This is a genomic window from Acidaminobacter hydrogenoformans DSM 2784 (assembly GCF_900103005.1).
In the GTDB taxonomy this organism is placed as follows: Bacteria; Bacillota; Clostridia; order Peptostreptococcales; family Acidaminobacteraceae; genus Acidaminobacter; species Acidaminobacter hydrogenoformans.
In genome coordinates this window covers 57,672-98,845 of sequence record NZ_FMWL01000010.1, presented here as the reverse complement: position 1 = coordinate 98,845, position 41,174 = coordinate 57,672, and the positions used below count along the sequence as shown (strand labels likewise).

The window sequence follows — 41,174 nt, the reverse complement described above, 5'->3', positions numbered from 1 at the left end:
TCCATCCAAGCGGAAGGCGCTTTTTCAAAGGTTAAAGATGGTCTCGCTTATGATCGGTTTCGTCGTAGGGGTATGAAAAAAATAGTGGGATATGATGATGGTTGCTATGGCAATAAATCTGAATAAGCTTCATAGCAAAATCCAAAACAACCAAACCGGCATTATCGAGTACAAAAAAGCAGCTTAGACCAGATATTTAAAAATACGGTGAATAGGCTTTTTTGTCGACCCTATAATTCAAGATCTCATGGATGGTTTGTCAATAAGCAAAATTATTGAAAGTCAGTAATTCCAATTGGCGTAAAAAAAGAGTTGCTGTGAAACTAAATGTTATAGTTTCGCAACAACTCCTTTCATATGCATCTTATCAATTTGAAGCCTTGAGAAGGGCATCCTCTATGGCCTTCAATATCACCTTGCTGCTGTAGGTTGCGCCTGCCACCTGGTCTACATCCAGAGACTGAGCCTGGACGACAACCTCCGTCAGAATTTCCGCATTGGCGCCCTGACCATGCCGGTGTTCCAGAAGCGTCACGGAAACGATTTTGTGATTTTCAATCTCGACCTCAACCTCAGCTTCCACAGGAAATGCGGCGTAGCTGCCAATGTAAACACCGTCTTGCGCTTGCTCCAGATCGATGTCCGCCAGCGGCAAAGCCTCAAGGCCACTCAGGTTTTGTTCAATCCGACCAATGACGATCTGAAAGCTTATAAAAGCCACAACCAGCAACCCTAATATCCAAAGTAAAATTTTTTTCTTCTTGCTCATTCATTGACACCCCTTAAATGCTCTCTTGTGCTCATAAAGCACAAATCCATTGTACCCAAGTTTACAATTTTGTAAACTGGGCGAACTTTGAAATATAAAACTATGCTGTGGCGTACACGAAAAAAGATGATCATACAATATTTTTCCCACTAGCGCAGCCCAAAATTGTAGGCCTCCCTTAACCACTCCAGGAGCACTTCGTCAATCTCCTCAGGCGCTGTGAGGATGAGGTGGTGCATCCATCGGCCAGGGTATGGCTCTAAGGATTCGGTTATTCTGGGGCTTGATAATTGCCGGTTCAAGCAAAAGCTCAGGATAAAATAGCGCTCAGGGCGGCCCTTGACTTTGTGGATGGGAAGCCAGACCCAGGCGAAAGCCCTGTGGGCGGAAAAAGAGATTTGCGTTTTTTGGAGCTTGCGGGTCACGTCGCCGAGGGCGAACAGCTGCGGCTCCAGGGTACAATAGAGGGACAAAAGGTCGGGGGCTGAGGCGAAGAAGTCCGCGATCTGGGCTGTGACGTCTGATTGCACTTTGTCTTGCATTTGTGACGGCCTCCTTTGTGTGGAGAACGAAGTGTAGTCGGAGCTGCTTAGCTTCTTTATACCCACAAGTGTTCAAATCACGGATTGAAATTTGCGTATTGTCTGAGGCTGTTGATGGCGCCTGCGTCTATTTAAAGAAGTGGTGAGCAGGACTGGGAAAAAAAGAAGCAGCCCCTTTACTTGATGGGCTGCAGAATAAGATGTAATCATATAAAGTTCAGCAGAATGGTTTTTTGGAGGGAGGTTTGGTCCGGCCCAGTCCCGCACCACGCGGCCCAGTCCCGCACCATAAGTCCCTGTCCCCCACCAATCACACTCTTTTGTGGTAGTGGGTATGCAGGAGCTCGTGGGACTTGTGGCCCAGGGGTTCTCCGAGCCAGGTTTCGTAAAGCTTCAGGATGTCCGGATTCTTGTGTGACTTGCGGATTGGGAGATCCTGATCAATCTTATAAAGGGCGTCCATGCGCTTTTCCTTGATGTCATTGGTGGAGCGGATAGGCTGACCGCCGCCGCCCAGGCAGCCGCCCGGGCAAGCCATAATCTCAATGAAGTGATAAGGTGATTCACCCCGGCGAACCTCAGCCATTAAGGCCTTCGCGTTGGAAAGACCATTGGCGACGGCCACTCTCAGGACGAGGTCATCCCCCAGCACCACTGAAGCCTCTTTGATGCCATCGAGGCCCCTGACTTCTTTGAAGTCCGGGTTTGGAAGGCCCTTGCCTGTCACTGCTTCATAGGCCGTGCGCAGCGCGGCTTCCATGACCCCCCCGGTGGCGCCAAAGATCGCGCCAGCGCCAGTGCCGAGGCCAAACGGATTATCGAACTGCTCTTCATCAATGTCAGCGAATTCAATGCCGGCAGACCCAATCATGCGGGCCAGCTCACGGGTGGTGAGGACCGCGTCGACCTCCCTGACGCCGCCGGAGGTCATTTCCGGCCTTGCGGCCTCATACTTCTTAGCCGTACAAGGCATGATGGACACCGTGAAGATGTCCTCAGGCGCCAGGCCTTTCAGCTCGGCATAATAGGTTTTGGAGAGCGCCCCAAACATTTGCTGAGGCGATTTGCAGGTGGACAGATGGTCTAAAAGGTCGTCGAAGACGCCTTCGATGTAGTTGATCCATCCAGGGGAGCATGAGGTGACCATCGGCAGTGTACCGCCATGGGTCAGGCGGTGGATCAGCTCGTGGGATTCCTCCATAATGGTGAGGTCAGCCGTAAAGTTGGTGTCAAAGACCTGATCAAAGCCAAGGCGTCTCAGGGCAGCCACGGTCTTGCCGGTAACGATCTCACCCTTTGGCAGGCCAAAAGAATCACCCAGAGCAACGCGCACCGCCGGAGCAACCTGAACGATCACGTGCTTGGACGGGTCTTCAATGGCGGTCCAAACCAGCTCCGTATCATCTTTTTCCACAATGGCCCCGGTTGGACATACCGCCGCGCACTGCCCGCAGAAGACGCAGAGGGTTTCCTCCAGCGGCATCTCGTAGGCCGGGGCAATATTGAACCTTATTGAGCGGTGGGAATGGGTCAGGACGTGGACTTCCTGAACACTCTGGCAGGCCTCCACGCAGCGGCCGCACTTGATGCACTTGCTGGAGTCCCGGACCAGCGCCGGGTTGCTGTCATCCAGCGGCAGCGCGTCCACTGCGTCCTCCAGATGGGTTCTTGAAATGTTAAAGCGTTCGCACAGGTCCTGCAGCTCGCAGTTTCCGTTCCTGTGGCACTTCAGGCAGTCCTGGTTGTGGTTGGCCAGCATCAGCTCGAGGATGCCCCGCTGCATGTCCCTGACCTTCCTGGTGTTGGTGAGCACTTCCATGCCCTCGCTGACACGGGTCGAGCAGGCGGCGGACAGCTTGCGGCTGCCCTTGACTTCTACAACGCAGATCCTGCAATTGGCCTTGATCTCCTGATCCGGGTGATAGCAAAGGTGCGGGATGTTGACCGCGACCTTTTTCGCGGCCTCCAAAATAGTCGTGCCCTCAGGGACGCTGATGCGCTTGTGGTCTATGGTCAAGGTCACTTGGTTGGCAGTCATACCCGCAGCCCCCTTTCGCCGATTGTCTCTTTAGTGCCTGTGACACCCGCTTCAAACGCGTCAGCCTCAAAGGCCTCCGGAAAATGCCGCATAGCGGACAGAAGCGCGCTTTGGGCCGTCTCACCAAGGCCACAGAACGAACAGTTGCACATGATGGTCGCGAAGCGCCTGGCGGTTTCAAGGTCGTCCGGCCTCGGCGCGCCCTCCGCATAACGGGCAATGATCCGACCGATCTGCCGGTTGCCTTCCCTGCACGGCGTGCATTTGCCGCAGCTTTCGTGGATGAAGAAGTCCTGGATCGCTTTGAGGAATTCTATGACGGAGGTTCGGTCATCCACCACCAGGATCCCGCCGGAGCCCACATCCAGCCCTGCCTTATTGAGATCCTCATAGGTGTAAGGTGTACCCAGCAGCGCTGCCGGCGCAATGCTTCCGGACGCCCCGCCCAGCTGGAGAAGCTTGAGCGTCCGGCCCTCTTCAAGACCGCCGCCTATAGTCTCTATGATCTCCCTCAGGGTCATCCCAAAAGGGATCTCGTAAGCGCCTGGATTTTTGACGTTGCCAGCCAAGGAAATGAGCTTTGTCCCTGGCGACTTTTCCGTACCATAGGCTGTAAACGCCTCAGCGCCTTTTTCCAGGATGGCCGCGGCGGCTGCCAGGGTCTCGACGTTGTTGACCAGGGTCGGTTTTTGGAAGAGGCCGCATTCTTTGATGTAGGGAGGCTTGATCCGTGGCCGGCCGCTTTTGCCCTCCATGGATTCAATGAGGGTGGAGCCTTCGCCGCAGACGTAGGCCCCTGCGCCTGAATAGAGGGTGATGTCGAAGTTGAAGTTGGAGTCTTGGATGTGGTTTCCTAACCATCGGCAGGTTCTTGCCTGTTCTATGGCCTTTTCAAGCCTTGGCTTCAGATGGCGGTATTCCTCCCTGAGGTAAATGTAGCCGTGGCCGGCGCCTACCGCGTAGCCGGCAATGGCCATGCCCTCGATGAGCCGGAAGGGGTCATTTTCCAGGAGTGCACGGTCTTTAAACGTGCAGGGCTCACCCTCATCTGCATTGCAGATGACGACTTTGTCTTCACCGGGTACAGCCGCAGCCTGCTGCCATTTTTTGCCGGTGCTGTAGGCGGCGCCGCCGCGCCCTTGGATCCCAGAGTCCGCAATGGTTCGAATCACATCTGCCGGGGTCAGTCCCAGAGCGCGCTTCAAACCTGTAAAGCCGCCAACAGCGAGGCAGCTGTCAATATCTGATGTATTATACTTTCCAAAATGGTCCGTGATGAAACTGACGGTTTTATTCACGCTGACCCTCTCCTTTCTCAGGGCGGGACAGGGCCGCCCTGACATCCGCCTCAGTTTTGAGCGGCCCGTAAACGACGCCGTTGACGCGTATGGCAGGGGAAATGTCGCAGGCCCCAAAGCAAGGCGCTGACTCCAGGTGGTATTTGCCGTCCGGAGTGGTCTCACCCATTTTTATGCCAAGGATGCTTTCCAGGGCTTCTTTCAGCTTGTTGTTTCCGTTGACCTTGCAGACCACACTGTCGCAAAACTGGACGACAATATCCCCTCGAGGCACGTCTGAAAGGGCTTCGTAGAAAGAGATCACATCATAGACTCTGCTCAGCGGCAGGTCGAGCTTCTCGCCAACGTAAACGGCAACTTCTTTGGGGATATACTGTTTTGGCGTATGATCCTGAATTTCGAGGAGCATGCCGACGAGTCGAGTGGGATCCATGGCGTAGGATGCCAGGACGCCGTTAATATGGGCGGTCAGAGTTTCAGTGAGGATTGAGTTTGATGCGGTCTGCGCGCTCATGGGATGACCTCGCTTTCTAATGTAAGGATATGTATAAAATCTCGTATGTAGACTTGAATGAGAACTTGGAATGATAAAATCGAAAGGATGTTTACGTCACGAAACAGTCTGGAATGATCAGGATGCGTTAACAATATTTACATTATGAACAATATGAACTTTATAATGTTAATTATACAACGAAGATGACTTTGTCGCAAGGCGGTGGGAGGATGCACAATTACGGCAATCAATTGCAGTCATAGGTCTTTACAGTCTGTCACAGGCCTTCACAGGCCGACGTGGGCGGTGCTTGCCCCTATAGAACTCAACGATTCCCGATGGCTCAAAAACATGAAAGCAGAAGACCAATAATGAGCTTCTGCTTTTTAATGCGGTTCGATTGTTGTATTTGTTTTTCACAAATTTTTGAGGTTGTGACCAATTTCAGGCCGACCCAATCCCGCACCACGTGTCCCTGTCCCGCACCACGTGTCCCAGTCCCGCACCACGTGTACCTGTCCCGCACCACACTTCTCACTTCATCCTGAAAGTCTCATAACCCTTGTAATCCACAACGTCAACAGCCGGATTCCGCCTCAGCCCCTCCATAATGTGGGCCACTTCAGCTGCCTCAGCGCCGCGCTTCACCAAGAAAGCCTCGATCTCAAACTGGTTCATGGGATGTCGCTTGATGATGCTCAGGACGGCCGCGCCGTGATCCTCGATGCCGCTGTAAAAGCCCTCTGACTCCAGCAGGTCAATGGGAAGCCCGCTCAGAAGCTCCACCGCCCGGCGCATCACAGCCCCATCCACAGCTTCAACCCCGGACTCCGCCGGCGGGCGCACCACAGTGTTCAAATAGAGCCTGTCATAACGCATCGTATCCAGCAGCGCCTTCAGGGCAAGCAATTCAGCTTCGTTGTCATTCATCCCTTTAACGAGCATGATCTCGATCCAAAGCTGGCCTTCATAGCGCCTCGAAAACTCGCGCAGCCCCTCAAGGACCCGGCTAAAGTCCAGCGCGCCATGAGGCCGGTTGATCCGTTTAAACATCCCTTCATCAGACGCGTCCAGCGTTGGCAGCACAAAATCCGCTTCCATCAGCGCCGCCTGAACGTCCTTCTCATACAGCAGCGCCCCGTTTGTAATCACCGCCACCGGCTTGTCCGTCAACCGCTTCAGGCCCTTGATCAGCACCCCAAGCTCCAGATAGAGCGTCGGCTCCCCTTCGCCCACAATGGTGATGACGTCAAAGACTGTCCCGCTTTCAATCACCGCTTGAGCCTCTGCCAACAAATCCGCCACAGGAAAAAACCGCTGACGCGTATTCGTCATATGGTCCGTCCGGCCAAGCTGGCAATACACACAAGAATAATTGCAGGTCTTCTTTGGAATTGGGCTGACCCCCAGGGACAGACCGAGGCGCCTGGAAGGCACAGGACCATAGACATAGTTTGGTGTATTCATGACGCACCTCACTTTCGGCAAATTGTGAAAATGGATGCTGACAGCCCCAATATTCCAAGACGCCAGCACCCATTAGCCTTAATTCATGTCATTCTTCTATCTCTTAGTGATTACAGCCATCCTCATGGGCATGCTGATGCTCGTGGCAAATCGAACCCGTGGACTCGAGCTGTCCCTTCAGATAGAGCTCCGCCGCTTCCTTCGCGGAGTTTCTGACCCCCACGACGACCTCAATGCCCTTCTCGTTGAAAATTTGCACCGCGCCGCCGCCCATACCGCCGGCTATGATGACCTCAACGCCAAGGTCGTGCAGGAAGTTGGGCAGGAATCCCGGCTTGTGCCCTGGATTTGGAACCACCTCGTGCTTGACGACCTGCTCACTCTCCACGTGAAAAACATTGAAATTCTCGCAATGGCCAAAATGGCCCGCCACCATGCCGTTATCACTTGCGACTGCTATTTTCATGTTGTATCTCCTCCATCTTCCGCTTTTTTTATGCCGATGGTCACCTGGGCCCACCATGTGGTTTTAAGCGACCATCGGCAGCTCAATTTTCATGTTTTTTTCTTGACAAAGCCCTGCCCTACAGCCCGTCCAGGGCGCCCCGCAGCAGCGCCGCGTAATCCTCGAGGCCCGTGACTTCCTTTGCCAGGGCCGTCAGAGGCACCAGATCCCGGCGGTCCACCTGTGACAGGTCGAACTTGCGGTTCAGGGCCATCAGCTGCCTGAGGCCGGCCGAAATGCGCTCCAGGTAAGAGTAAAGGCCAATCGCGCCTGTACTCATAACGGCCACCTCATCCCCATAAAGGGCCCGCAGCGGCTTCACCTGGCTGAAAATTTCCTCCACTGAGCCGCCAAGCCGCTTCAGGGGCTGCGGGAGCTCATCCGCCTCGAGAAGGGTGCCTATGTGCTTACCCGTCATGGCTGCCGCCATGGCCGCCCGGCCTATGCCGACCAGGCTTATGTAAGGCGCGCCAAGAGCAAGACCTTTGAACACGTGGTCCTCCATGGAAAACCCGCCGGTGATCGCCACCTGCGGCAGGGCATAGCCCCTCGCCTCCATGGTTTTGAGGATCTCGTAAACCAGGCTCTCGAGCACGACCGTAGGGATGCCCCACTCGTTCATCATCTTCACGGGGCTGTTGCCCGTGCCGCCGCCCGCGCCATCCAGGGTCACCAGGTCCACCTCTTCCTCAGAGGCAATTTTCAGGATCCGCACCAAGTCCTCGGGGTCGAAAGGCCCCGTCTTGAAGCAGATCCGCTCAGCGCCCAGACGCCGCAGCTCCGCTATGCGTTTTTTGAGAGAGCCCTCGTCCCACATAGGCAGTCTGCCCACTTTTTCAAAGACCGGACCTTTGCCCTCATTGAAGCGGGCCGCCACCTCGGGATCGGTTGGGTCCGGGAACACGAGGTAGCCCATGTTTTTCAGCCGGAGCGCGTCCTCCAGCGTTTTCTGGAGCCCCATGCCCTGGATGCCCTTGGCCGCCTGGCCAAACTTGAGCTCCACCGACTTGACCCCCAGGTGCTGCAGGGCGTAGTCCAGGACGCCGAGGCGCTCGTCGTCCTCGTTGGCCTGGAGGACAATGTCCCCGTAGCCCCGCTCGTATTTCCTGAAGGCGCCCACCATATCTGCCAGCAGCGGCGCCGCCGTCACCCGGCCATTTTCGAGGACCAGGCCCTTGTCCTTGGCCACCACGTCCTCGCCAATGACCACCAGCACGCCAGCCATTGCGGCGCCGGCGAAGTAGTCCTGCCAGTTCAGCTTGGCCATGGCGGGCAAGATAATAGGCAGCCTCAGCTTTAAAGGATTTTTTTTGCCGATGGTCGTCTCCACCCCCACCTTCGCATAAGTCGCCTCGTCAGAGTCCTCAGTTGTACCTTTGGCGCCGAACACGCGGCCGTTGATGCTGAGGTGGGAAAAATCCAGTGGGTAATCCTTCTCCGAGGCAAACTGACTGGCGTCCGCCGCGAAGGGATAGGTGGCTTCCGGCCCCCTCAGGGCCGACAGGCCAATTTCGCAAGTGCCTGTGCACTCCATGGTGCAGACGGCGCACATGCCGGAAAAAGGCGAGGTGTGCGCAGGCGTGCGCATGTGGGTATTGGTGACCGTAGTGCCTAAAGCGGGACTGTAGGACATTTTCAGGCCTCCTTAGTGGGGTAGTGTTGCGCTTTAGTGAATGACTGTTGGTTTATACCTCCAGCAGCGGGGCGATTTCCTCAAGATAATTCTCGTGGATCAGCTCGATCATGCCAGCGTCGCAGGATGCAGAGATTCTGGAGTCCATAGGCAGCTTGGCGAGGACCTTGATGCCGTGTGCCTCAGCAACCTTCTCAATGTTGCTTTCCCCAAAGATCTTGTGTTCCTTGTCGCAGTCCGTGCATTTGAAGTAGGACATGTTTTCAACAATGCCATAGATTGGAACGTTCATCATCTGGGCCATTTTGACTGCTTTTGAGACAATCATGGACACCAGCTCCTGAGGTGAGGTGACTATGATGATGCCATCCACCTTGATGGACTGAAAAACTGTCAGCGGCACGTCTCCGGTGCCCGGCGGCATGTCAATGAACAAATAGTCCACATCTTCCCAGATAACCTCTGACCAGAACTGCTTGACGGTATTGGCTATGATTGGGCCCCGCCAGACCACAGGATCCGTGTCGTTTTCCAGCAGCAGGTTGATGGACATGATGTCAATGCCCGTGACGCTCTTGACCGGGATGATCCCCGTATCCGTCCCCATAGCCTTTTTCTTGATGCCAAAGGCCTTTGGAATGGATGGACCCGTGATGTCCGCGTCGAGGATGGCCGTATGATGCCCCCTGCGGTTCATGGTCACTGCCAGCAGCGACGTGACGAGGGACTTGCCTACGCCGCCCTTGCCGCTGACGACCCCAATGACCTTCTTAATGTTGCTCAGGTGGTGGGGCTGCTCCGTAAAATCCGTTTGTTGTTTAGTTCTGTCCGCGCAATCGGAGCCGCACGAACCGCAATCCAGCTGACATACTTCGCTCATTAAATGACCTCCTAAAATTCTTGGTTGGGGACAGGGACAGACCAGATTTCCGGTTGGGGACTGGGCCGCCCTGATGTTTGGTGTGGGACAGGGACTTATGGTGGGGGACTGGGCCACATGGTGGGGGACTGGGCCCAAATGAATTTTGCAGCACTAATCCGCGACTGGGATGTTGTGAAACCCTGGGGCCTGCGTTTTAGCGTCTTCGAATAAATGCTTCATGACTTTGCCATAAACCTCTCTGATGGCTTTTGCCGATGGTGACTCGAATTCCACCACACTCCGCCCCTGGTTCGTCGCTTCGACCACCATGTTGTCAAAGGGGATGTGACCGACCATCGGCAGAGAAAGGGCCTGGCAGAGTCTTTCAATTTCATTGGTTTGTTCCTGGTTGGTGTCGTGCTTGTTGACGCAAACCACCACGTCTGTCTGCAACTGACGGGCGGTCTCGACAATCCGCTTCATATCGCTGACACCAGATACGGAAGGCTCTGCCACAATCAGCACCAGATCCACGCCGCTGATGGAGGCAATGACCGGACACCCAATGCCCGGGGAGCCGTCAATGATGGCAAGGGGAACTTTTACTGCCGCCCCCTCAGCTGACACCTCATTCGAAGTCTCAATCATTTCCTTAACCGCGGATTTAAGTTGTTTCTTGACCTCCGTCACGAGCTTGCCAGAGGTGCCGCTGCCCATTTTGAGCTGGGCCGTGGAGAACACAGCGCCCTCAAGGTAGAGCTTCAGCTCCCCTGCTACAGCTGGCACCATTTTGATGGCACCCACCGGACACACGGCCTCGCAGACGCTGCAGCCTTCGCAAGCAAATGGATCAGAGGTGTACCCCCCTTTTTCCGGAACAATGTCTATGGCTTCAAAGCGGCAGCTTTCCCTGCAAAGGTCGCATTCTATGCAGGCCTCTGTGTCTATGACCGCCTTGGGAAGTCCGTAGTACGGGGTTATTGTGGGGCGCTCGTCGGAGTGCTGCAGGATGAGGTGGAGGTTGGGTGCGTCGACGTCACAATCGGCAAACGCTTTGGCTTTTGAGAGCTGCACGAAGGCGCTCGCCACGGTGGTCTTGCCGGTGCCGCCCTTACCGCTGAGAATCAGAAGCTGTTTCACGGCTCGCCGCCTCCTTCACTTTCAGCAGCAGCTCGGAAAAGAGCGCCGCGTAATGGGCCTGGGAACGCACCAGGATCTCCCCGCTTGAATTGATGGCGCCCAGCTCCAAGTCAAAGGGAATCCTGCCAAGAACCGGGATGCCATTTGCCGCGCAAAACGCCTCAGACGGGTTCGGTGAACCCTCCAGACACTTGTTGAGCACCACGCCATAGGGCTTCTCAAACAGGCGCACCAGTTCATGCACCATCTCCAGGTTATGGGCGCCAAATTTGGTTGGCTCGGCCACCAGCACGCAATAATCCGCGTCCTTGATGCTTTCCATGACCACACAGGCGCTCCCCGGCGGGCAGTCGATCAGCGTCAGCGCGCCGTCACTTGGCGCTTTCGAGAGGACCGCCTTAATAATAGGTACCCCGGAGGCCTGCCCCGGCTTCAAAAACCCGGAGTGAATCTCGACAGCTTCTGAAACACCGCTCATGGTTGTGCCGATGGTCTTATCCACCTCAGCAATCGCCTTCTCCGGACACACGATCGCGCACCCGCCACAAGAATGGCAGACGTCTTCAAACACCATAACTTTTTTGTTGATGTACGCCAAAGCGTTAAATTTACAGAAATCCACACAGTTCCGGCAACCCGTGCAGGCATCGTGGTCAACTTTTGGGATCTTGACGCTGACGGGCGCTTCAGCTGGATTCTCCGGCTTAAAGTAGAGGTGCCCATTTGGTTCCTCCACGTCGCAGTCCAGATAAACAGCGCGCTGGGCAGCAGCTGCCAAATTAACGGAGACCATAGTCTTCCCTGTGCCGCCTTTGCCGCTGAGCACAGCAATTTTCATACTATTGGCCCCCGTTCCCGTGTCCTTCTCCGTGACCGTGGAAACCGGCGTGAAATTCCGTAAGCGCTGCCAACAATGAAGATTTGAACGCTTGGAGATTTTCTTTAGCGGAAGGGTATTCCGTTTTGTAGATTTCCATTTTCGCCGCCGTAAGAACCTCTGCAGCGTTCTGACCGCATCTTGGGGTCAGAAGCGCGTCGACCTTTTGATCCACGAGAAGCTGGGCTGCTTTGACCCCGGCGCCGCCTTGACTGTTCGCAGCTGTGTTTTCCACAAAGGTCGTCTCTTCCGTTTCCGTGTCCTTGATTAAGTAATAGGGTGCCCTTGCCAGGGATGCGCACACAGCGGTGCCTGGATGGTTCTCATCTACCGGTATTGCTACTCTCATAGTAACGCCTCCTGTTTTATCATTGTTTTTTTATCGCTGTTTTCTTCTGTAGTTCATGATGGCTTCCCTTAAAGCGCTGACGCCAAGGTTGGAGCAGTGCATTTTGTTGTCAGGAAGCCCACCCAGAGCATTTGCAATATCCTCTTCGGTAATCGCAAATGCCTCTTCAAGAGTTTTCCCCTTTGCCAGCTCTGTTGTCATACTTGAAGTCGCAATGGCAGCGCAGCAGCCATAGACAAGGTAGCTGATTTCTTCAATACGGTTCTCCTTGACTTTAATGAACATCTCAAGCGCATCACCGCAATCCGGATCGCCCTTGGTGCCCACTGCGTCAGCATCCTCCATCTTGTAAACATTACTTGGACTTGTAAAATGGTGGAGCACTTCCCGCGAATAGATCACTCTTCTCCCTCGCTTTTCATTGTGCTCTCCAGCTGAGCCGCGTACTGCCGGCGGCACCAGCCGCAGCCGTACATGGGCTCCTCTTCGTCGCACAGCTTATAATCCCCGCCCTCGATTTTCAGGATTTTGCCATTGACCAGCGACTCCGCGATTTTCTTTCGAGCTTCGTTGTAAATCCTTTGAACGGTCGTTCTGGCTACATCCATTCTCTCAGCGCAGGCTTCCTGCATCAGACCTTCCAGATCGATCAGCCGTATGGTCTCATATTCTTCCACCGTCATAGTGATGGTTTCGTGGTCCTCAGCCTCCGGATTAAGGGGCCCAAAGAGGTTGCTCTCAGGCAGGCAGCAGACGCGTCGCCATTTTCTTGGTCTGGACATTCAAGTCGCTCCCTTCTGTCGAGTTATGGGCATATGTCCTTTTCGACTCTAATTTTACTCCGTTTTGGGCTTATGTCAATAACCAAGTTGCGGATATCTTCCATTTTGCGCAAATAAAAAACTACCCCCGCAATTCGAGAGTAGTCTTTATCTTATTTCAGGGCGGCCCAGTCCCGCACCACGCGGCCCAGTCCCCAACCAAACAAAGCCATACATCAGCCGCATTCTCTATTTGCCTTGCTTACAGCATGTTCTGATATTGTCATACACTAAACGGAGCTTCAGAATTATTGCCTTACGCCTGGCAGTTTAACCGCCAGGCTTCCAACAACCGCAAGCGTCAGCACCAAATAGAAGATCATAGTATAACCACCAAACCAATCGATAAGCACTCCGGAACTGATGACACCTGCCACCGCCCCTATGCCATAAGCTGTAAATACAACGCCATAATTCTGGCTGTAATTTAGCATTCCAAACATGGACAAGGTTGACGCAGGCGCAATAGCCAGCCAACCGCCCAAATTAAACCAAAAGATTGAAAATGCCAATCCAAAGGCAATTGGACTTGAGCCTTTTGTGTAAATCATGATTAAGGACCCCACCACAATGGACACAAAGGAGATTAACGCAGCGCTCTTAAAAGACAGACGGTCGGTCAACCATCCAAAGACAGGTCTGCCAAGGCCATTAAACACCGCAAAGACCGACATCAAAAGTGCTGCACTGCCTTGAGACAGGCCTACCCACTCAACAGCCACTTTGCCGGTCATCCCAATGAGCATTAATCCAATCATAGCGCCTATAAAAAAAGTAATGTAGAGAATTTTGAAAGACTTCGTCTTCATCATAACCACAGAGGGATATTCCATCTGTCCCTTATGACTTTCTCCATTAACGGTGTCTGCCTCGGATGCTAAGCGCTGTCCCTGGCCCGTTTTGTGATCTGAACTATAGTTCTCAGAAGGATACGTCAAAGGAAGCGCCAGTATAGGGATGATCATACCGAAAGCAGCGCCCAGAATTTTAAAAGTCTGCATACCCCCATAAATCTCAATGAAATGCCTTGCGAGCGGTGCTGTTACAAGGGGAGATAAACCAAAGCCCACAAGTACCATTCCGACTGCCAAGCCCTTTTTATCTGGGAACCACTTCGCCGCCACAGCCATGGGAACCCCATAAGCAATGCCTACCCCTGCACCGCTGACCGCGCCATAAGTGAGGGTCAGCCAATAAATATTGGGCGCATAAGCTGAGCCAATCCATCCAGCGCTTATAAGAAGGGCGCCTGCAGTCATAATGAGACGCGGGCTGAACCGGTTCAAATACCGCCCTGAAATCAGCATAAAGAGTGCATAAAAAGCCAGCGACACCATATAAGGCAGCCCGCTCAACGTCGTACCAACGCCAAATGCTTGCTCAACGGGAATCCTGAAGACACTCCAGGCATAAACCGTTCCGAGGCACATCATCATAAGGTTGCCCAGTACGACATACACCCAGCGATAAGTTTTCCGACTTGCCCCGGTATAAGTTGCATTTTGAATCATACACTGCCCTCACTTTCATAGAATTTGTCCTCCAGATCATAAACGACCTGATTTCTGACCTGGTCCATTCGCGTCTCAAGACGCTCCTGAATCTTTGGATATTTGATACTCAGTATCCTGGCTGCCAGAATTCCTGCGTTTTTCGCATTATTGATCCCAACCGTAGCAACCGGAACCCCTGCCGGCATCTGGACAATAGACAGCAAAGCATCCATCCCTTCCAGGGTCTTGAGCTGTATGGGCACACCAATCACCGGCAGCGTCGTTAAGGACGACACCATGCCTGGGAGATGGGCCGCGCCACCGGCACCCGCTATCACAACTTCAAGCCCCCGAGCGGCTGCAGACTTTGCGTATTCCACCATTCGCTGCGGTGTACGGTGGGCAGAAACCACCTTGATCTCAAAGGGAATCCCCAAAGCTTTCAACTCTATAGCAGCAAGCTTCATCACCGAAAAGTCGGACTCACTGCCCATAATGACGCCTACAAGCGGTCTGTCATTTCCATTAATTACGTCCTTCATATAATGCCTCCCTTTCCAGAGTTTCGATCGAAATCGAACACATCACATTTTTTGCCTTTTCCTGAGCAGCTTCAATACTTTCCCCAAGTACAGTCACATGCCCAAGCTTTCGAAGGGGCCCTGTCTCTTTTTTACCATAAAGATGCAGATAGCATGCTTCCTCCGACAGGAGACGCTCGCTTCCCCTCACCTCATAGGCGCCTCTTCCTTCACCCTGCCCAAGCAGATTCCACATCACACATGGCGCAAGCAGCGCAGTTGATCCAAGCGGCATTCCTGTGATCACTCTAAGCAGCTGTTCAAATTGCGAAGTAATACAGGCCTCAATGGTGTAATGTCCGGAATTGTGCGGCCGGGGTGCAATTTCATTCACCAAAATGTGATTATACTCATCTACAAAGCATTCAATGCAAAATAGTCCATAATCGTCAAACGCCTCAAGGATTTTCATTGCAATGCGCTGGATCTCTGCTTTCGTTTCCTCAGGCAGCCTTGCCGGGACACTGGAATGCATCAAAATCCCATCTTCATGTACATTTTCGGCTATGGGATAAAGCTTAACGCCCTCTCTCCCTCTGGCAGCAAGGATAGAGACTTCCATGGCGAAGTCCGCAAACGCCTCTGCCATGATTTCTTCGCCGGAAAACGCCTCATAAGCCGGCTTCAGCTGCGCTTGTTCTGTCACAATCCAGGTCCCTTTGCCGTCATAGCCATCCCGGCATGTCTTCAGGACAAGCCTCCCCCCAAAAACAAGGAAAGCTTCCTCCAATGCTTCAAGTGAGTCTATTCTCACGAAGTCGGGGACCTGAACCCCAATTTTTCTTAAACGCACTTTCTGATGATACTTGTTCTGAATGATCTCCAAGGTTTTTGCCGATGGTATCAAGCGCGCACCCCTCGCCTCCAACGCATCCAGCGTCGAAATATCAAGGTGTTCAAACTCGTAGGTCAAAACATCCGCGCTTTGGGAAAGCTTCCGCAGCGCCGCCATATCCGAAAACGCAGCGACGATCTGTTGATCTGCCAACTGCCCTGCAGGCGAATCCGGCATAGGGTCGAGCACAATAACGCGATAACCCATACGCTTTGCTTCAATCGTGATCATCCTGCCAAGCTGCCCTCCACCAATAATGCCAATGCGCCCAGGCGGATGAAGTCGTCTGATCCAATTCTGATTTTCTAAATACTCAATCTGATTCATTACGGATACATCTGTCTCATGCATTTTCCATCCTCCAAACACACAAAAAAGCCAACAACAAAAGCCCCGGCATGTCCGGATTTTTTGCTGTTGGCTTACTGTCAACTGGTCAATGACCTTTCAACGCGTCTTCCAACTCTATTTATTTTGATCGAATAATTCTGTTATTTTGAAACCAACTCTTCCAGATCCCGATCCACGACTATCCCAATGAGCTTTTCACCGGTTTTGGTGCTGACGTCAGAATAAGTACTGACTACATTGACCTCAATAAGTCCTTGAATCGCTTCTTCCAAGTTATCTCTCGAGCTTTCAAAGAGCGCCATCCTGACTTTTTTGATCAGTTCGACACCATCTTTGGTCGTCGCGAGATTGGTTTCTGCCTTACTCAAAAAACCTTTAATTCTGACTATAATTAGGTCTTGGAAGATAATAGTCCGAATTTTTTCTGGACCTCTTCCCATGTGTTCAATTTCAAACTTGCTGATAATTTCACTGATTTTTGCTTCCAATTGTCCTTTTGTCATTTTTCTTTCCCTTTATAGTTCTGATAGGTAGGGGGCTCATGATCTTATAAGCCATAGATTACTTGGTTAATATTTTTCACATTGTAACATAGACCTACCACAAAATTCAACACTGAATTGAATAATAATCCATCAACAACGAACTTTTTTTATAAATAATATTTTTATGTACGCATTTTATCATGCGCGATTAAACTATCATTCAATCCGGCCCAGTCCCCAACCAAACAATCCCATTGTGGCAAGCATTAAGTTTGAAAGCTCTCCAACCGCTTTTGAATCCTATAAATTATAAAAGTCATCCACAAAGACGGTGTTTTCTTCTGTCCAAAATCCCAACCCTTCCAGGCTTGCCAGACAGATTCAGGCGTAAACAGACCATCTTGGTCAGCTTTTTCCAGCACTATGTTCAGCATTTCTTCGAAGCGAGGGTCCTGAACCGCTATCTCAAATCTCGAGAGCACCTCCAGGACGTGCAAAATGTCATACCAGATGAAGGGAGCCTTCAGCTTTCTGAAGTCCGTTCCCATGTAAAATATGTAGGGGTGCTTGGTCAGACTATTTTCCCACAAATCCAGAAGCGTTTCGACTCCAATCTTAACTGGTTCACCCAACAAGTGCTGGTCATATAGTGACAGAAATTTTAACAGGATCAAATTCACATAGGGGCACGGGTCCTCTTTTTTTCCGGGTCCCCTGAAATCGCCCAGCTCTTTTGAGACTTTGCAGGGCCAGCCGTTTTCCCGGATGAGACCAATGAGGAAATCGCGGCCTTTGATCACGAGAGGGTCCTCTTTATAACCCATTTTAGCCAATGCATAGAGGCTTACCGGCGCGTCACAGAGTGCCCAGGCCCAGGTTTCCTGGCCATTGCCGCCGTGGTGGGTTGAGATGACCATCGGCAAAGTTATCAGACCTTCCTCTGACGAGTGGCTGAGGACGCCGTTAAGAATTTCTTGGACGCCTGGATCTTCGCGGGTCAGGCCCAAGTCCGCAAGGAAGGCGAGTTTATGGTAGTGCTGGCCGGCACTTTTATGGCTGCTGAGGACCACACCCGGCCATGACTTTAGCTCTCGGATCAGCGCCTCGACCAGCGGGTGGGAGAGCATGGCGGCGCGGGCATCAGATACCGCCGATTGAGACTCTCTGTATTCGAGCAAGTCGACAAACGTTCTGTAACGGACCCAAGGGTCCGGTGAAGCTGATAATACCTCCCATGTCTCCATGGTCAACACCTCGCTAAGATTTAAAATTACAGTGTCGCGGCCGCGCCAATTGCTCAGGGCGGCCCAGTCCCCGACCAAAAAAGCACAGGCAAACCAAGGGGACAGTCCCAAAACTATTAGAGACTGTCCCCAGCATCAAAGTCAAAGCCTTAAATTGAATCCGGACGCCTTTTTAGTCCTTCAGCGTCACTTTTTTCAAGACCATGGCGGTCCGGTTAGGAACGTAAATCTGAAAGCCGGTCTGCTGCTTCATGCCCGGCAGAGTTTTAACCTCGTAGATCACTTCATGGGAGATCAGCCCGTTGCCTCCAAACCTTGGCTCATCTGTGTCCATGATGACCCTGTAGCCGCCTGTATCATTGACTGGGAGCTCGAAGTCGACTTGAGGATCCGTTGGATGGAAATTGAAAATAAAAATGTAATCCTTCTTTTTATATGCGACTAGCTTGCGCATCTGATCAATCCAAAGAGGCTGAGGCACGCCGCCACCCATGAGCGCATTATCGTGCATCAGGTGGATCATGGCGACGTCGAAGTGCTTCAGGTCCTCATATCTGAGGAATGGGTTGTCCGCAAGGCTCCACAGGCGGCGACAGTGCTTAAAGCTCCAGTTGTTGCCTTCCCGAGGAAAATCAATCCACTCCGGATGGCCAAACTCATTGCCCATGAAGTTCAGGTAACCCTCGCTGCCCAGGGAAATCGTGATCAGACGGATCATCTTATGTAATGCCACCGCCCTCTCAATGACCAGGCTTGGACTCTTCTTGTTCATATGCCAATACATATCCTTGTCTGCCATCCTGAAAATCAGCGTCTTGTCTCCGACCAAGGCCTGATCGTGAGACTCTACATATGCAATGCGCTTCTCGCCTGGGCGGCTGGTCGTCAGCTCGTACCAGAGCTGGCCGACGCTCCAGTCGTCATCCTTCTTCTTCAGGGTATTGACCCAGAAATCAGGTACCCCCATTGCCAGCCTGAAGTCAAAACCAATTCCGCCGGCTTCAATAGGCAGACACATCCCCGGCATACCACTCATGTCCTCAGCAATGGAGAGGGCATCCGGCCGCAGCGCCTTGATCAGCTCATTGGCAAACTGCAGGTAGGTTACCGCATCAATATCCGTGTTGAGGCTGAAGTACTTCGCATAGTCGTCAAACGCCGTCCCAAGACCGTGGTCATGATACAGCATGGAGGTCACGCCATCAAAGCGGAAACCATCAAAATGATATTCTTCCAGCCAGTATTTGATGCTGGACAGCAGGAAGTGAATGACCTCATGCTTGCCATAGTTGAAAAGCTTGGAGTCCCAAGCGGAGTGATAGCCTCGGGCACCATGATGGAAAAACTGATGTGAGGTGCCGTCAAATTCGTTGATCCCCTCGGCAAAATTCTTGATGGTATGGGAATGGACCAAATCCATGAGTACAGAAATTCCCATGCTATGAGCCTTGTTGATCAAACTTTTCAGATCCTCCGGTGTGCCAAACCAGGACGAAGGCGCAAAGAAATTTGAGACGTGATATCCAAAAGAAGCGTAGTATGGGTGCTCCATAACTGCCATGAGCTGAACCGTGTTATACCCCTGCGCCTTGATGCGCGGCAGCATGAATTCCTCAAACTCTTTATAGGTTCCCACCGCTTCTTTCTCTTGGGCCATACCAATATGGGCCTCGTATATGAGTGGCGGTTCACTCTGCTCTATTTTAAAGTCCCCATCCGTCCAGTGAAATACTTCCTCAGGCGACCAGATCTGCCCGCTGAAATCATGAGTCTGCGGATCCTGAACTACTTTTCTGATGTAAAGAGGGATACGGTCTCTGTCACCGTTTCGCCCAACTACCCTGACCTTGACGCGGGATTCGTGGGTAAGCGCGTCATGCCCAGGTATATAGATCTCCCAGGTTCCATCCGCATTTTTCGTCAGTGGATGAGAAACCCGGTTCCAATTGTTGAAATCTCCCATGAGATAGAGCCCATAAGCCTCCGGTGCCCATTCCCTGTAAATCCAGCCATCCCCAAAAGGATGAATTCCGAAGTGATGGTGCCCGTTGGCGAATTCCTTGAATGTTCCTTTCTCGCCAAGCAGTGATTTGCGAACGCCCTCATAGCGCCTCATTCGCAGTGCCAGGTCCTCCGCGTAGGGCTTGACCCAAGGATCTATTTTAAATATTTCGAGATTGGGATGGGTTGTTTCAATCACCACTTCATCTTTTTTCTTCACCGTTTTTTCTGACATACTATCGCCTCCACCTGTCTTGTAAAATTGTCAAACGTTCAAAGTGCAACTTAGTGCTTATTTTGACTTGGACACCTCATGGTCTTCATATTTTGAAATATAGTCTTCGACCGTAATTTTTCTGCAAAGCTCCGCGACCAGCTCATAGGGAATGTCGTCCATTTTTTTGAACCTGATGCAGCTTTTACCCATATCGAGCTTGCTTTTAACTCTGGCGGCGTATTCTGCTGCAAACCACGCCTGCAGCTCCGGAAATGCGTATATGCCCATATGGTAAAGCGCAATGTAGTTCTTCTGTGATGCCAGGCTAATGAAGGGCAGCGGTTCCTTTGGATTGACGTGATACCCTGCAGGATATAATTTGTGTGGGACAACATAGCCGAGCATCCCATAGCTTATAGTTTCCTCGAAACCATCGGGCAAATTTTCCAGGATTACAGATCTCAATTTTTCCAGTACTGCTTTGCGTTCAGCTGGCAAAGAATCTAAGTAGGCTTGAGGTGTTGCTGGTTTTTCGACATTTAATTCTGTGTGCAATGCACTATCCCCCCTCATAAAGTGTTCTGCCAGTTAAAGCATATATACCCCATTCCAGGTGATTATGCAGGACCAGCCAAGGAAAATAGGATTTCGAATTTAAGTATGTTCCAGAACTTCCAAGGACAAAAAACGCCCTGTCCAAAATAATGGACAGGGCTGGGTTCACTATTAAATTATGTAGAAAGGGTGTATGTTAGAAATCTGAGCCTTGATGTGCAAGTCGATGGCACTGAACTTCTTTGATTCTCATTTCCTCTTTAAGCTGATGGATTTGCTGATCCTTTTCCTTGAGCATCTCCTCAAGCTCTCTGACTCTCTCTTCACATCTTAAATTCATGTTTTCCATTCATTCCATCTCCTTCGCCAGGGGTTTGATCTGAATCATTTCCCCGAAATTTTTTTCTTAAGTTACCTCTATTTTAAACATAGTTTATGCTGAAAATAAAGCATCGTTATTTAGTGAACAAAACAGGTTGAGCTAACTATTATTGATTAAGCACCTTAAATGCCTGAATTTTCAGACTTTTCAAAACGTTGAAAGACCAATAAAGCAAAAATAATTTTTAAAATAAATATTTATGCTGCACTTTATTGGTATAGTTCGTTAAAAAGCAAACCTTTCTTTCTCATTCTGTTGACTCAATTCTCTTCCTTTGTCTGACACTTTTTATTGCTGTATAATAACGCTATAGAAATCCGCAGGAAAAAGAGGTGTCAAAAATGCGAGAAGCACTGAAATCCAAACTTTATGAGATCATTTTTGAAGCGGAAACTCCAGAAGGAAAAGCCTACGACGTGTTTCTCATCATCTCTATTATCATCAGCAGCCTTTTAATTATGCTTGAAAGTGTCGTTAGCATACAAATGACCTACGGAACGCTGCTGTTTCGCCTGGAGTGGTTTTTTGTCATCCTGTTTACACTGGAATATTTTTTGAGGCTCTATGTCGTTAAACGAAGGCGGCATTACGCCGTCAGCTTCTTTGGCTTCGTGGATTTGTTGTCTATTTTGCCGGCTTACGCGAGTATTTTTCTCCCGACGGCGCGGTTTTTAATGTTAATCAGGGTGTTCAGGCTTCTCAGGCTCTTTAGAATCTTTAAAATGGTGCGGTATGTGGAAGAATCAGGAACGCTGATTCGCGCGCTCAGAGCCAGTCGACCCAAGATCACGGTTTTTTTGCTTACTATTGTTTTCATTGTCGTTTTGGCAGGTGCGCTAATGTATATTGTTGAGGGGCCACAGTACGGGTTTGACAACATTCCGGAGTCTATGTACTGGGCTATTGTGACGGTAACGACGGTAGGTTATGGGGATATTTCACCGCAAACGCCCATCGGAAAGCTCATTTCAAGTTTGCTGATGGTCATAGCTTACGGGATCATTGCCGTCCCAACGGGGATCATCACAAGTGAGCTTTCAGCCGCGGAGAAAAAATCTGTGAAATTGGCGACCTGCCCCCATTGCTTTTCTGAGGATCATGCGGTTGACGCTGTTTACTGCAATAAGTGCGGCGGAAAATTGTAATTGGTCACTTGAACGGACAAAAGCAGCCTGCTCTGGGTTTTGAGGCCCTGAGCAGGCTGCTTTATTGTCTGCTTGATTTTTGCAGCACTGCGTTGTTTATTTGAGTGGCCTGCCTTAACGCTTTTTCATAAAACTGCCAATCAGATTCCCAATGTCGTCCATGATGTCGCCATCCTTGTCAGCATCCAGAATTTTTGAAGCCATCCCCATCAGGCCGCTGTCACCGCGGGACATGGCGCCGTTCAACAAGTTTGAAACACCGGAAGCGTCCAGATTCTGCTGCTTTTTTTGCTGGCCAAGAGCGCCCAAAAGGAGTGGCGCCAGCTGGGTTAAAAGCCCGGAAACCTGGCTGCTTTGGAGACCGGTTTGACTTGCCAGATTCTGCTGGACAACCTGTTTTTTGCCTGACAGGATATGCTCCAGAATTTTCTCGCCGTCATTTGTGTCAACTTTGCCAAGGAATCCATCAAGGTCGTCGACGTCATCTTCTTCATGCTGCTCCAAGGCTTTTGCAAGGGCTGAAGCGCCTTCAGGCGTGCTGGCATTCTGTCCGAGGGCTTTCATAAGGGTAGGGAGTCCTATCTTCGCGAGCTGATTGACTTGCTCTGGGTTTGCGCCAACGGATTGGCCAAGCTTATTCAGTGCATCAGGGTTGTTGAGCTGGCCGGCTAAAAGTTCCATAAGATTCATACGTAGCGCCTCCTTAATTTCATTTAAATGGTTTATACCCAATAGGTTTTGTAAATAACATGATTTTCCAGTTTTGCGGTTTAAAGCTTATTTTGCCGCGAAAGGTGATGGCTGGACGCGATTAATCAAAAAAAAGTGGCAAGCGGATGACTGGCATCCACTTGCCACTTTATTCGCAATACGCGAGTTTGAAGTTTTAACTGCATTACATTTTTGGCGATTCGACCGAACCGCGCTTCAGGTTGGATTTGGAATTAATCAGGATATTAATCAGGGTTTTATATCAGGGTTTTGGTGGTGCATTTTATTGCGTTATGTTGCTTTTTATATCCCTAAACTATCGGCGCGATTATTAGAGATATTTGCAGTAAGAAGATCTCATGTTGGTCATCTCAGTGACGATTTCGTCCACGTTGAGAACCATTTCCATCATGCCGATCTGATCTTCGTAGACATCTGCGTCTACGTCTGCCTTGAACTCTGGCTCTACCGCGTGGTAGACAGAAAGTCCAAGAGATACGCCCGCGAGGCAACCTGCGAACGTTGGGTCACCATTGGTGACGGTCTCAGCTGCAAGACCAGCTGATTCTGCTTCTGCTGCGCCGAAGATGACAACGACATTCTCATGGCCGTACTCATCTGCTAAAGATTTAACCCTGTTCTGATTCTCCAAATCCATGGCCCCTGCAGCCGTTCAGACAAAACACTCTGTTGCGGAATAGACGACTGTTGCGTCGCCATTCGTCTTGACGCATTCTTCGATCGCTTGGCCCGGAACACCGTCACGGTCGCCAATGATGATCACTTTTTTGTTGGCTAAAATGCTCATTCATCCCATCCTTTCTTTTTTCCATAACTACATGGATTAAAAATTTTTATACCCACTCAGATCCTATAAGAAACTTTTATCTGATAACTTAATTATAGTTATATTTTAAACATGTTCAAGGGATTTAGAGGTTTTTCTTGAAATTAATTTGTCGCTGAAGCCTGCCGAAATCTTATTTATAAGCCACAAGTGTTGGAAAGTCTGATGTCGAGCGTGAACTGCGCCTCGGCGTTCATCGTTTGATAAAGCGCCTTGACCATTTCGAGGATCGTGTCCAGCTCACCTGTGATGAGGGTCGACATAGCATTGGTTTCTACGGTCAATGGGTAGGCGTTGATGATTTCCAGAGCCTTTTCCACCGTCGCTGTTGGATCCTGGCTTTGGATGGGTGTAAGGGCTAATTGCGCGCCGACTAACCCAGCGGCTTTTCCAGCGGCTTTTCCCACAACAGACATATGAACCCTCCTCGGTTGATTGCCTGGTAGTGTGTTTCAGAGTCAGTCTTTAACAGGTTTTCAGCCGCTTCTGGCGGTGTAAAAAGGCATTCCCTGGTGCGAACCAGACAATCGGGATAATAAGCCGCCATTTCTTCAAGGGTTTTCAATGCGGCATGCTTGAAGACTGTATCCTTCTGGAAGGGCTCTGAGGTGTAAAGCCGGCCCCATGGTGAATCCAGGTGAATAGTCCCTATCAGAAGCTTACCGCCGGGCTTCAGTACCCTGAAGAGCTCACTGAGCGCACGCTCTGGCTCTTTGACAAATTCGAAAGCCGCCATGGAAAATACGGCGTCAAAGGTATTGTCCTGAAACTCCAGCTGATAAAGATCCATGTGCTTAAAAGTTATTGGTAAATCACCAGATTTTCCTCTGGCTATTTCCAGCATTTCTTCCGAGACGTCAATGCCGGTCACAAATGCGCCTCTCTCTGCCAGTTTGACAGAAAAATTTCCGGTGCCGCAGCCCACATCCAGAATACTTTGGCCTCTTTCAGGCGTAAAGAGCTCAAAGGCACAGGCGGTTTCAACCGCATCCACAAAACTGCCCATTTGGGTGGCGTACCACTGGTCATAATCTTTTGCGACAGCGTTAAAAATAGTCATTTTCATCATCCTTGTCACGCTTTTTTTAACGGGACAGGGACTCATGGTCAGGGACAGGGACGGACCAGCTGCGCGGTCCGGCCCTGTCCCCAACCATAAGTCCCTGTCCCCAACCAAAATCAAAAACTGTGCAGCAGCTTCTTCTTCAGCTGGGTGAAGGTCTCCGAGACCATCATATCCCTATTCCTCGGCCTTGGAAGGTCCACCACAATCTCTTCCTTGATCGTTGAGGGCCGGTCGGACATCAGGTAAATCCGGTCAGACAGATAAATGGCCTCCTCAATATCATGGGTGATAAACAAGATGGACGCCTCCAGCGCGCTGTTGACACCCAGCAGCCAGTCCTGCATCTTGGCCTTCGTCAGCGCGTCCAGGCCTCCAAAGGGCTCGTCCAGCAGCATGATGTCTTTGGAGTAAACATACGTCCGCATCATTGCAGCCCGCTGGCGCATGCCGCCCGAGAGCTGATGGGGATACTTATGCTCAAAGCCTTCCAGGCCAAAGGTCTCAAAGAGTCCTGCCACTTCATCCCTGGCAGCCTTCTTCGAAACACCCTTCACCCGCAGGGGCAGCGCCACATTATCAATGATCTTCAGCCACGACAGCAGCAAGTCCTTCTGGTACATATAGCTCACCAGGCCTTTGCGCTCCTTGACCGGCGCGCCATCAATACGGATTTCGCCTTCATCCTCAAGGATCAGACCGGAGATCATGTTGAACAGCGTGCTCTTGCCGCAGCCGGAGGGGCCAATGATTGAGACAAACTCATTCTCTCCCAGTACCAGTGATACGTCGCTGACCGCAAAGGTGTCCTCAAAGGTCTTCTTAACCCCAACCAGCTCCAGCCTATTTTTTCGGGAGGAAGTCATTGGTAAATGCCCCCTCAGCGTCCAGCTCAGATTCGATCAGGCCATTCTCGAACATCCAGCCGGCGTAATTCGACCAAATCTGAAGATCCATGATGCCCCACTGAGACGCATCCGCTTGATACTGATCCGCCAGATAGATCTGTGACGCCACCGCAATCTTTTCATCCACCTCAGGCGCCGCCTTCAGCAGGGACTTGACCGCTTCTTCAGGGTTTTCCATGGCATACTCATAGCCTTTCGAAGTCGCCGCCAAAAATTTCTCCACCAGCTCTGGCCGCGCGCTCAGCGTGTCCTCTTTGGCAATGATGACCGGGGTGTAGAAGTCGAGATTCTCCTCAAAGTCCTGCAGAAGAATGAAATTGATGGGCACCTCGTTGACCTCAGCCGCAATGCCGTCCCAGCCATAGTAGATCCATGTAAAATCGACGTGATTCTGAGTCGCCGCGAAGAAGTCCAGCGCCCCCAGGTCCACCATTTCAAGCTTTGTGAAGTCCGCGCCCTCCTTGGCCATCAGCCCGCTGAGCACTGCGACCTCAGCCGGCGATCCCCAGCCGCCGTATTTCTTGCCTTCAAAGTCCTTTGGCGTCACAATCCCCTTCTCCACCGGCGAGGCGAAGCCGGAGGTGTTGTGCTGTATGATTGCTGCGATCGCTTTCACCGGAAGGGGCTCAGCCGCCGTCCTGGCGTAGGTGATCTCTTCCTGGTAGGAGATTCCAAACTCCCCCTGGCCTGCGGCGATCAAGCTCGCGGAGCCCCCCTCCGCCGGCTGGATGATCTCCACGTCAAGGCCGGCCTCTTCGTAAAAGCCCAGGTCCTGAGCCACGTAGAGCCCGGTGTGGTTGGTATTCGGTACCCAGTCCAGCACCACCGTAACCTTTTCAGGCTCTGCCGATGGTCCCTGAGCCCCATCCCCCGCCTCCTCCGGCGCCGTCTGCTGACAGCCCGCAAGTGCCAGGGCGGCCGCCAAAATCAATATAAGTCCAATCACATTCAATTTTCTCATTTGTATGAACCCTCCAAAATAATGTCGTTTGTTGATAAGGTGGGATGGCGTGACCATCGGCAACGCACTGCCCTTAATTTTCCCGGTCCGCCGACCAGGGCATCAGAATTTTCTGAAGCAGATCTATGGCCTTGAAAACCGCAATGCTGAGTACCACCACAATCAAAATAGCCGCGAACATCTTGTCCAGGGCGAAGGAATGCCGCACCCGCAGCATATAAACGCCGAGGCCCCCCGTCCCGCCAAGCCACTCGCCAATCACCGCGCCCATAATGGAATAGGTGGCCGCTATGCGAATGCCGGAGAACAAATTGACCAGCGCGCCGGGAAACTTGACCCAGCGGAACTGCTGGAACTGGCCCGCGCCCATGCCCTCGATCAGGTGCAGCTCGTCCGGATCCGCCGCCTCCAGCCCGTCCAGCAGGCTGACAATGATGGGGAAGAAGCAGACCAGCATGACAATCACGATCTTGGGCGTCATGCCAAACCCGAACCACATGCCGAACAGCGGCGCCAGCACTATGATGGGCACGGTCTGGGACAGGACCAGAATGGGATAGAGGCCCTTTTTGACAAGGGGCACAAAATCCATCAGCAGTGCCAGGGCAATGGAAAAGCCAATGGCCGCCAGAAACCCCACCCCCGCTTCCTGCAGGGTGATCCAGATGTGGCTGCGCAGGCCGGGGAGCTCGGTGATCAAAGCTTTCAGGACACTGGTCGGCGCCGGCAAGGTAAAGGCGTCCACCCACCCTGCTTTTACAGACAGCTCCCAAAGGGCAGTCAGCGCGGCCAGGAAGACCGCGGCCGGCCATTTACCGGTATTTGCCGACTTTTTCATCAATCGTCACGCCCCCGGGCTTGTAATCTATCTTGACCACGGAGCACACGCGCTCCGCGCCCTGCTCGACGCAGATTTCCTGGGCGCGCTTCACGATTCTGAGAAGCGCGTCCAGATCCCCCTCCATGGTGGTTTCCATAGGACCCACGGTATGGGCGACCCCGGTGCTCTTGATGTAATCGATCACGGCGTCCACGACGGGGTAGATTTTTGATTCAGGTACGCTTGGAATGACTTGCAGGCTTACATTGGTGAGCATAGCTGTTTCTCCTTTCGCAAATAAAAAAGACTCATCCGAGGGGATGAGTCGCATCTTTGCGTGCTTATGTCTCCTCCCTTCGCTGGCATGATCCAGAGCAGGTGATATGGGTCGGAACTCACAGTTCCCTCTCAGCCAGTTTACTGACTCCCCCGTACATCTTCGTTTCAGTTGTGGTGATGCGTATTGCGCGGTGCTTGTTACGTTGTGTTCGAACACCAACATCATAATCCTTGCTTCAGGATTTGTCAAATGGTTGATGGATGCTGATGTTTTTCGTCTTCGCGGCAGTTTACCTTCTTCGGCGTCTGCGGCGCGGGGAACCATCGGCAGTCTCTGAAAAAGCCGACGCTGTGGCGGACTTTACAGAAGCTTGCTCTGGACTCTTAGCTGGAGACTTGGCAGCCTTGTGATGGCCTTCGAGCTTTTTTCGCGGGCCTTTGCCTGGTGCCCTGGCTTGCGCCTTGACTTGCGCCGGGGCCAGCAGGTCGTCCTTGACCGTGGCATCCAGCGGGAAAGGATGCACCTTCACCTCAGGAATACGTTTGCCTATAGTCTTCTCAATATCCTTCAGCAGCGGCAGCTCCTCCACGTCGCAAAAGGACATGGCGATCCCGCTGAGGCCGGCCCGGCCCGTTCTGCCAATCCGGTGAACGTAGGTCTCAGGCACGTTTGGAAGATCAAAGTTAATGACGTAGGAAAGCTCGTCAATATCAATCCCCCTGGCCGCAATGTCCGTGGCCACAAGTACCCTGATGGCACCCTTCCTGAAGTTCTCCAGGGCGTTCTGCCGGCTGTTCTGACTCTTGTCCCCATGGATAGCCATAGCAGAAATATGGGCCTTTACCAGCTCCCGCACGACGCGGTCAGCGCCATGCTTCGTCCGGGTAAACACCAGTACCGACTCAATGGCCGGGTCTTTGAGCAAGTGGATCAAAAGCTTGCGCTTATTGGCCTTATTGACCAGATAAACGCTCTGGCTGATCGCTTCTACCGTGACAACCTCTGGGGTGACGGACACTTTTGCCGGATGCTTCAGCATGGCATCCGCAAGCGCTGAAATTTCCTTGGGCATGGTCGCCGAAAACAGCAGCGTCTGCCGCTCCGCAGGTACCTTTGCCACAATCCGCTTCACGTCGTGGATGAAGCCCATGTCCAGCATACGGTCCGCCTCGTCCAGGATGAGGATTTTTACTTGATCCAGCTTGATGATGCCTTGGTTCATAAGGTCATTCAAACGTCCCGGGGTCGCGACTAAAACGTCGAGGCCCTCTTTGATCATCTTTTCCTGAGGGCCCTGAGGCACCCCTCCAAAGATGACGCCCGTCTTCAAATGCACGTGGCGGCCGTAAGCGTGAAAGCTGTCTTTTATTTGAATGGCCAGCTCTCTGGTCGGTGTCAGGATCAGCGACCGGATGCCTTTGTGTTTTTTTGTGTGGTGATCCTGGAGCTGATCCATCTCAACGATCCTTTGGAGGGTCGGAATAGCGAAGGCAGCTGTCTTTCCGGTGCCTGTCTGGGCACAGCCCAGCACGTCCCTGCCCGTGAGGACGAGCGGGATCGCCTGATCCTGAATTTCCGTAGGTTCCACATATTGCTCTTCTTTTATTGCTTTTAGTATGGCGGGCATGATGCCCAGTTTCTTAAACTTCAATCTGAAAACTCCTTTAATTTGCCTTTCGCGCTGTTATTTTAAGGTTTCTGTGGCAAAGGCCTAAAGATCATTGTATGCTATTTAGTCCATTCTGTCCAATTTTTGTTGGGGGACAGGGACATCTGGTGGGGGACTGGGCCGGCCCAGTCCCCCACCAGATGTCCCTGTCCCGCCCTGTCCATTTATCAAAAATAATCCTGAAACCTTCCAAGCCGTACAAGTAAAAAAGAGCCGCTTCTCAGCGACTCCTCCAAGGGGGCAAATCTATAAATTTTATAACACGCCGTCGCGCTTCATTTCCTCGAGCAGTTCACCTGCAAGCTTCAAATAATTGTCCCAAGCCGTATTTCGAATCGTAAAGCCACTTGAAGCGTAGTCCCCGGATTCATCCGTTGAAGGCAGCCCGGTGAGATCTAAAAGGTCCTGACGCTCAACGACTTTCGCATTCAACGCATCCATTTGGACATTGAACCCTATTCGTGACGGTTCCTGATATTCAACACTCTCATATTTTGACTGGCGATAAAACTTCTTCAGCGCCGGTTCTTCAATCTCCTCAGGTGAGTTCGCGAAGATCTCGTCATAGCGCACAGAAATGATTTTTCCATCCTCTACCACGACCTGAACAAAGCCCGTTAAGCCGCCGCCCAGCTGCTCAGCAACACTGTAATACTTTTTTGCCGATGGTTGGCCAAGCAACGGTTCAAGCTTCTCAGCAAGCGGAATCATAGACTGATTGATACTGTTCGACGCACCCGTAATCGTATCAAACTCCCCTGTGATGCGCTGCTCCTCAAGCATCTGCTGCTCAACCGCTACGACACTTTGTACCCACGCAGCGCCTTTCTTGTCGCCCATACTGAAATTATATTCAGAAAGTCGTTTCGGCACATTTTGATAGTAACGCTCATAATAATTTGGTCGCGTGATCTCATTGAACTCTATGTAGACAAGCTTGTCCTCATTCTTGACGATCTCCAGCATTCCAAGGTGACCTTGTCTGAAACGCTCCTCAATCGCATAGTAATCCCCTTTAACGATCCCAAGGGGCGGCTGAATGTCCCATTCAAGTGCATTCTCAGTTGATTCGGCAGCCGTTTCCTGAGCAGGCGCATCCGCTTTTGCCGCTTCTTCAGCTGGTTTTTGTGCCTCTGCAGCGCCACAGGCAGAAAGACTAATTACAAGACCTGCCAGCATTAAGAGTTTTAGAGCTTTTGATTTTAGCACCATCTTAACCCTCCTCGAATACTTTCCAATGATTTGTTATATATTTATCATATAGCTTTCCATTGGAAGATCGAAGGTTCAAATCATGGCTTTTACCCTTACAAATTACGGTTATCCTTCTGTCTATACTGCGTTGGTGTCATCCCAAAGTGACGTTTGAATAATTTTCCAAAATACTCGTCGCTATAGCCCAATCTTTCAGCGATTTCATAATTTTTAAATGCATTGTCACTTAACAGTTTCATAGCCCTGTGAAGTTTAACTTTGGTGATATAATCCCCCAAAGTCACCCCGGTTTCGCGCTTGAAGCACTCAGCGAGATAATTCCGCGTCAGATAAAGGGTCTCAGCAATTTCATCTTGTGTGGAGATCGATTCACTGTGACTTAGGATATACGCCTTGATCCTCTGGACAACGGGATGTCCATTTCCCCAGGGATCAAGTGTATCCAAGACCTCAACAAGGGCTTTGAATCGCTGACTCAAAAGGTCGATCCCCTGTGCGTCATCCAAATTTGTAACTGCCAAACCTGTATCAGCCTTCACCCCGAGCTCATCCGATTCACGCCATGTGCCCCATTCCAAACCAACTGGGATTACCTCGCTTTCATCCAGGAACTCCGGAAGCCACGTTAAAGAGCGATTGAGCGCGGATCGAATTTCAAGACAAACCTTGTCGAGGACCGCCTTGGTTTTAATCCAGTCACCGTCCAGCGTCTCATAAGTTGATCGCATGACTGCCTGAAACTGACTATGGGCGCGAAATCTCTCGCCTGTCAACGAAGCGATGACCTCCTGCACCTGACCTTCTGGATAGAACGGCGCCACAGAAGCATTCAAGCTGCTTTTTAAAGTTTGAACCTCAGCTTCCCTGGCTTCAATCGCTTCTAAATGTAATCTAATCTTGGACAACAAATTTTGAAGCGGACCTGCTTCCACGGGCTTCAGCAAATAATCGAAAATCCCATATTGAATCGCCTCTTTGGCAAAACTGAACTCTCCGTAGTCTGACAGAAAGACAACACAGGGCACCAAGGCTTCCTGGTACACCGCCTTCAGAAGCTCAAGGCCGTCCATGACCGGCATACGGATATCCGTAATGAGCACATCAAAGCTTGACCGCCTTAACTTATCAAGGGCTTCAAGACCATCCCGAGCCTCATCCTCAATTTTAAAACCGGAGTCCGCGCCCCAAATCGATAGATTTTTTATTTGTCGTCTAAAAATCTGGACATCGTCCACAATCATAACGCGATACATGGCGTTAATCCCTCCTTGACGCTGGCAGGCTAAAGCAAGCGGTCGCACCTTGACCAGGGGCACCGGCTAAGGTTACCACACCCCCGTGCTTCTCTATGATCTTCTTTACCGTCGCTAGCCCTACGCCCTGGCCCTCAAATTCTTCAGAACGGTGTCCTCTTCCAAAAATTGAAAACAGCTGAGATTTTGCTGATGGTTCAAAGCCAACACCATTATCTTGAACGCAAACCCACACAACGTCAGCTTTCTTGTTTGCCGAAATCATGATCCGCGGCTCCGAGATCGGTCGCGTAAATTTGTATGCGTTGTCCAGCAAATTCATGACGACCTGACGCAGCATGACGCGATCACCTTTAACGGCAGGTAAATCGCTTGGATATTCAATCTGAATTTTTCGGTTTTGGGCGCCCCGGCTTAGAGCTTCAAGACACTCTGCTACCAGGTCTCTCAGATTCACCTCTACCACCCTGAGGGGCATCTGCGACATTCTAGCATATCTCAAGAGATGTTCGATCAAGACGACCATATCCGATACTGTCATTCGCATCTCAACGAGCATGTCTTTACCAGACTGAGTCAAGGTGCTTTCCTGCTCCGCTTCTAACATGGACACATAGGCCTGAATCGCCCTGAGAGGTGCTTTCAGGTCGTGGGAAACCGTACTTGTAAAAGCTTCGAGCTCAGAGACTGCCGCTTCCAACTGCTTTGTCCTCTCTTTCACACGCTTTTCCAGGCCTTCATTGAGATTTAGAATTTCACGGTTGGCTCGCGCCAGCGCCTCTTGCTTTCGTTCGAGATCAAGTTTGGCCGCCAGTGTGCCCTCAACGAATCGCACCGTGACGCCTCCAGCGACAGAGAAGAATATTCCGGAAAGGATCAACGTCAGCTGCGCCTCTTCATTAAAATTAAACCAGGCTATTCCAATAGGCTCACCCCGGACCAATACCCGCTGAACAAAAAGCAGCATCCACGCGAAGACCAATCCTCCGAAAAACATGAGTCCCATGGTCAAGGAATTGCGATGACTTCCCTCGCGAACCTCAATGCCCAATCCGCGGCGAATGAACGGCAATTGAAGAAGCGCATCAGAAAGCGCTAAGAACACTGCTTCGACAACAATGCCTTTAAGTGCGAAAATCATGATGATATCGTTGGGGATAGCTCTGACCGCATCTGGATATAAGAAACCGCCGTTCAATTTCAGAAACAGAGGGAAGAAAAATAAATATAATCCCAGTCTTGCAATACTATAGATCACTTGAAGCACATAGGCATTGAAAATCAGATGCTTTGATTTTTGTCTTCGTTTAACCCCCATACCCTGGGTTCCAATCCAAAGTACATAGGCGATCACCGGCACGACTGATGCCCATCCATTGTATGGCCCCAATATAAACGGATAAACAAAAAGTCCGCCCACGAAAAGGGCAACAAAACCGTATCTTGCGCCCCATGCCAGAGTTATGACCATCGGCAAAACCAGGCTCCATGGGAAATTTATTGAGAACTCGTCAAATGCTAACCGTGTTGAAAAAAATATGCCCGCCAAGCTCGCAACACCCAGAACCCATGAGGTTATAAACTTTTTTCGATCCAGTCCAAGTCGCCTCAGCATATCATTTTCACCACACTTTTCTTCGGATTAAGTTTATCTTAGTCCATTATATATGGAGAATGTGGTCTTTTGATGTTTTTTTTGGTGCGGCCCAGTCCCCCACCATCCGTCCCTGTCCCCCACCAGCAACTGACATTCAAAAAAGGCGCCGGATCCCCCACGGCCACTCTGCCGGGTTCACCAACGCCCGTCTTTCCAAAACGCTCTGATACTTCTGCGTCTCTTCGCGCCTAAGCCTTCACCGCCTCAATCAAATAAGACGCCACATAGTCCTCCGCTTTGTGCCCTGGCGCCCAGGAGGAGATCAGCTCACGGCTGTTGTCCTTTGGCACCAGTCGGATCTCCTTAAAACCGGCCTTTTCCATCATGGCCCTGAGGTCCTCCACATATTCCGCACCGCTGATACAGCTGGCCACCAGCCTGAGATCTGCCTTCATAGCCTCTGGCAGCGCCGCGGTTGCCACCACGTCTGAGGCTGCAATCCGCCCGCCTGGCTTCAGCACTCTATAGGCATCCTTAAAAACCTGCTGCTTGTCCACAGACAAATTGATCACACAGTTCGAAATAATGACATCCACAGAGGCATCCGCCACGGGCAGATGCTCAATTTCGCCCAACCTGAAATCCATGTTCTCGAAGCCCGCCTCGTGGGCGTGCTTTCTCGCCAGCCTCACCATGTCCGGTGTCATATCGACCCCAATCACATAGCCCGTTTCCCCCACTTGACGGTGCGCGAGGAAGCAGTCAAAGCCCCCGCCACTGCCCAGGTCCAGCACGACCTCGCCGGCCTTGAGCCCCGCGATCGCTGTTGGATTGCCACAGCCCAGCGCCATGTTGGCACCCTCCGGAGCATGCCCAACCTCTTCCGCCGAATAACCAATTATTGCAGACGCATCCAGCAGGTTCACCGTCTGAGTCCCGCAGCACCCACTACCACTGCAGCAGCCGCCGCCATCAGTACCCTTATTTTGCGCCACCGCGGCATAATTATTCTGAATATGTTCCCTTATTTTTTCTTTTTCTTGCATTTTAAACCCTCCACAGACTCTGATTATGCTTTAAAAACGCATTCACCCTTACAGACGGTGCAAAACTAAAAAGGACGCAAAAATTTTTAAAAAAAGACACAAGTTCAATTTGAACCTGCGCCTTTTTCAACATTTTTTCTCAGGCTGATACCTCTGAAAGTCAATGATGTTCCCACACCGGTCAAATTCCAGCCGGCAGCAGTCCAGCATCATTTCCTTCAGCAGCTTCCTGCCGCGCTGCACCCTGGACTTCGCCCCAGACACCGACAGCCCCAGCCGTGCCGCCAGTGCCGTCTGCGTCAGGTTCTCGTATTCCGTCAGCATGATGGCCTCCCGGTACTTTTCCGGCAACCGCTGAATCATGCCCGTCAGACAATTTGCCATTTCGGCGTTGGCATTCCCCCCAACCACCAGTACTTCTGCCGATGGTTCCGCCACCCCACCTATACCCTCAACCAAATCCTCAGGGAGTGCCTCAAATGTCTTGCCGCTCCGGTAATAGTCAATAATGACATTCCGGGCAATCTGATAAATCCACGAGTGCAGTTTATCCTGATCCTGCAGCGTGTCAAGCCTCAGGCTGATCTTTACAAACACTTCCTGTAATAAGTCCTCTGCATCATGAGGATTTGACACGCGCCTGGCAATAAACTTTTCAAGGGGCTCATGAAGGGTCTCCCACAAACAAGTCACACAGGTTTCTGCCATGTCATCACACCCTTTCGCGAATTCTTAGGAGACTGTAATATTTCTGTAATATTAGAAACCCAAAATTTAATAAAGCTAGTGCAGGGAGGACGTGACCCGCCTTCTCAGCACCAGCTTCACCACCTGTTCAATTTTCACCTCTTCTTTTTGCCTGAATCTTGCAAGCCATAAGTATCACGACTGATCTCGGTTCAAAGACAAGTTTCAAATGCGCTGCCATCATATCACAAGGTTCTTCAACGATTTCCTTTCCGACCGGCAGCGCCGTGTTGACCGCCATCCGCCATTCAAAACCAAGAGGAAGGGTAGGCAGCACTGCCTCCTGAGACTTCCAGTGCATGTTCATGCCAATGTAGAAAATTTCATCATGCTGATCGTCCTTACCGTCTTCAGCTTTGCCCGCCAGCATAACCCCAAGGTAACGCGTTTCGGCGTCATTTGACAGCTTCCAGGGCTCCAGGCCATGCTTACTCACATATGGAAAGCCGCATTTTGCCTGACCTGTGCTGTCCCTGAGTACCGCATAATGTTTCCTCATGGCAATCATCTTACGGAAGAAGTCATAGACATCCCTGTTTTTCTCCAGAAGCCCCCAGTCCAGCCAAGAAATCTCATTGTCCTGACAATATGCGTTATTGTTGCCATACTGCGTGTTGCAAAATTCATCTCCGGCAAAGAACATAGGCGTGCCCTGGCTGGCCATCAAAACCGCGCAGGCATTCTTAACCAGGCGCTTTCGAAGTGCCATGATTTCAGGGTTGTCTGTCTCTCCCTCAGCACCACAGTTCCAACTGTGGTTGTGATTTTCACCATCTGTATTATTCCAGCCATTGGCCTCATTATGCTTTTCATTATAGCTGTAAAGGTCATACAAGGTAAAGCCATCGTGGCAAGTAATAAAATTGACAGAAGCATTACTCCCCCGGTGAACGGGATCATAGAGGTCATGAGAGCCCGCTATTCTTTCAGCAATAATGGAGGCAAGTCCAGCATCCCCTTTCAGGAAGCGTCTGATATCATCCCTGTAGCGGCCATTCCACTCAGACCAGCGTTTCCAGGAAGGAAAACTACCCACTTGATACAACCCACCTGCATCCCATGCCTCCGCGATCAGCTTAACATTAGCCAAAATAGGATCATGAGCCAAATTTTTAAGGAGCGGTGGATTAGTATCTGGATAACCGTCTTCATTGCGCCCGAGGATGGACGCAAGATCAAACCTGAAGCCATCCACCCTGTACTCTGTCACCCAATACCGGAGGCAGTCCAAAATCATACGCTGCACCACAGGATGGTTCGCGTTTAAAGTATTGCCCACCCCACTGAAATTGTAATACCGACCATCGGGTGTCAACATATAGTAAATATTGTTGTCAAGGCCCTTGAAGGAGATATAGGGACCTCTCTCGTCGCCTTCAGCGGTATGGTTAAACACCACATCCAAAAAAACTTCAATGCCGTTCTCATTTAGTGTCTTAATCAGGGTCTTGAGTTCTTTCCCCTCCTGGTTATATTCGATGCCTGCTGTATATCCAGTATTTGGCGCGAAAAAACAGACAGGGTTATAGCCCCAGTAGTCCAGAAGATTGACCCCATCGACTTCACGCAGATCTCTGCACTCATCGAATTCAAAAATAGGCATCAGCTCTACAGCGTTGACCCCAAGTTCTTTCAAGTAAGGCAGCTTTTCCATCAGGCCGTGAAAAGTTCCTGGATGCTTGACGCCGGAAGAGTTATGGCGTGTAAACCCCCTCACATGAAGTTCATAAATAATCAGGTCCTGCATAGGGATTAATGGCTGTTTGCTGTTTGCCCAGTCAAAGCCATTCGTGACCACTCGCGCCTTGTAAACATCCCCATCGCCCTGTCTATGACCCCATTTGCTCTGCCCCGTCACCGCTTTCGCATAGGGATCCAGCAGGTAGCGTGTCTTATTAAAAATCAAACCATTTTCAGGCTCATATGGCCCATCCACCAGAAAAGCATACTCAAAAGATTCAATATCCAGATCAAAGACAATCATAGAAAAGACATGTCCTATTCTGTAATTGTCTGGAAACGGAATGATCACATAAGGCTCCCCCGCTTCCCGTTCGAACAGCGCCAGGCTGCAAGATGTCGCGTTTTGCGAGAAAATAGTGAAGCTTACCCCACCAGGTACTGCGACTGCCCCATTTTGAAGGAAAAACCCGGGACGGATTTTATGGCCTTCATACTCGTCAATTGGCATCAGCTCACGCCACACAAAATTTTCCGTGCCACTGGAATGCCGGATTGCTTCGCCTCTCACTCTTGACACACGCTCACCCCATCTCTCTTTATTTATTCGAAAAATTCATACCCGACAAATTTAAGCCTTAACTGAAGCTTCATGACTCAGTGTCGCGCTTCCAGATCTACAATCCATGACTCTGGCAGCCACCGCTCAATGATCCACCGGCCCAGGTTAAACCAGCTCTCGCAGTCATCCAGGATCACCGAGTCCCCTGTGACGACCCCAGACGCGATTGCCAGCGTCACATCCGGATTTTTAACTATAACGACCTCTACAGGACATACCCAATTGTTAGCTTCTTCTAAAATCAACTGCCCCAGACGCCCCGAGTTGGAGACTGGCGCGTCCAAAAAAAAGGTCGCGCGAGATGCCCCAAGCTCCCTCAGCGCCCGTCCAATAAGACTTAATGCGCGCTTAGTCTTATCAACGATGCTGTAGGATCCACGCAGGCCTGCCAAATCCCTGAGGACGCCATCCCGGCCGAGAATCAAAGGACTGCCGGACAGCGCCACCTCAAGCAAAATGATCAGGTTGAACCCGTCAATGTTGAGCGGGGTTTGGGGTACCGCGACCATCGGCAGCAAAGTCTCTGCTCTACGGGCGCATTGATGGTGTGTCGCCGCCGCACGCTGAAGGGCGGTTCGCTGCCTGGCGGTCAGCTGGTAATGGCCACCCACCAGATCGACCACTTGTTTGAGTTTATAGTCGCGGTCCAGCAGCCAGATCATCTCGTTGAGTGCCTGCCTCAGCTGCTTCGTCGCCGCCACAGAAAAGCACGCCTCATCAGAAGGATCATAGCCCCGCCGCTTTGTTTTAGGTGTCATGGCAAGCCTTCTTTCGCTGTTTCAATGCTTATATATTTAATATATTACCCATTCTGAGAAAACTCACGACAAATTGCTTAGTAGGGTTTCTGGTTGGGGACAGGGACTTCTGGTTGGTGCCTGTCCCCAACCAGAAGTCCCTGTCCCCAACCAGAAGACGCACCAAAATAGAAGCTGGCCCGCAAGCCAGCTTCCTAAAAAATGATCTATGTCCTCTTAAGTGCATCCAAATTGAACCACTAAGCTGATGGGCTCCGCCCTGCCTTGATGCAGTCGGCGCACGTTCCCGTCATAACAATTGTGATATCATCAATATCATCCTCAAATACCGACTCCAGATAATCGCGCTGCTCAATCATGGACTTGAATATCTCCGGATTACTGTATTCCTTGATTTGGCCGCATACGCGGCAGTGAAAATGCATATGCAGCTTTTTGCGGCTAAAAAGGTCCAGTTCATAAAAACGGTCGTGATGAATCTCGATTTCCTTTATTATACCAAGCCTCACCATCAAATCCAGATTCCTATAAACCGTTGGCACACTAACACCCTGATCTTTGGTGAGCTTGTGAATATCTTCAGGTTTTAAGTGATCGGGTGTCGTGACGAAAAGCTCCGTCATTGCTTTTCTTGAGCGCGTAAACTTGTAACCTTTTGAAATCAGAAGCGCCTGAATTTCCAATACTTTTTTGTCCATTTCTAAATTGCTGCCCCCTTCCAAAAGGCCTTAGCCGGCCTCAAACCAGAACGCGTAGTTTGAATGATGGACTATGCCCATTTGGTCTGTTTCAGCGCACCTTACTGTCAGCTTTAACTCAGAGATCATAGTTTCATTTCCCGTTCTTTTTTGCCGATGGTTGCAATAACCCACCATCGGCAAAATTTAAAGGCTTACTTAATGGACGCCTCAAGACTTTCAACATACCCCTGAAGCCAGTCCCCCTCAAAATCCTCAATACGGCCCTCGTTCGCCTCAATTCTTAACTTAGAGCGCAAGTACCTGGCCCGCCGACAAATAGTGAATGCGATCCCCCATTACCACCTTTAAGGTCTGATAAGCTTTGATCCCAGTGCAGTGGCATGTATAATAAACTGCTTTACGCTTCAAGAGCTCTTCTCCCAGGGCTTTGACTGTCTCCTCAGGCTCCGTCTTGTCCGTTGACCTGGCATAGAGATGAAATCCGCCAATCACGACGTCTGGCGCGCCAAGTCCAATGGCCTCCATGTGGTTCATGATATTGACAATGCCCCGGTGGGCACAGCCTGCAATAAGCACGCGCTTCCCCGCTTCCTCAATCACCAGGTTCTGCTCGTGGTTGAAATCGTCTATTTTCAGGGCACCATCCTCCATCATAAAGAGAGCGTCATTGCCCGAAGGCTTGAACAGGTCCCCCTTTACATCCGAAAAGACCGTCAGCGCATCATTGATTTTTTTAAACTGATCACAAAAAATCAACTGGGGACTTGCGGACAGTGACTGATCTATGCCTATGTACGCGTTGCCTCCGTCGCTTCGGGCTGCGTAATGCGCTTTAAACGCTTCTTTGTGAAGATAAATGTCTGCACTTTCATTGAGACTCAAAAATTTCTTTAAACCACCGCCATGATCATAGTGCCCATGTGAGAGGACCATGAGGTCAACCGCGCTGAGGTCGACCTCCAGCCTCACGGCGTTTGCAGCGAATTTTTCGCTCGCCCCAGTATCAAACAGCAGCTTGTGATTTCCAGTTTCCACATAAAGGCTGAGGCCATGTTCTGTCATAAATTGATCTGATATCGAAGTATTTTCAATGAGACATTTTAAAATCATTTCCATCGCTCCCAGCTTTCAGAAACATTTATCATATCATTGTCGTTTCGGGCATATGTTATTTACAATATAATTATACGCCTAATTCGACTAAGTTCAAACACTGTTTTTCAACATATGCCACAAACTTTTTCTAATGCGCATTACAGAATGTGGTGTAAGAACCAGTGTACGAAAAGCTGATGCTTTGAGTTTAATTTTTCTCACCCAAAACATCAGCTTCCTTCGGCCATAAATTATTCATTTATAGTAGCGCGCGTTTTTAATTAATTAAATTCACTGCCAGCATATAGCAAGAAGAAGAAATCGCGAGTCCTGCAACAATATATTTCAACGATTTCAAATTGATCTTTCCTGAAAAGTTCGCGCCTGCCAAAACCCCAACACCGTGTGCAGCTACACTCACAACCGCCAACAGCATCATATTGTCGAGGTTTGAATTGCCAAAATACCCTATAAATGCCGGAAGCGCAATCGCTATCGAATCCAGCAGGCTGATTCCCACCGCCATTCTCAGATTGACTCCCAAGCTTGCAAGCAATGGCACCATCAGGACTGGGCCTCCTGCACCTGTCAGAGAGCAGATAGCAGCGGTTGCAAACCCCATAATTATCAGAACACCTTTATTTCTGAGATAGTTTGAAGCCACCTTACCTTCATTGTCCTTCTGACGCCTGACAATCAGTGAAATCCCCGAAAAAAGCACAACCGAATATAGCAGTATTTTCGCGATGTCCACGGGTATGATCAAATTGAGCTGCACCCCTGCAAATGCCCCAAATAGACTTCCAATGCATAAAGGCGTGGCAATCCCAAAATCCAAGTGTCCCTGCTTCATGTAGGCGAGCGCCCCCAAGATCCCTGAAGTCAAAAAGGATATGAAGCTCAGCGCTAACGCCTCTGTCAAGGGCATCCCCAGAAATCCATTGAGCGTAATTGGGATCAGAAATCCTGCGATCCCTGAAATCCCAATGAGTATACCAACCACTAAATTTATCAGCAAAATAACTGCAATCATAATTTTTCTTCCTTTAACTTAAATAATTTAATCGACTGTAGCCGCTTTACTTGCCATGTACATAATCTTTTCCTCGTCCAGC

Annotated in this window: 43 protein-coding genes and 1 riboswitch (1 of these 44 only partly in view); of the genes, 1 reads left to right on the top strand and 42 read right to left on the bottom strand. The window is 50.8% G+C overall.

The window, feature by feature from the left end:
• Window positions 1-367: 367 nt before the first annotated feature.
• The 22 genes from BLP63_RS10480 to BLP63_RS16870 all read right to left on the bottom strand — a co-directional run bounded on the left by BLP63_RS10480 (window position 368) and on the right by BLP63_RS16870 (window position 20,908).
• A complete protein-coding gene (locus tag BLP63_RS10480; protein WP_092591289.1) occupies window positions 368-769 on the bottom strand; it encodes an FMN-binding protein in 402 nt (133 codons plus the stop codon).
• A 149-nt stretch (window positions 770-918) separates the two neighbouring features.
• Window positions 919-1,311 (bottom strand): DUF5655 domain-containing protein, encoded by a 393-nt coding sequence (locus tag BLP63_RS10475; protein WP_092591287.1) that lies wholly within the window; start codon window positions 1,309-1,311, stop codon window positions 919-921.
• A 310-nt stretch (window positions 1,312-1,621) separates the two neighbouring features.
• Window positions 1,622-3,349, bottom strand: coding sequence for an NADH-dependent [FeFe] hydrogenase, group A6 (locus tag BLP63_RS10470; protein ID WP_092591285.1), 1,728 nt, complete (start codon window positions 3,347-3,349; stop codon window positions 1,622-1,624).
• Entirely contained in the window at window positions 3,346-4,647 is a 1,302-nt protein-coding gene (locus tag BLP63_RS10465) for a complex I 51 kDa subunit family protein (RefSeq protein WP_207646452.1), read from the bottom strand. The genes BLP63_RS10470 and BLP63_RS10465 overlap by 4 nt, the downstream gene beginning before the upstream one ends.
• Window positions 4,640-5,161: an NADH-quinone oxidoreductase subunit NuoE family protein gene (locus BLP63_RS10460; protein WP_092591281.1), complete on the bottom strand. Its 522-nt coding sequence runs from the start codon at window positions 5,159-5,161 to the stop codon at window positions 4,640-4,642. Before BLP63_RS10460 ends, BLP63_RS10465 begins: the two co-directional genes overlap by 8 nt.
• Before the next feature lie 516 nt (window positions 5,162-5,677).
• Window positions 5,678-6,610 carry a radical SAM protein gene (locus BLP63_RS10455; protein ID WP_092591279.1) on the bottom strand — a complete coding sequence of 311 codons (933 nt, stop codon included), beginning with the start codon at window positions 6,608-6,610 and terminating at the stop codon, window positions 5,678-5,680.
• 103 nt (window positions 6,611-6,713) lie between these two features.
• A complete protein-coding gene (locus BLP63_RS10450; RefSeq protein ID WP_092591277.1) occupies window positions 6,714-7,076 on the bottom strand; it encodes a NifB/NifX family molybdenum-iron cluster-binding protein in 363 nt (120 codons plus the stop codon).
• 118 nt (window positions 7,077-7,194) lie between these two features.
• Complete coding sequence (locus BLP63_RS10445; protein WP_092591275.1) at window positions 7,195-8,748, bottom strand: glutamate synthase-related protein; 1,554 nt, start codon at window positions 8,746-8,748, stop codon at window positions 7,195-7,197.
• 52 nt (window positions 8,749-8,800) lie between these two features.
• Window positions 8,801-9,628 carry an Mrp/NBP35 family ATP-binding protein gene (locus tag BLP63_RS10440; protein WP_092591273.1) on the bottom strand — a complete coding sequence of 276 codons (828 nt, stop codon included), beginning with the start codon at window positions 9,626-9,628 and terminating at the stop codon, window positions 8,801-8,803.
• 153 nt (window positions 9,629-9,781) lie between these two features.
• Window positions 9,782-10,750 (bottom strand): ATP-binding protein, encoded by a 969-nt coding sequence (locus tag BLP63_RS10435; protein WP_092591272.1) that lies wholly within the window; start codon window positions 10,748-10,750, stop codon window positions 9,782-9,784.
• Window positions 10,722-11,588 carry a nucleotide-binding protein gene (locus tag BLP63_RS10430; RefSeq protein ID WP_092591270.1) on the bottom strand — a complete coding sequence of 289 codons (867 nt, stop codon included), beginning with the start codon at window positions 11,586-11,588 and terminating at the stop codon, window positions 10,722-10,724. Before BLP63_RS10430 ends, BLP63_RS10435 begins: the two co-directional genes overlap by 29 nt.
• A gap of 1 nt (window position 11,589) precedes the next feature.
• The gene (locus tag BLP63_RS10425; RefSeq protein ID WP_092591268.1) at window positions 11,590-11,976 is read right to left on the bottom strand and encodes a NifB/NifX family molybdenum-iron cluster-binding protein; all 387 of its coding nucleotides are present in this window, start codon (window positions 11,974-11,976) and stop codon (window positions 11,590-11,592) included.
• A 30-nt stretch (window positions 11,977-12,006) separates the two neighbouring features.
• Window positions 12,007-12,378, bottom strand: a complete 372-nt coding sequence (locus BLP63_RS10420; protein ID WP_330387139.1) for an iron-sulfur cluster assembly scaffold protein — start codon at window positions 12,376-12,378, stop codon at window positions 12,007-12,009.
• Entirely contained in the window at window positions 12,375-12,758 is a 384-nt protein-coding gene (locus tag BLP63_RS10415; protein WP_092591266.1) for a DUF134 domain-containing protein, read from the bottom strand. Before BLP63_RS10415 ends, BLP63_RS10420 begins: the two co-directional genes overlap by 4 nt.
• A gap of 287 nt (window positions 12,759-13,045) precedes the next feature.
• Window positions 13,046-14,308, bottom strand: a complete 1,263-nt coding sequence (locus tag BLP63_RS10410; RefSeq protein ID WP_092591264.1) for an L-lactate MFS transporter — start codon at window positions 14,306-14,308, stop codon at window positions 13,046-13,048.
• Entirely contained in the window at window positions 14,305-14,832 is a 528-nt protein-coding gene (gene purE / locus BLP63_RS10405) for a 5-(carboxyamino)imidazole ribonucleotide mutase (RefSeq protein WP_092591262.1), read from the bottom strand. The genes BLP63_RS10410 and purE overlap by 4 nt, the downstream gene beginning before the upstream one ends.
• Window positions 14,816-16,057, bottom strand: a complete 1,242-nt coding sequence (purK, locus tag BLP63_RS10400; RefSeq protein WP_242870874.1) for a 5-(carboxyamino)imidazole ribonucleotide synthase — start codon at window positions 16,055-16,057, stop codon at window positions 14,816-14,818. Before purK ends, purE begins: the two co-directional genes overlap by 17 nt.
• Before the next feature lie 140 nt (window positions 16,058-16,197).
• Window positions 16,198-16,560 carry a DUF2294 domain-containing protein gene (locus BLP63_RS10395; RefSeq protein WP_092591260.1) on the bottom strand — a complete coding sequence of 121 codons (363 nt, stop codon included), beginning with the start codon at window positions 16,558-16,560 and terminating at the stop codon, window positions 16,198-16,200.
• A gap of 248 nt (window positions 16,561-16,808) precedes the next feature.
• The gene (locus tag BLP63_RS10390) at window positions 16,809-17,786 is read right to left on the bottom strand and encodes a hypothetical protein (RefSeq protein WP_092591258.1); all 978 of its coding nucleotides are present in this window, start codon (window positions 17,784-17,786) and stop codon (window positions 16,809-16,811) included.
• A gap of 172 nt (window positions 17,787-17,958) precedes the next feature.
• Window positions 17,959-20,022 (bottom strand): alpha-amylase family glycosyl hydrolase, encoded by a 2,064-nt coding sequence (locus BLP63_RS10385; RefSeq protein ID WP_092591256.1) that lies wholly within the window; start codon window positions 20,020-20,022, stop codon window positions 17,959-17,961.
• Window positions 20,023-20,079: 57 nt separating this feature from the next.
• On the bottom strand, window positions 20,080-20,559 hold the full coding sequence (locus tag BLP63_RS10380) for a DUF1801 domain-containing protein (RefSeq protein WP_207646451.1): 480 nt from the start codon (window positions 20,557-20,559) through the stop codon (window positions 20,080-20,082).
• 196 nt (window positions 20,560-20,755) lie between these two features.
• Window positions 20,756-20,908 carry a hypothetical protein gene (locus BLP63_RS16870; RefSeq protein ID WP_170829402.1) on the bottom strand — a complete coding sequence of 51 codons (153 nt, stop codon included), beginning with the start codon at window positions 20,906-20,908 and terminating at the stop codon, window positions 20,756-20,758.
• Between the two features lie 374 nt (window positions 20,909-21,282).
• Here BLP63_RS16870 and BLP63_RS10375 point away from each other — a divergent pair, with 374 nt between their 5' ends.
• Entirely contained in the window at window positions 21,283-22,086 is an 804-nt protein-coding gene (locus BLP63_RS10375; RefSeq protein WP_092591252.1) for an ion transporter, read from the top strand.
• A gap of 114 nt (window positions 22,087-22,200) precedes the next feature.
• Here BLP63_RS10375 and BLP63_RS10370 read toward each other — a convergent pair whose 3' ends face one another.
• From BLP63_RS10370 to BLP63_RS10270, 20 genes are all read right to left on the bottom strand, one after another.
• Window positions 22,201-22,776, bottom strand: coding sequence for a DUF937 domain-containing protein (locus tag BLP63_RS10370; protein ID WP_092591250.1), 576 nt, complete (start codon window positions 22,774-22,776; stop codon window positions 22,201-22,203).
• Window positions 22,777-23,128: 352 nt separating this feature from the next.
• Complete coding sequence (gene grdA / locus BLP63_RS10365) at window positions 23,129-23,605, bottom strand: glycine/sarcosine/betaine reductase complex selenoprotein A (RefSeq protein WP_092591248.1); 477 nt, start codon at window positions 23,603-23,605, stop codon at window positions 23,129-23,131.
• Window positions 23,606-23,781: 176 nt separating this feature from the next.
• Entirely contained in the window at window positions 23,782-24,060 is a 279-nt protein-coding gene (locus BLP63_RS10360; protein ID WP_092591246.1) for a YkoF family thiamine/hydroxymethylpyrimidine-binding protein, read from the bottom strand.
• Window positions 24,018-24,704 carry a class I SAM-dependent methyltransferase gene (locus BLP63_RS10355; protein ID WP_092591305.1) on the bottom strand — a complete coding sequence of 229 codons (687 nt, stop codon included), beginning with the start codon at window positions 24,702-24,704 and terminating at the stop codon, window positions 24,018-24,020. The genes BLP63_RS10360 and BLP63_RS10355 overlap by 43 nt, the downstream gene beginning before the upstream one ends.
• 119 nt (window positions 24,705-24,823) lie before the next feature.
• Entirely contained in the window at window positions 24,824-25,573 is a 750-nt protein-coding gene (locus BLP63_RS10350; RefSeq protein ID WP_092591244.1) for an ABC transporter ATP-binding protein, read from the bottom strand.
• Window positions 25,551-26,576, bottom strand: coding sequence for an ABC transporter substrate-binding protein (locus BLP63_RS10345; protein ID WP_092591242.1), 1,026 nt, complete (start codon window positions 26,574-26,576; stop codon window positions 25,551-25,553). Before BLP63_RS10345 ends, BLP63_RS10350 begins: the two co-directional genes overlap by 23 nt.
• A gap of 73 nt (window positions 26,577-26,649) precedes the next feature.
• A complete protein-coding gene (locus tag BLP63_RS10340; protein ID WP_092591240.1) occupies window positions 26,650-27,414 on the bottom strand; it encodes an ABC transporter permease in 765 nt (254 codons plus the stop codon).
• Window positions 27,389-27,673 carry a thiamine-binding protein gene (locus tag BLP63_RS10335; protein ID WP_092591238.1) on the bottom strand — a complete coding sequence of 95 codons (285 nt, stop codon included), beginning with the start codon at window positions 27,671-27,673 and terminating at the stop codon, window positions 27,389-27,391. Before BLP63_RS10335 ends, BLP63_RS10340 begins: the two co-directional genes overlap by 26 nt.
• 57 nt (window positions 27,674-27,730) lie before the next feature.
• Window positions 27,731-27,837, bottom strand: a riboswitch (TPP riboswitch).
• 128 nt (window positions 27,838-27,965) lie between these two features.
• Window positions 27,966-29,327: a DEAD/DEAH box helicase gene (locus BLP63_RS10330; protein WP_092591236.1), complete on the bottom strand. Its 1,362-nt coding sequence runs from the start codon at window positions 29,325-29,327 to the stop codon at window positions 27,966-27,968.
• Window positions 29,328-29,600: 273 nt separating this feature from the next.
• Window positions 29,601-30,557 carry an FMN-binding protein gene (locus BLP63_RS10325; protein ID WP_092591234.1) on the bottom strand — a complete coding sequence of 319 codons (957 nt, stop codon included), beginning with the start codon at window positions 30,555-30,557 and terminating at the stop codon, window positions 29,601-29,603.
• 95 nt (window positions 30,558-30,652) lie between these two features.
• Window positions 30,653-31,813, bottom strand: a complete 1,161-nt coding sequence (locus BLP63_RS10320; RefSeq protein WP_092591232.1) for a response regulator transcription factor — start codon at window positions 31,811-31,813, stop codon at window positions 30,653-30,655.
• A 4-nt stretch (window positions 31,814-31,817) separates the two neighbouring features.
• Window positions 31,818-33,284 (bottom strand): sensor histidine kinase, encoded by a 1,467-nt coding sequence (locus tag BLP63_RS10315; RefSeq protein WP_242870876.1) that lies wholly within the window; start codon window positions 33,282-33,284, stop codon window positions 31,818-31,820.
• A 374-nt stretch (window positions 33,285-33,658) separates the two neighbouring features.
• Window positions 33,659-34,456, bottom strand: coding sequence for an arsenite methyltransferase (gene arsM, locus BLP63_RS10310; protein ID WP_092591228.1), 798 nt, complete (start codon window positions 34,454-34,456; stop codon window positions 33,659-33,661).
• Between the two features lie 126 nt (window positions 34,457-34,582).
• The gene (sigZ, locus tag BLP63_RS10305; RefSeq protein ID WP_092591226.1) at window positions 34,583-35,164 is read right to left on the bottom strand and encodes an RNA polymerase sigma factor SigZ; all 582 of its coding nucleotides are present in this window, start codon (window positions 35,162-35,164) and stop codon (window positions 34,583-34,585) included.
• Between the two features lie 127 nt (window positions 35,165-35,291).
• Complete coding sequence (gene glgX, locus BLP63_RS10300; protein WP_330387138.1) at window positions 35,292-37,463, bottom strand: glycogen debranching protein GlgX; 2,172 nt, start codon at window positions 37,461-37,463, stop codon at window positions 35,292-35,294.
• A gap of 77 nt (window positions 37,464-37,540) precedes the next feature.
• Window positions 37,541-38,263: a DUF434 domain-containing protein gene (locus BLP63_RS10295; protein ID WP_092591224.1), complete on the bottom strand. Its 723-nt coding sequence runs from the start codon at window positions 38,261-38,263 to the stop codon at window positions 37,541-37,543.
• A 239-nt stretch (window positions 38,264-38,502) separates the two neighbouring features.
• Window positions 38,503-38,961, bottom strand: a complete 459-nt coding sequence (locus tag BLP63_RS10290) for a Fur family transcriptional regulator (protein WP_092591222.1) — start codon at window positions 38,959-38,961, stop codon at window positions 38,503-38,505.
• A gap of 288 nt (window positions 38,962-39,249) precedes the next feature.
• The gene (locus BLP63_RS10280) at window positions 39,250-40,074 is read right to left on the bottom strand and encodes an MBL fold metallo-hydrolase (RefSeq protein WP_092591220.1); all 825 of its coding nucleotides are present in this window, start codon (window positions 40,072-40,074) and stop codon (window positions 39,250-39,252) included.
• Window positions 40,075-40,336: 262 nt separating this feature from the next.
• Window positions 40,337-41,092 carry a sulfite exporter TauE/SafE family protein gene (locus BLP63_RS10275; protein ID WP_092591218.1) on the bottom strand — a complete coding sequence of 252 codons (756 nt, stop codon included), beginning with the start codon at window positions 41,090-41,092 and terminating at the stop codon, window positions 40,337-40,339.
• 27 nt (window positions 41,093-41,119) lie between these two features.
• Window positions 41,120-41,174: the 3' portion of an amidohydrolase family protein gene (locus BLP63_RS10270; protein ID WP_170829400.1), read on the bottom strand. Its footprint extends 1,262 nt past the window's final position; only the last 55 of its 1,317 coding nucleotides appear in the window; its start codon lies beyond the right edge, outside the window; it ends in the stop codon at window positions 41,120-41,122.

Excerpts from the sequence above, each read along its gene's own strand:
- BLP63_RS10480 (WP_092591289.1), bottom strand. The coding sequence starts at position 769 with ATGAGCAAGAAGAAAAAAATTTTACTTTGGATATTAGGGTTGCTGGTT.
- BLP63_RS10475 (WP_092591287.1), bottom strand. The coding sequence starts at position 1,311 with ATGCAAGACAAAGTGCAATCAGACGTCACAGCCCAGATCGCGGACTTC.
- BLP63_RS10470 (WP_092591285.1), bottom strand. The coding sequence starts at position 3,349 with ATGACTGCCAACCAAGTGACCTTGACCATAGACCACAAGCGCATCAGC.
- BLP63_RS10460 (WP_092591281.1), bottom strand. The coding sequence starts at position 5,161 with ATGAGCGCGCAGACCGCATCAAACTCAATCCTCACTGAAACTCTGACC.
- BLP63_RS10455 (WP_092591279.1), bottom strand. The coding sequence starts at position 6,610 with ATGAATACACCAAACTATGTCTATGGTCCTGTGCCTTCCAGGCGCCTC.
- BLP63_RS10450 (WP_092591277.1), bottom strand. The coding sequence starts at position 7,076 with ATGAAAATAGCAGTCGCAAGTGATAACGGCATGGTGGCGGGCCATTTT.
- BLP63_RS10445 (WP_092591275.1), bottom strand. The coding sequence starts at position 8,748 with ATGTCCTACAGTCCCGCTTTAGGCACTACGGTCACCAATACCCACATG.
- BLP63_RS10440 (WP_092591273.1), bottom strand. The coding sequence starts at position 9,628 with ATGAGCGAAGTATGTCAGCTGGATTGCGGTTCGTGCGGCTCCGATTGC.
- BLP63_RS10430 (WP_092591270.1), bottom strand. The coding sequence starts at position 11,588 with ATGAAAATTGCTGTGCTCAGCGGCAAAGGCGGCACAGGGAAGACTATG.
- BLP63_RS10425 (WP_092591268.1), bottom strand. The coding sequence starts at position 11,976 with ATGAGAGTAGCAATACCGGTAGATGAGAACCATCCAGGCACCGCTGTG.
- BLP63_RS10415 (WP_092591266.1), bottom strand. The coding sequence starts at position 12,758 with ATGTCCAGACCAAGAAAATGGCGACGCGTCTGCTGCCTGCCTGAGAGC.
- BLP63_RS10410 (WP_092591264.1), bottom strand. The coding sequence starts at position 14,308 with ATGATTCAAAATGCAACTTATACCGGGGCAAGTCGGAAAACTTATCGC.
- purE (WP_092591262.1), bottom strand. The coding sequence starts at position 14,832 with ATGAAGGACGTAATTAATGGAAATGACAGACCGCTTGTAGGCGTCATT.
- purK (WP_242870874.1), bottom strand. The coding sequence starts at position 16,057 with ATGCATGAGACAGATGTATCCGTAATGAATCAGATTGAGTATTTAGAA.
- BLP63_RS10395 (WP_092591260.1), bottom strand. The coding sequence starts at position 16,560 with ATGACAAAAGGACAATTGGAAGCAAAAATCAGTGAAATTATCAGCAAG.
- BLP63_RS10390 (WP_092591258.1), bottom strand. The coding sequence starts at position 17,786 with ATGGAGACATGGGAGGTATTATCAGCTTCACCGGACCCTTGGGTCCGT.
- BLP63_RS10385 (WP_092591256.1), bottom strand. The coding sequence starts at position 20,022 with ATGTCAGAAAAAACGGTGAAGAAAAAAGATGAAGTGGTGATTGAAACA.
- BLP63_RS16870 (WP_170829402.1), bottom strand. The coding sequence starts at position 20,908 with ATGGAAAACATGAATTTAAGATGTGAAGAGAGAGTCAGAGAGCTTGAG.
- BLP63_RS10375 (WP_092591252.1), top strand. The coding sequence starts at position 21,283 with ATGCGAGAAGCACTGAAATCCAAACTTTATGAGATCATTTTTGAAGCG.
- BLP63_RS10370 (WP_092591250.1), bottom strand. The coding sequence starts at position 22,776 with ATGAATCTTATGGAACTTTTAGCCGGCCAGCTCAACAACCCTGATGCA.
- BLP63_RS10360 (WP_092591246.1), bottom strand. The coding sequence starts at position 24,060 with ATGTCTGTTGTGGGAAAAGCCGCTGGAAAAGCCGCTGGGTTAGTCGGC.
- BLP63_RS10355 (WP_092591305.1), bottom strand. The coding sequence starts at position 24,704 with ATGACTATTTTTAACGCTGTCGCAAAAGATTATGACCAGTGGTACGCC.
- BLP63_RS10350 (WP_092591244.1), bottom strand. The coding sequence starts at position 25,573 with ATGACTTCCTCCCGAAAAAATAGGCTGGAGCTGGTTGGGGTTAAGAAG.
- BLP63_RS10345 (WP_092591242.1), bottom strand. The coding sequence starts at position 26,576 with ATGAGAAAATTGAATGTGATTGGACTTATATTGATTTTGGCGGCCGCC.
- BLP63_RS10340 (WP_092591240.1), bottom strand. The coding sequence starts at position 27,414 with ATGAAAAAGTCGGCAAATACCGGTAAATGGCCGGCCGCGGTCTTCCTG.
- BLP63_RS10335 (WP_092591238.1), bottom strand. The coding sequence starts at position 27,673 with ATGCTCACCAATGTAAGCCTGCAAGTCATTCCAAGCGTACCTGAATCA.
- BLP63_RS10325 (WP_092591234.1), bottom strand. The coding sequence starts at position 30,557 with ATGGTGCTAAAATCAAAAGCTCTAAAACTCTTAATGCTGGCAGGTCTT.
- BLP63_RS10320 (WP_092591232.1), bottom strand. The coding sequence starts at position 31,813 with ATGTATCGCGTTATGATTGTGGACGATGTCCAGATTTTTAGACGACAA.
- BLP63_RS10315 (WP_242870876.1), bottom strand. The coding sequence starts at position 33,284 with ATGGTCATAACTCTGGCATGGGGCGCAAGATACGGTTTTGTTGCCCTT.
- arsM (WP_092591228.1), bottom strand. The coding sequence starts at position 34,456 with ATGCAAGAAAAAGAAAAAATAAGGGAACATATTCAGAATAATTATGCC.
- sigZ (WP_092591226.1), bottom strand. The coding sequence starts at position 35,164 with ATGGCAGAAACCTGTGTGACTTGTTTGTGGGAGACCCTTCATGAGCCC.
- BLP63_RS10295 (WP_092591224.1), bottom strand. The coding sequence starts at position 38,263 with ATGACACCTAAAACAAAGCGGCGGGGCTATGATCCTTCTGATGAGGCG.
- BLP63_RS10290 (WP_092591222.1), bottom strand. The coding sequence starts at position 38,961 with ATGGACAAAAAAGTATTGGAAATTCAGGCGCTTCTGATTTCAAAAGGT.
- BLP63_RS10280 (WP_092591220.1), bottom strand. The coding sequence starts at position 40,074 with ATGATTTTAAAATGTCTCATTGAAAATACTTCGATATCAGATCAATTT.
- BLP63_RS10275 (WP_092591218.1), bottom strand. The coding sequence starts at position 41,092 with ATGATTGCAGTTATTTTGCTGATAAATTTAGTGGTTGGTATACTCATT.